54 protein-coding genes (1 of these 54 running past the window's edge) are annotated in these 55738 nt (G+C 61.1%); 30 read left to right on the top strand and 24 right to left on the bottom strand.

Translation table 11 applies throughout. The features are described 5' to 3' along the window. On the top strand, nt 1–286 hold the 3' end of the coding sequence (gene ubiX / locus POF45_RS12275; RefSeq protein ID WP_259496886.1) for a flavin prenyltransferase UbiX. The gene continues 347 nt to the left of window position 1, outside the view; 286 of the gene's 633 nt are visible here — the last part of the coding sequence; its start codon lies off the left edge, out of view; the stop codon is at nt 284–286. Beyond that, nucleotides 279–563, top strand: coding sequence for a YceK/YidQ family lipoprotein (locus tag POF45_RS12270; RefSeq protein ID WP_259496885.1), 285 nt, complete (start codon nt 279–281; stop codon nt 561–563). The genes ubiX and POF45_RS12270 overlap by 8 nt, the downstream gene beginning before the upstream one ends. Nucleotides 564–682: 119 nt before the next feature. Here POF45_RS12270 and POF45_RS12265 read toward each other — a convergent pair whose 3' ends face one another. From POF45_RS12265 to POF45_RS12255, 3 genes are all read right to left on the bottom strand, one after another. After that, a complete protein-coding gene (locus tag POF45_RS12265; RefSeq protein WP_259496884.1) occupies nt 683–1324 on the bottom strand; it encodes an oxidoreductase in 642 nt (213 codons plus the stop codon). Between the two features lie 27 nt (nt 1325–1351). Continuing rightward, nucleotides 1352–3070: a C13 family peptidase gene (locus POF45_RS12260; protein ID WP_259496883.1), complete on the bottom strand. Its 1719-nt coding sequence runs from the start codon at nt 3068–3070 to the stop codon at nt 1352–1354. A gap of 101 nt (nt 3071–3171) precedes the next feature. Beyond that, the gene (locus POF45_RS12255; RefSeq protein WP_259496882.1) at nt 3172–3627 is read right to left on the bottom strand and encodes a MaoC family dehydratase; all 456 of its coding nucleotides are present in this window, start codon (nt 3625–3627) and stop codon (nt 3172–3174) included. A gap of 197 nt (nt 3628–3824) precedes the next feature. Here POF45_RS12255 and POF45_RS12250 point away from each other — a divergent pair, with 197 nt between their 5' ends. From POF45_RS12250 to POF45_RS12235, 4 genes are all read left to right on the top strand, one after another. Beyond that, complete coding sequence (locus tag POF45_RS12250) at nt 3825–4187, top strand: CidA/LrgA family protein (RefSeq protein WP_282315758.1); 363 nt, start codon at nt 3825–3827, stop codon at nt 4185–4187. Next, nucleotides 4187–4903 carry an LrgB family protein gene (locus POF45_RS12245; protein ID WP_259496880.1) on the top strand — a complete coding sequence of 239 codons (717 nt, stop codon included), beginning with the start codon at nt 4187–4189 and terminating at the stop codon, nt 4901–4903. The genes POF45_RS12250 and POF45_RS12245 overlap by 1 nt, the downstream gene beginning before the upstream one ends. A gap of 10 nt (nt 4904–4913) precedes the next feature. Next, on the top strand, nt 4914–5504 hold the full coding sequence (locus POF45_RS12240; RefSeq protein ID WP_259496878.1) for an LON peptidase substrate-binding domain-containing protein: 591 nt from the start codon (nt 4914–4916) through the stop codon (nt 5502–5504). 125 nt (nt 5505–5629) lie between these two features. Next, the gene (locus tag POF45_RS12235) at nt 5630–5797 is read left to right on the top strand and encodes a hypothetical protein (RefSeq protein WP_259496876.1); all 168 of its coding nucleotides are present in this window, start codon (nt 5630–5632) and stop codon (nt 5795–5797) included. A gap of 78 nt (nt 5798–5875) precedes the next feature. Here the strand turns inward: POF45_RS12235 and POF45_RS12230 are convergent, their stop codons facing one another. Further along, the gene (locus tag POF45_RS12230) at nt 5876–7192 is read right to left on the bottom strand and encodes a bifunctional DedA family/phosphatase PAP2 family protein (protein ID WP_259496874.1); all 1317 of its coding nucleotides are present in this window, start codon (nt 7190–7192) and stop codon (nt 5876–5878) included. Between the two features lie 174 nt (nt 7193–7366). Then, nucleotides 7367–8065, bottom strand: a complete 699-nt coding sequence (locus POF45_RS12225) for a DNA-3-methyladenine glycosylase (RefSeq protein ID WP_259496873.1) — start codon at nt 8063–8065, stop codon at nt 7367–7369. Between the two features lie 189 nt (nt 8066–8254). On the opposite strand from POF45_RS12225, the gene POF45_RS12220 reads away from it, so the two are divergent. From POF45_RS12220 to POF45_RS12160, 13 genes are all read left to right on the top strand, one after another. Then, on the top strand, nt 8255–9526 hold the full coding sequence (locus POF45_RS12220; protein WP_259496871.1) for a glutamate-5-semialdehyde dehydrogenase: 1272 nt from the start codon (nt 8255–8257) through the stop codon (nt 9524–9526). Nucleotide 9527: 1 nt separating this feature from the next. Further along, nucleotides 9528–10217 carry a nicotinate-nucleotide adenylyltransferase gene (nadD, locus tag POF45_RS12215; protein WP_259496870.1) on the top strand — a complete coding sequence of 230 codons (690 nt, stop codon included), beginning with the start codon at nt 9528–9530 and terminating at the stop codon, nt 10215–10217. Nucleotides 10218–10291: 74 nt separating this feature from the next. Then, nucleotides 10292–10786: a ribosome silencing factor gene (rsfS, locus tag POF45_RS12210; protein ID WP_201191911.1), complete on the top strand. Its 495-nt coding sequence runs from the start codon at nt 10292–10294 to the stop codon at nt 10784–10786. 9 nt (nt 10787–10795) lie between these two features. Beyond that, entirely contained in the window at nt 10796–11263 is a 468-nt protein-coding gene (gene rlmH, locus POF45_RS12205) for a 23S rRNA (pseudouridine(1915)-N(3))-methyltransferase RlmH (RefSeq protein WP_007937439.1), read from the top strand. A gap of 10 nt (nt 11264–11273) precedes the next feature. Beyond that, complete coding sequence (gene mrdA / locus POF45_RS12200) at nt 11274–13169, top strand: penicillin-binding protein 2 (protein ID WP_259496869.1); 1896 nt, start codon at nt 11274–11276, stop codon at nt 13167–13169. Between the two features lie 31 nt (nt 13170–13200). Beyond that, entirely contained in the window at nt 13201–14304 is a 1104-nt protein-coding gene (gene rodA / locus POF45_RS12195) for a rod shape-determining protein RodA (RefSeq protein WP_259503281.1), read from the top strand. A gap of 17 nt (nt 14305–14321) precedes the next feature. Then, nucleotides 14322–15332 (top strand): lytic murein transglycosylase B, encoded by a 1011-nt coding sequence (mltB, locus tag POF45_RS12190; RefSeq protein WP_259496868.1) that lies wholly within the window; start codon nt 14322–14324, stop codon nt 15330–15332. Next, entirely contained in the window at nt 15332–16345 is a 1014-nt protein-coding gene (locus POF45_RS12185; protein ID WP_282315756.1) for a septal ring lytic transglycosylase RlpA family protein, read from the top strand. Before mltB ends, POF45_RS12185 begins: the two co-directional genes overlap by 1 nt. Nucleotides 16346–16526: 181 nt before the next feature. After that, on the top strand, nt 16527–17684 hold the full coding sequence (locus POF45_RS12180) for a D-alanyl-D-alanine carboxypeptidase family protein (RefSeq protein WP_259496866.1): 1158 nt from the start codon (nt 16527–16529) through the stop codon (nt 17682–17684). An 86-nt stretch (nt 17685–17770) separates the two neighbouring features. Continuing rightward, nucleotides 17771–18046, top strand: a complete 276-nt coding sequence (locus tag POF45_RS12175) for a DUF493 domain-containing protein (RefSeq protein ID WP_008152827.1) — start codon at nt 17771–17773, stop codon at nt 18044–18046. Next, nucleotides 18046–18693: a lipoyl(octanoyl) transferase LipB gene (gene lipB / locus POF45_RS12170; protein WP_259496863.1), complete on the top strand. Its 648-nt coding sequence runs from the start codon at nt 18046–18048 to the stop codon at nt 18691–18693. The genes POF45_RS12175 and lipB overlap by 1 nt, the downstream gene beginning before the upstream one ends. A 1-nt stretch (nt 18694) precedes the next feature. Next, the gene (lipA, locus tag POF45_RS12165; protein ID WP_007946663.1) at nt 18695–19717 is read left to right on the top strand and encodes a lipoyl synthase; all 1023 of its coding nucleotides are present in this window, start codon (nt 18695–18697) and stop codon (nt 19715–19717) included. Between the two features lie 163 nt (nt 19718–19880). After that, the gene (locus POF45_RS12160) at nt 19881–20831 is read left to right on the top strand and encodes a S66 peptidase family protein (RefSeq protein ID WP_282315755.1); all 951 of its coding nucleotides are present in this window, start codon (nt 19881–19883) and stop codon (nt 20829–20831) included. Nucleotides 20832–20930: 99 nt separating this feature from the next. On the opposite strand, the gene POF45_RS12155 is transcribed toward POF45_RS12160, so the two are convergent. The 5 genes from POF45_RS12155 to leuS form a co-directional block, all read right to left on the bottom strand. Further along, on the bottom strand, nt 20931–22253 hold the full coding sequence (locus POF45_RS12155) for a lytic murein transglycosylase (RefSeq protein ID WP_259496861.1): 1323 nt from the start codon (nt 22251–22253) through the stop codon (nt 20931–20933). Nucleotides 22254–22314: 61 nt separating this feature from the next. After that, nucleotides 22315–22479, bottom strand: coding sequence for an alternative ribosome rescue factor ArfA (gene arfA, locus POF45_RS12150; protein ID WP_259496860.1), 165 nt, complete (start codon nt 22477–22479; stop codon nt 22315–22317). A gap of 184 nt (nt 22480–22663) precedes the next feature. Beyond that, complete coding sequence (gene holA, locus POF45_RS12145; protein ID WP_259503280.1) at nt 22664–23701, bottom strand: DNA polymerase III subunit delta; 1038 nt, start codon at nt 23699–23701, stop codon at nt 22664–22666. Between the two features lie 39 nt (nt 23702–23740). Continuing rightward, complete coding sequence (locus POF45_RS12140) at nt 23741–24346, bottom strand: LPS-assembly lipoprotein LptE (protein ID WP_259496859.1); 606 nt, start codon at nt 24344–24346, stop codon at nt 23741–23743. A gap of 87 nt (nt 24347–24433) precedes the next feature. Then, complete coding sequence (leuS, locus tag POF45_RS12135) at nt 24434–27040, bottom strand: leucine--tRNA ligase (RefSeq protein WP_259496858.1); 2607 nt, start codon at nt 27038–27040, stop codon at nt 24434–24436. Between the two features lie 279 nt (nt 27041–27319). Between leuS and POF45_RS12130 the strand changes: the two genes are divergently transcribed. Beyond that, nucleotides 27320–27640 (top strand): hypothetical protein, encoded by a 321-nt coding sequence (locus POF45_RS12130; protein WP_259496857.1) that lies wholly within the window; start codon nt 27320–27322, stop codon nt 27638–27640. Nucleotides 27641–27743: 103 nt separating this feature from the next. Beyond that, nucleotides 27744–28508, top strand: coding sequence for a YdcF family protein (locus POF45_RS12125; protein ID WP_282315754.1), 765 nt, complete (start codon nt 27744–27746; stop codon nt 28506–28508). A 54-nt stretch (nt 28509–28562) separates the two neighbouring features. Here the strand turns inward: POF45_RS12125 and lnt are convergent, their stop codons facing one another. From lnt to miaB, 5 genes are all read right to left on the bottom strand, one after another. Beyond that, the gene (gene lnt / locus POF45_RS12120) at nt 28563–30086 is read right to left on the bottom strand and encodes an apolipoprotein N-acyltransferase (RefSeq protein WP_282315753.1); all 1524 of its coding nucleotides are present in this window, start codon (nt 30084–30086) and stop codon (nt 28563–28565) included. A gap of 8 nt (nt 30087–30094) precedes the next feature. Further along, complete coding sequence (locus POF45_RS12115; RefSeq protein WP_016773041.1) at nt 30095–30934, bottom strand: CorC family transporter; 840 nt, start codon at nt 30932–30934, stop codon at nt 30095–30097. A gap of 5 nt (nt 30935–30939) precedes the next feature. Continuing rightward, nucleotides 30940–31434 (bottom strand): rRNA maturation RNase YbeY, encoded by a 495-nt coding sequence (gene ybeY, locus POF45_RS12110; protein ID WP_259496854.1) that lies wholly within the window; start codon nt 31432–31434, stop codon nt 30940–30942. Continuing rightward, on the bottom strand, nt 31427–32431 hold the full coding sequence (locus tag POF45_RS12105; protein ID WP_259496852.1) for a PhoH family protein: 1005 nt from the start codon (nt 32429–32431) through the stop codon (nt 31427–31429). Before POF45_RS12105 ends, ybeY begins: the two co-directional genes overlap by 8 nt. A 232-nt stretch (nt 32432–32663) precedes the next feature. Continuing rightward, nucleotides 32664–33992: a tRNA (N6-isopentenyl adenosine(37)-C2)-methylthiotransferase MiaB gene (gene miaB / locus POF45_RS12100; protein WP_259496851.1), complete on the bottom strand. Its 1329-nt coding sequence runs from the start codon at nt 33990–33992 to the stop codon at nt 32664–32666. A gap of 135 nt (nt 33993–34127) precedes the next feature. On the opposite strand from miaB, the gene POF45_RS12095 reads away from it, so the two are divergent. Further along, a complete protein-coding gene (locus POF45_RS12095; protein WP_007894425.1) occupies nt 34128–34457 on the top strand; it encodes a DUF1820 family protein in 330 nt (109 codons plus the stop codon). Nucleotides 34458–34579: 122 nt separating this feature from the next. Here POF45_RS12095 and POF45_RS12090 read toward each other — a convergent pair whose 3' ends face one another. From POF45_RS12090 to POF45_RS12075, 4 genes are all read right to left on the bottom strand, one after another. After that, nucleotides 34580–35134 carry a tetratricopeptide repeat protein gene (locus POF45_RS12090; protein WP_259496850.1) on the bottom strand — a complete coding sequence of 185 codons (555 nt, stop codon included), beginning with the start codon at nt 35132–35134 and terminating at the stop codon, nt 34580–34582. A 225-nt stretch (nt 35135–35359) separates the two neighbouring features. Next, a complete protein-coding gene (gene hemL / locus POF45_RS12085; RefSeq protein ID WP_282315752.1) occupies nt 35360–36643 on the bottom strand; it encodes a glutamate-1-semialdehyde 2,1-aminomutase in 1284 nt (427 codons plus the stop codon). Between the two features lie 17 nt (nt 36644–36660). After that, nucleotides 36661–37284: a thiamine phosphate synthase gene (gene thiE / locus POF45_RS12080; RefSeq protein WP_259496845.1), complete on the bottom strand. Its 624-nt coding sequence runs from the start codon at nt 37282–37284 to the stop codon at nt 36661–36663. Between the two features lie 18 nt (nt 37285–37302). Then, nucleotides 37303–38100: a hydroxymethylpyrimidine/phosphomethylpyrimidine kinase gene (locus POF45_RS12075; protein WP_259496843.1), complete on the bottom strand. Its 798-nt coding sequence runs from the start codon at nt 38098–38100 to the stop codon at nt 37303–37305. A 336-nt stretch (nt 38101–38436) separates the two neighbouring features. On the opposite strand from POF45_RS12075, the gene POF45_RS12070 reads away from it, so the two are divergent. The 4 genes from POF45_RS12070 to POF45_RS12055 all read left to right on the top strand — a co-directional run bounded on the left by POF45_RS12070 (nt 38437) and on the right by POF45_RS12055 (nt 44926). After that, nucleotides 38437–40821 carry a hybrid sensor histidine kinase/response regulator gene (locus POF45_RS12070; protein WP_282315751.1) on the top strand — a complete coding sequence of 795 codons (2385 nt, stop codon included), beginning with the start codon at nt 38437–38439 and terminating at the stop codon, nt 40819–40821. A 73-nt stretch (nt 40822–40894) separates the two neighbouring features. Then, nucleotides 40895–42544, top strand: coding sequence for an acyl-CoA dehydrogenase family protein (locus POF45_RS12065; protein ID WP_282315749.1), 1650 nt, complete (start codon nt 40895–40897; stop codon nt 42542–42544). 174 nt (nt 42545–42718) lie between these two features. Then, nucleotides 42719–44218, top strand: coding sequence for an AMP nucleosidase (gene amn / locus POF45_RS12060; protein WP_259503279.1), 1500 nt, complete (start codon nt 42719–42721; stop codon nt 44216–44218). Between the two features lie 69 nt (nt 44219–44287). Beyond that, the gene (locus POF45_RS12055) at nt 44288–44926 is read left to right on the top strand and encodes a pseudouridine synthase (RefSeq protein WP_282315748.1); all 639 of its coding nucleotides are present in this window, start codon (nt 44288–44290) and stop codon (nt 44924–44926) included. On the opposite strand, the gene POF45_RS12050 is transcribed toward POF45_RS12055, so the two are convergent. Both POF45_RS12050 and POF45_RS12045 read right to left on the bottom strand, forming a co-directional pair. Beyond that, nucleotides 44921–45130 carry a DUF2788 domain-containing protein gene (locus POF45_RS12050; protein WP_259496837.1) on the bottom strand — a complete coding sequence of 70 codons (210 nt, stop codon included), beginning with the start codon at nt 45128–45130 and terminating at the stop codon, nt 44921–44923. The genes POF45_RS12055 and POF45_RS12050 overlap by 6 nt on opposite strands. A 140-nt stretch (nt 45131–45270) precedes the next feature. After that, the gene (locus POF45_RS12045) at nt 45271–45750 is read right to left on the bottom strand and encodes an Lrp/AsnC family transcriptional regulator (protein ID WP_007937367.1); all 480 of its coding nucleotides are present in this window, start codon (nt 45748–45750) and stop codon (nt 45271–45273) included. Nucleotides 45751–46166: 416 nt separating this feature from the next. Here POF45_RS12045 and POF45_RS12040 point away from each other — a divergent pair, with 416 nt between their 5' ends. After that, nucleotides 46167–47192: a DUF6515 family protein gene (locus POF45_RS12040; protein WP_282315745.1), complete on the top strand. Its 1026-nt coding sequence runs from the start codon at nt 46167–46169 to the stop codon at nt 47190–47192. Here the strand turns inward: POF45_RS12040 and POF45_RS12035 are convergent. Together POF45_RS12035 and POF45_RS12030 are read right to left on the bottom strand one after the other, a co-directional pair. Beyond that, nucleotides 47186–48082 (bottom strand): cation diffusion facilitator family transporter, encoded by an 897-nt coding sequence (locus tag POF45_RS12035; RefSeq protein ID WP_259496833.1) that lies wholly within the window; start codon nt 48080–48082, stop codon nt 47186–47188. The genes POF45_RS12040 and POF45_RS12035 overlap by 7 nt on opposite strands. Nucleotides 48083–48096: 14 nt before the next feature. After that, nucleotides 48097–48516: a polyribonucleotide nucleotidyltransferase gene (locus tag POF45_RS12030; RefSeq protein ID WP_259496832.1), complete on the bottom strand. Its 420-nt coding sequence runs from the start codon at nt 48514–48516 to the stop codon at nt 48097–48099. Between the two features lie 159 nt (nt 48517–48675). On the opposite strand from POF45_RS12030, the gene hrpB reads away from it, so the two are divergent. Further along, nucleotides 48676–51192 carry an ATP-dependent helicase HrpB gene (hrpB, locus tag POF45_RS12025; protein ID WP_259496831.1) on the top strand — a complete coding sequence of 839 codons (2517 nt, stop codon included), beginning with the start codon at nt 48676–48678 and terminating at the stop codon, nt 51190–51192. Nucleotides 51193–51325: 133 nt separating this feature from the next. On the opposite strand, the gene POF45_RS12020 is transcribed toward hrpB, so the two are convergent. Next, nucleotides 51326–52255: a LysR substrate-binding domain-containing protein gene (locus POF45_RS12020; protein WP_259496829.1), complete on the bottom strand. Its 930-nt coding sequence runs from the start codon at nt 52253–52255 to the stop codon at nt 51326–51328. 226 nt (nt 52256–52481) lie between these two features. Here POF45_RS12020 and POF45_RS12015 point away from each other — a divergent pair, with 226 nt between their 5' ends. Together POF45_RS12015 and POF45_RS12010 are read left to right on the top strand one after the other, a co-directional pair. Beyond that, a complete protein-coding gene (locus POF45_RS12015) occupies nt 52482–53972 on the top strand; it encodes an aldehyde dehydrogenase (protein WP_282315744.1) in 1491 nt (496 codons plus the stop codon). A gap of 34 nt (nt 53973–54006) precedes the next feature. Beyond that, on the top strand, nt 54007–55377 hold the full coding sequence (locus tag POF45_RS12010; protein ID WP_259496825.1) for an aspartate aminotransferase family protein: 1371 nt from the start codon (nt 54007–54009) through the stop codon (nt 55375–55377). Nucleotides 55378–55738: the final 361 nt, after the last annotated feature.

Raw genomic sequence — 55738 nt, 5'->3', positions numbered from 1 at the left:
CTGCAACAACCTGATCGAGCGGGCGGCCGATGTGACCTTGAAGGAGCGTCGGCAGTTGATCCTGGTGCCGCGTGAAGCGCCGTATTCGAGCATTCACTTGGAGCACATGCTCAAGCTGTCGAACATGGGCGTGACCATTTTGCCGGCCTCACCGGGTTTTTATCATCAGCCGCAAACCATCGATGATCTGATTGATTTTGTGGTGGCGCGGATTCTCAATCTGCTGAATATCCCTCAGGACATGCTGCCGCGTTGGGGCGAGCATCATTTGAGCAGCGATGAATAAGCTGTTGATGATCCTGCTGGCGCTGCAACTGGCCGGCTGCGCCACGGCACGCACGCTCGATGCCGCACAGCCGGGCGCGCCGGTCGTATATTCGGGGACGCGTCTGGATTTGTATGCGATGAACGGCGGCTGCTGCGCCAAGGATCGTTTCGGTGCCGAGGCACCGAGTTATCCGAATGTCGATCTGCCGGCGAGCGCGTTGCTCGACACGTTGCTGTTACCGTTGTCGGTGCTGACGGTGTTGGGGGTGGCGTTTCAGGCGACGGGTGGGTTGTAAGGCTCATGCGCTGTAGTGCTTGTGGCGAGCGAGCCTGCTCGCGCCGGGCCGCGTAGCGGCCCCTCCCGTGAGCGCTGCGCACTCAAACGGGAGCACGCTCCCTCGCCACAAGGGCCCGGTTATTTACCGAGCTTACGCAACTCGTCCGACTCAACCACCCGCACGCCATCCTGTTCTTCCAGCGCCAGGCGCCACATGGCGCGGGCCAGTTGGCATGCTTCGATGCCGCGATATTTGCCAGGGATCAACCGTGAAAGCGGCCCGGCCAGTTGTTCGGCCAGACGCGGTTCGACGCGATCACCCAGCAGCAGCGAAGGTCGGCAAATGGTCAGTTGCGGCCAGTCTTGCGCGCGCAGTGCCTGCTCCATTTCACCTTTGACCCGGTTGTAGAATACCGAGGACTTCGGATCGGCGCCCACCGCGCTGATCACGATCAAATGCCGTGCGCCCATTTCGCGGGCACGTTGGGCGAACGCCAGCACCATGTCCAGATCCACGGCGCGGAACGCTTGCTCGGAGCCGGCCTGTTTGATCGTGGTGCCCAGGCAGCAGTAGGCGATGTCGACGCGACCATTGAGTTGCGGCAAAAATACGGTCGGGTCGCCTACCGGATTTTCCAGATGCGGATGCTCGGCCAGTGGCCGGCGCGAGGGGGCCAGCACGCGGGTAATCGTGGGTTCGTTGAGCAGACGATCAAGCAGGTGTTCGCCAGTCAAACCAGTCGCGCCGGCGAGCAATACATGCTGAGGTGTCAGGTACATGGTGTTTCCCCCTTGTTACTATTCAGCTTAGTTGCCCTTGGCTTCCTTGCTTGTAATAGAGACACTTTGTAGTGCCTTTCGTGCCTGCTGTTTGCGTAACAATTGCCAGTGGGCGATCACCGCCTTGGGTGCCCAGATCTGAGGTTCCGAGGCTTCGAAGTTGTCCGCCAGCTCGCGCTCGGCGACGGTGGCCTTGGCCAGCTTGAAAGCTTGCTCCAGATCGTCGGTCTGATTCAGTGCCTGGGCGAACAGGGCGTCGCCGAAGTAGGTGAAGTTGGCCTCCTCCGAACAGCCGAAAGACACCCTGTCTTCTCGCGAAGCAGTCATGATCAGCGTGTGCTCGTCTTTGAGCGCGGGAATGAAGCCGCCGGAATAACAGGCGGAAATCACCACGATCTTGTCGCGATTTTTCAGCGGCGCAAGGACGGCGGCCAGTTCGTCGGCCGGCAGGTCGGCCAGTTCCATGCGAGGCTGGTCGAGGACCAGTTCGTGCTCGCTGGTGCCGTGGCTGGTCAGGTAAATGAACACCAGGTCTTCCGGGCCGCTACGCGCGGCGAGAGTCTGCACGGCGCGGCGCAGGTTTTCCCGGGTGGCCATTGGCCGGTCCATCAGGTGTTCGCGGTGGTTGACCAGGCGGATCTGGCCGTAGGCGCCGAAGCGGGTCGAGAGCATGTTGGCGACGTAGTCTGATTCGCGCAGGAACACGCTCTGTTTGCCATCGCCGCCGACGGTCAAGGTGTACAACTCCACCGCTGGCGTCGAGGCGGGGACGGCGGCCAGCGCTTCGTCGAGTAGACGGCCCTGGGCCAGCAGGCCGAGTTCGAGGGAGTCCGGCAGCAACCTGCCATCGGCATCGCGAACGCGCTGGCCATTGATCCAGGTGCCACTGAGCACCGTGCCATCCGTCAGCACCAGCGTGCCACGGCCCTGATAACTGTCGCTGTCGAACTCGCCCATGTAGAAACTGCCGTCGGCCAGGTTCAGGCGACCCGGTCCGGTGAAGCGCCAGTCGCTGAATTCGCCGATGTAGTGGCTGCCGTCGGTGCCGATCAGTTCGCCCTTGCCATTGAGCACGCCATCCTTGAACTGGCCGATCCACACATCGCCATCGGCGTTTTCGTAGCGGCCCTTGCCGTTGAGCTGGTTATCCTTGAAACCGCCGACGTAGATGTCGCCGTCGGCGCTGTTGAAGGTGCCATTGCCCTCCAGTTGACCATCGACGAAATGCCCGCTGAACTGATTGCCGCTGGCATCGCCGCGTGCGCCTTCGCCGTTGGGCTTGCCGTGGGCGAACTGGCCTTGATAGGAACTGCCGTCCTCGAGTTCGAGACGACCGAGCCCTGAATACTGATCGGCCTTGAACTCACCGCGGTAAGTCATGCCGTTTTCTTTGAGGGTGCCTTCGCCATCGCGCCGACCGGCCTTGAAGCCGCCGGTGTAGCTGCTGCCGTTGGTGGTCAGCGTGCCCTGGCCGTTGAACAGCCCTTGCTGGAACTGCCCGCGATAGACCTCGCCGTTGCTGCCGTGCCATTCCCCCTGGCCGTGCCACTGGCCCTTGTCGAACTGCCCGGCATACCAGCTGCCATTCGGGTAGTCGATGCGGCCCTGGCCTTGCAGCAAGCCGTTGACCAGATCGCCACGGTAACGCCCGCCGTCCGGCAGCCGGGCGTCGGGGGGCAGCAGCGATTCGCCATCGCCGCAAGCGGTAAGCAACAGGGTCAAAGCGAGGGGTGCAAGTGAGCGCATAGCGGGATCCGGGCAATTAGGCGAAGGAGTATGCCGCAGCTATGCGTCGTATATATAGAGAAGGGTGCGAAACAGCGTGAGCTGCTTCGCATCCGCACGCCTCAGACGAAGCAGAGGGACAGGGGTTCGGCGATGTATGCCGGTTTGTCCGAGCCTTCTATCTCCAGCGTCGCGGTGACTTTGAGCAGCCATTGGCCGGGTTTTTTCTCGCTGACGTCGTTCATCTCGACCTTGAGACGAACCCTTGAATCAACTTTGACTGGCTGGATGAAACGCACACTGTCGAGGCCGTAATTGACCGCCATCTTCAGCCCTTCGGGAAGAATCAGAATGTCCTCCATCAGTTTGGGGATCAGCGACAGCGATAAAAAACCGTGGGCGATGGTGCCGCCAAAGGGTGTTTTCGCCGCTTTGACCGGGTCGACGTGGATGAACTGATAATCGCCTGTGGCCTCGGCGAAGAGGTTGATGCGCTCTTGATCGATGGTGAGCCATTCGGAACGTCCGAGTTCCTTGCCGACATAATCTTTGAGCTCTGCTACGGGAACATAGGGCATTGAGACTCTCCTTGGTTTCATCGGTTTTATAGTTTTTCGCGTGGGGGGATTTGACCTCCCGGATAACCACTTTAGATCATCATGGAGATTTGCTCCGGTCAACTGACCATGCTTTTGGCGAATGCCGGCTCATGGCGTCGGCGTGCTTATAATGCCCGGCCGCTTTTTGGCGGGCAGCGTATTACGGAGGATGAGCGATGTTGTTACGTGGCCTGACCTGGCTGGTGCTGTTCCAATTGCTGGGCACAGCCATCAACCACTTGTTGTTGCCAGTGCTGCCGGGGCCGATTATCGGCCTGCTGCTGTTGCTGGTGTACCTGATCATTCGCGGTGAGGTCGGCGAACCACTGAGCCTGGCCGCCGGCAGCCTGCTGCGCTATCTGCCGTTGCTGCTGGTGCCGCCGGCGGTGGGCGTGATGGTGTATGCCAAGGATATCGCCGCGGATTTCTGGGCCATCGCCGGCGCGCTGGTGTTATCGCTGGTGTTGTCCATGGCCTTCGCCGGGGTGCTGATGCAGCGCCTGGTCAAGCGCCACGCGAACCGGTCGGAGAAGTTCTGATGCTCTTTGACTGGCAGGGCGCCTGGGCGTCGGTGATTCACCATCCGTTGTTCGGCATCGGCATTACTCTGGGCGCTTATCAATTAGTGCTCGCCGCGTTTGAGAAAACCCGGTGGATCTTTCTGCAACCGGTGCTGGTCTCCATGTTGTTGGTCATCGGCGTGCTGGTTGGCTGCAGCCTGACCTACGCCGAGTACCGCAAAAGTACGGAGATCCTCAGCATCCTGCTGGGACCGGCCACGGTTGCACTGGCGGTGCCGCTGTACCTTAACCTGCGGCGGATCCGGCAGTTGTTCTGGCCGATTTTTACTACGCTGGTGATAGGCGGCGTGGTCGCCACCGGCATGGGCGTGCTGCTCGGCTGGTGGTTCGGTGCCGAGCACATGATTCTGATGACCATGGCACCCAAATCGGTGACATCGCCGATTGCCATGTTGGTGGCCGAGCAGATCGGTGGCGTGGCCGCATTGGCGGCGGTGTTCGTGTTGATTACCGGGGTGATTGGCGCGATCTTCGGCCCGAGCCTGTTGACCCGGCTCGGCGTCCACAGCCCCGAGGCGCGTGGCATGGCGCTGGGCATGACCGCCCACGCTGTCGGCACGTCGGTGGCTTTGCAGGAAAGTGAAGAGTGCGGCGCCTTCGCGGCGCTGGCGATGAGTCTGATGGGCGTGGCCACGGCAGTGTTCCTGCCGCTGGCGGTGTCGATGGTGGTGTAAGGAAATGTCTATGAGCTTGCCGCTTTTTCCGTTGAACACGGTGCTGTTTCCCGGCTGCATCCTTGACTTGCAGATCTTCGAGGCGCGCTACCTGGACATGATCGGCCGCTGCATGAAGCAGGGCGGCGGCTTTGGCGTGGTCTGCCTTCTGGATGGCGAAGAAGTCGGCATCGCCCCTGCGGGCTATGCGCTGGTGGGTTGCGAGGCGTTGATCACTGACTTCAAGCAGCAGGAAAACGGTCTGCTGGGGATTCGGGTGCAGGGTGGTCGGCGTTTCCATGTGTTGCGCACCGAAGTGCAACGGGATCAGTTGACCGTCGCCGATGTCGAGTGGCTGCAAGACGAGCCCGAGCAACCGCTGCAGGATGAAGACGCCGATCTGGTCGCGTTGCTCAAGGCCCTGGCCGAGCATCCGATGGTCGAGGCGTTGAACATGGGCACCGAAGCCAGCGGCCAGCAATCCCTGGCCAATCAGCTGGCGTATCTGCTGCCGTTTGCCGAAGTGGACAAGATCGACCTGCTGCAACTCGATGATCCGCAGCAGCGACTGGATGCGATTCAGGCGCTGCTGGATGAGTTGCAGGGGGAGCTGTTTGCCTGAAGAGCGTGGCAGTCCGCAAGGGTTTGGTTACAGTTGGGGCGCCGAGCCAGCATTGTAGGTAAAAAAGATCTTGGCTAGTTTGGATTGCCCGCAGGACGCGGGTCTCAAGCTAAAGGAAAAACGAAATGGAAATCGTCGCTAGCCACAATCAAACTCTCTGGGATGAGTGCGCTGTCAAAGTTATTGTTGAAGTGCTGAAAACCCAGCCACGTTACAACTATGAAGTGGCTGCCGATGCTGCCGCCAAAGCGGCTGACGCATTGGTTGCACAGCGTCAGGTTCGTCTGCCGTAACGGATTGTATCGAATGGGTGACTGACTCTTTCGTTAAACCCCGGGCCTGGAGCCCGGGGTTTTGTCATTCAGGGCGGGTCAGTACGCATACCGCAACATCGCCGTCGGCAAATGCCGCAAGGCAAAGAACCCGAACAGCAACAGCAGCGACGGCAGCACCAGCCACCAGACTTTAGGCGGCATCGGGTTGAGCGGCGTACGGCGCTGACTCAACCACAGGCTTGCTGCACAAACGCACGCCGCCAGCATGGCGCCGGCCAGTACGTCGGTCGGCCAGTGGGCTCCCAGATAAACCCGTGACATGGCAATGGACAGCGCCGGCAGGCAGCCCAGCAGCAGCCAGGTCAGGCGCATTCTTGGAGGCTGTCCGCGACCGGCCAGCACCGCCAGACACAGAAACAGCGCAAACGACCCAGAGGCATGGCCGCTCGGCATGCTGTAGCTGGTCAACGGATCTGTCAGCACTTCCGGGCGCAGGCGGGCAAAAAAGTGTTTGGTCAGCGTATTGCCCAGCGCCGTGCAGAGCAGGGCGCCGCCAACGAAAATCATCTGACGCCATTGCCGTGTGAGCAGTAGTAGTCCGGTCAACAGGGCGCTGAATACCAGCATGTTGCGGAATTCGCCGATCAGCGTAAAGGTGACGGCGATTTCATCAAGCATTGGACTGCGGTGTTCCTGCACCAGGGTCATCAAGCCCTGATCCAGCGCAGTCAGATGTGGATAGCCGATAAACAGGCCCAGCAGAATCAACAGGCCCAGGCCGGCGATATAGGCGGTGGCATGGCGATGGCGGCGCAGGCTGCTGTTCACGCTCAAGCCGATCATCACCGCGATGCTGCCGGCGACAATCCCGGCTTCAGGCCAGAAGCCCTCCGGCAAGGGCAGGCGAATCGCCGCCCCGGTGGCCCAGCCAGGTAGCAGGTAAGCGATGCTCCAGCCAGCGGCGGCCAGCAGGCTGACGGCCAAGAAGCGCAGGAACGGCATGTCGAACATCCCGGCGACCATCGGCAGCATCGGACGCAGCGGGCCGATAAAGCGACCGACCAGCAAACTGGCAATGCCATAGCGCTGGAAATAAGTCTCGGCCCCGGCAATCCACTGCGGGTGATGCCGCAGGCCCGGCAAGCGCCGGATGTTCTGATGGAAATGCCGACCCAGGAAGTATGACACCACGTCGCCCAGGAGGCCGCCCAGGAAACCCAGCAATAGCGTTTCCCCCAACGACAGCGCGCCGCTACCGGCCAGCACGGCCACGGCAAACAGCAGCACCGTGCCCGGTACGATCAACCCGGCAATCGCCAGGCATTCCACGCAGGCCACTATGAAAACCGCCGCGGCCAGCCACTGCGGATTCACCGCCAGCCAACCGGTCACGCTATCGAGCCATGGGCCCATACAGACAACTCCATCAAATCTTCAATTGGCCCCAAGGGACGTACGTACTTTACGCAACGACACCAAACCCTGTGGAAGCGAGCCTGCTCGCGAAGGCGGACTGGCATCCGGCATTGCTGTCGACTGACACTCTGCTTTCGCGAGCAGGCTCGCTTCCACAAGGGTTCTCAGTGTTCAGGGCAGCAAAAAATAATCGCGACCTTCGACCTGTCCCCGCCGCAACGGGTTCCGCGTGCAGTACGGCGCGTAGGCCGCATCGACGAAGCGGTACATCAGGTGTTCGTCACGCCCGTGCGGGATGCCCAGGCGCGTGGTCTGGATAATGTGGCCAGGCGCCGGGCCGGTGTCTTCCACCAGCAACACCTCGTGATCGAAGCGCTTGGCGTCCCACACCGGCACCTTCAGGCCCAGTGCTTTGCACAGCAACGTCTGCCCGGCGCAGAGCTTTTGCGAGGCTCGCGGGCGGCCTTGCGCGTCGGGGTTGTTCAACAGCATCTGCGCCAGGCTCGCCGGTCCGCTCAATTCATCGATCCAGGGGTAGGCGGACTTGATCAGCACAGCGTTGCCCGGACCCTGCGCGCTGAAGTTCAGCGAATCGCCGCCTCGGGCGTAATACATATAGATGTGGCCGCCATCCAGAAACAAAGCCTTACGCTTTTCCGTGTAGCCGAGGGACGCATGGCTGCCTTTTTCTTCGCAGTAATAGGCTTCGGTTTCGATGATCCGGGCGCTGAGCCACAAATCACCGACCCGGTGACGGATGACTTTGCCGAGTAAATCCCGGGCCAGCAATTGGGCGTCACGGTCGAAAAAGGCGTCCGGCAGCGCCTGTGGCAGGCTGGAGGCGAGGGCGCGAACGGTCAGATTAGTCATGATGAACGACGTTTATCAGGGCTGATTGAGCGGTGATGATAACAATTTGCAGCTTAATCTCTGCTGAACGTCGGTAAATTGCCCTCCATTTCGACCATCCGCCCGTCACCGCTGTTAGTCGGCGGACGCGACAGCTATAATCTGCCGCTTTACTCTTTACCACGACCTTAGCAAAGACCACTCCAGACCATGACCGAGTCCATTGTTGACTACATGACCCGCCTGGGTCGCGCTGCCCGCGAGGCGTCGCGCATCATCGGCCGTGCCAGCACCGCGCAGAAGAACCGCGCCCTGCAGGCTGCCGCCAATGCGCTGGACGCTGCACGCGGCGAGCTGACGGCGGCCAATGAGCTGGATCTGGCCGCAGGTCGCGCCAATGGTCTTGATGCAGCGCTGCTGGAACGACTGGCCCTGACCCCGGCGCGCATCGACGGCATGATCGTCGGCTTGCGTCAGGTGGCCGCCCTGCCGGACCCGGTCGGTGCGATCCGCGACATGAGCTTTCGTCCTTCCGGCATTCAGGTCGGCAAGATGCGCGTGCCGCTGGGCGTGATCGGGATCATCTACGAGTCCCGGCCGAACGTGACCATCGATGCCGCCAGCCTGTGCCTGAAGTCCGGCAACGCGACCATCCTGCGTGGCGGTTCCGAGGCGATCAATTCCAACCGTGCCATCGCCGCCTGCATCCAGCGCGGCCTGGCCGAGGCCGAACTGCCGGCTGCCGTGGTTCAGGTGGTGGAAACCACCGACCGTGCCGCCGTCGGCGCGCTGATCACCATGCCTGAGTACGTTGATGTCATCGTGCCTCGCGGTGGTCGTGGCCTGATCGAGCGGGTCAGCCGCGATGCCCGTGTACCGGTGATCAAGCACCTGGACGGCATCTGTCATGTGTATGTCGGCGCCCATGCCGATCTGGCGAAGGCCCAGCGCATTGCCTTCAACGCCAAGACCTATCGCTACGGTATCTGTGGTGCGATGGAAACGCTGCTGGTTGATCAAGCTGTTGCCAGGGATTTCCTGCCATCAATGGCTGCACAGTTCCGCGAAAAAGGCGTCGAGCTGCGCGGTTGCGAGCGTACCCGGGCAATCATCGAAGCCAGTGCGGCCACCGAAGAGGACTGGAGTACCGAGTACCTGGCGCCAATTCTGTCGATCCGCGTGGTCGATGGGCTGGACCAGGCCATTGAGCACATCAATCGTTACGGTTCCCATCACACCGATTCGATCGTCAGCGAAAACCTCGCTGACACCCGGCGTTTCGTGGCCGAAGTCGACTCCTCGTCGGTGATGATCAACACCCCGACCTGCTTCGCCGATGGCTTTGAATACGGATTGGGTGCCGAGATTGGCATTTCTACTGATAAGCTGCACGCCCGCGGCCCGGTGGGCCTCGAAGGTCTGACCTGCGAGAAGTACATCGTGGTCGGTGATGGACAGTTGCGCGGGCAGGAGTCGGTCTGACTTGGGCGACCTCGACCCGTCAGCGCCGGTAGCCGCCAGCCAGCCCCGACCGCGACGCATTGGTGTGCTGGGCGGGACGTTCGACCCGGTGCACATCGGTCATTTGCGCGGTGGGCTGGAAGTCGCCGAATCCCTGGGACTCGACGAGTTGCGCCTGACCCCCAGTGCCAGGCCGCCTCATCGGGAGACACCGCAGGTGTCGGCCCACGACCGCCTGGCGATGGTCGAGTGCGCGGTGGCCGGTGTGGCGCCGTTGGTGGTGGACGCCCGCGAATTGCAGCGGGACAAACCGTCCTACACTATCGATACCCTGGAGCTGATGCGTGCCGAACTGGCTGCGCAAGACCAGGTTTTTCTACTTTTGGGCTGGGACGCATTTTGCGGCCTGCCCACTTGGCACCGCTGGGAAGAGTTGCTCCAGCATTGCCACATCCTGGTGCTGCAACGCCCGGATGCCGACAGCGAACCGCCGGATGCCTTGCGCAATCTGTTGGCGGCGCGCTCGGTGAGCGACCCGCTGGCCCTCAAAGGGCCGAGCGGACAGATTGCATTCGTCTGGCAGACGCCGCTCGCGGTATCCGCCACCCAGATCCGTCAACTGCTGGCCAGCGGTAAGTCGGTACGTTTCCTGGTGCCCGACGCGGTCCTGGCCTACATCGATGCGCACGGTCTCTACCGTGCGTCGAACTGAAAAAAAGGGCACGCTTCACGGCACGTGATCACGTGTAACGAAGCGCCCGAACATACGAGCAAAACGAGTTTTATATGACGAACAAAGACGTAACTAAAGTAAAGCGCAAAGGCACGTTCAAGAGCGCCCCACTGCCAGTTGAGGTCCCAACCGGACCGGAACTGCGTGGTGAAGAGCTGGTCAAGGTTGCCGTTGCAGCCCTGGAAGACGTGAAGGGCCAGGACATCCAGGTCATCGACGTTCGTGAAAAGCAGAGCATCACTGACTTCATGATCATCGCCACCGGTACTTCGAACCGTCAGATCGGCGCGATGCTGGACAAGGTCCGCGAAGCGGTCAAAGCCCTGGGCGTCAAGCCACTGGGTGAAGAAGGCAAAGGCGACAGCGACTGGGTGTTGCTGGATATGGATGACGTCATCGTGCACATGATGACTGCCTCGGCTCGTCAGTTTTACGACCTGGAGCGTCTGTGGTCCGGCGCCGAACAGAGCCGTGCTCTGAACGCGGCTCACCACAGCCCGGAAAACACCCACGAGCATTTCATCAAGCTCAACAAAGACCAGCAGTAAGGGACCGCTGTGCGACTGCGACTGATCGCCGTCGGTTCACGCATGCCCAAGTGGGTGGAAGAAGGCTGGCATGAATATGCCAAGCGTCTTCCGTCCGAGCTGGCGCTGGAACTGGTGGAAATTCCGCTCAATACCCGTGGCAAGAACGCCGACGTGGCACGTTTCATCCGCCAGGAAGGCGAAGCCATGCTGGCCAAGGTCGGGCCGAACGAGCGGGTTGTCACCCTCGAAGTCCACGGCAAGCCCTGGAGTACCGAGCAACTGGCGGTCGAACTCGATCGCTGGCGCCTGGACTCGCGCACGGTCAATTTCATGGTCGGCGGCCCCGAGGGGTTGGCGCCGGAAGTCTGTGCCCGTGCCGATCAACGCTGGTCGTTGTCGCCGTTGACGTTGCCGCACCCGCTGGTGCGGATCCTGATTGGCGAACAGTTGTATCGTGCCTGGACAGTGCTGTCCGGTCACCCTTACCACAAGTAGCTCTGCCCCCATGTCCCAGCCGATCCGCATCAAGGACCACGAAAAAGACGCCCGTCTGGTGCGTGGCCGCGTCGTGTTCGGGGCTATTGCGGTGGTGCTGCTGATCGGTGTGCTGATCGCACGGCTGTATTTCCTCCAGGTGATCCAGTACGAGTATCACTCGACCCTGTCGGAAAACAACCGTGTGCATGTGCAGCCGATTCCACCGACGCGCGGCTTGATCTTCGACCGCAACGGCGTGGTGGTGGCTGACAACCGGCCCAGCTTCAGTCTGAGCATGACCCGCGAGCGCTCCGGCGACTGGCAGCAAGTGCTCGACGTGATTGTCCAGGTGCTGGAACTGACCCCCGAAGACCGGGTGATTTTCGAGAAGCGCATGAAGCAGGGGCGCCGGCCATTCGAGCCAGTACCGATCCTGTTCGAGCTGACCGAAGAGCAGATCGCCCGGATCGCGGTGAATCAGTTCCGTTTGCCGGGTGTCGAGGTGGTTGCTCAATTGGTTCGCCACTATCCACAAGGCGCGCACTTTGCGCACTCGGTGGGTTACATGGGGCGGATCAATGAGAAAGAACTCAAGTCCCTCGACCCGGTGAACTACAGCGGTACGCACCACATCGGCAAGACCGGTATCGAGCGCTTCTACGAGCCCGAGCTGCACGGTCAGGTGGGGTACGAGGAAGTCGAAACCAATGCCCGGGGCCGCGTATTGCGCGTGCTCAAGCGTACCGATCCGATTCCCGGCAAGGACATCGTCCTGAGCCTGGACATCAAATTGCAGGAAGCCGCCGAAGCCGCACTCGGCGGTCGCCGTGGTGCGGTGGTGGCGCTGGATCCGGGGACCGGTGAAGTGCTGGCGATGGTCAGTCAGCCAAGCTTCGACCCGAACCTCTTCGTCACCGGCATCAGCTTCAAGGCCTACGCCGAGCTGCGCGATTCCATTGACCGGCCGCTGTTCAACCGCGTGCTGCGTGGTCTGTATCCGCCAGGCTCGACCATCAAGCCGGCCGTGGCGATTGCCGGGCTGGACAGTGGCGTGGTCACCGCATCGACCCGGGTCTTCGACCCCGGTTATTACATGCTGCCCAATTACGATCACAAATACCGCAACTGGAACCGCACCGGCGACGGCTATGTGGATCTGGACACGGCGATCATGCGTTCCAACGACACCTATTTCTATGACTTGGCCCACAAGCTGGGAATTGACCGCTTGTCGGCCTACCTGGGCAAGTTCGGCATCGGTCAGAAGGTCTCGCTGGACATGTTCGAAGAATCGCCGGGACTGATGCCGTCCCGCGAGTGGAAGCGCGCGACCCGCCGTCAGGCCTGGTTCCCCGGCGAAACGCTGATTCTGGGGATCGGCCAGGGCTACATGCAGTCCACGCCGCTGCAATTGGCGCAAGCCACGGCGCTGGTGGCCAACAAGGGCGTCTGGAATCGTCCGCACCTGGCCAAGACCGTCGAAGGCGAGCGGCCCAAGGATGAAAACCCGATGCCGGACATCGTCCTGCGGGACCCGTCCGACTGGACCAAGGTCAACCACGGCATGCAGCAAGTGATGCACGGCGCTCGTGGTACCGCGCGCAAAGCCGCCGTTGGTTCGCAATACCGGATTGCCGGCAAAAGCGGTACGGCCCAGGTGGTCGCGATCAAGCAGGGCGAGAAGTACGACCGCTCCAAGGTTCAGGAGCGCCATCGTGACCACGCCCTGTTCGTCGGCTTCGCGCCGGCTGACAACCCGAAAATCGTGGTGGCGGTGATGGTCGAGAACGGCGAGTCCGGTTCCGGCGTCGCCGCGCCGGTGGTTCGTCAAGTGATGGACGCCTGGCTTCTGGACCCCGATGGCCGCCTCAAACCGGAATACGCCGGCCCTATCAGTGCGGAGGCTACGGCCCGTGAAGAGTAATTTCGATCGCATCCTCTCCAGTGAGGACGTGATGCGCCGTCGTGCGACGCTGCTGCAACGCATGCACATCGACGGCCCTTTGCTGATCCTGCTGCTGACCCTGGCCGCCGGCAGCCTGTTTGTACTGTATTCGGCCAGCGGCAAGAGCTGGGACCTGCTGGCCAAACAAGCCACCTCGTTCGGCATCGGCCTGGTGTCGATGATCGTCATCGCCCAGTTCGAGCCACGCTTCATGGCACGCTGGGTGCCGCTGGGCTATGTGCTCGGCGTCACCTTGCTGGTGGTCGTGGATGTCATGGGCCACAACGCCATGGGGGCCACGCGCTGGATCAACATCCCCGGCGTGATCCGCTTCCAGCCGTCGGAATTCATGAAGATCCTGATGCCGGCGACCATCGCCTGGTACTTGTCCAAACGCACCTTGCCGCCGCAGCTCAAGCATGTGGGCGTCAGCCTGTTCCTGATCGGGCTGCCGTTCATCCTCATCGTGCGCCAGCCGGACCTGGGCACTTCGTTGCTGATCCTGGCGGGTGGCGCGTTCGTGCTGTTCATGGGTGGCCTGCGCTGGCGCTGGATTCTCAGCGTGCTGGTCGCGGTCATCCCGGTGGCCGTGGCGATGTGGTTTTTCATCATGCACGACTACCAGAAGCAGCGAATCCTGACCTTCCTCGACCCGGAAAGTGATCCGCTGGGCACTGGCTGGAACATCATCCAGTCCAAGGCGGCCATCGGTTCCGGCGGCGTGTTTGGCAAGGGCTGGCTGTTGGGTACTCAGTCGCATCTGGACTTCCTGCCGGAAAGCCACACCGACTTCATCATTGCGGTATTGGGCGAGGAATTCGGCCTGGTGGGCATTTGCGCACTGCTTTTGATTTACCTGTTGTTGATCGGTCGTGGGCTGGTGATTACCGCCCAGGCCCAGACATTGTTCGGTAAATTGCTCGCGGGCAGCCTGACCATGACGTTTTTTGTTTACGTTTTCGTCAACATCGGTATGGTCAGTGGCCTGTTGCCGGTTGTAGGGGTGCCGTTGCCGTTCATTAGCTACGGAGGAACTTCGCTGGTGACGTTGCTGTCAGCGTTTGGGGTTTTGATGTCGATCCATACCCATCGTAAGTGGATCGCACAGGTTTGAATAAGGTGAAGATTTCAATGCAAGCAATGCGTAACTGGGCGACTCGATACGTGCCGTGGGTCGGCCTGGTGGGCATCCTTGGTACCGCGGAACACGCGCGGGCCGGCGATTACGAAGGCTCACCGCAAGTGGCCGAATTCGTCGGTGAAATGACCCGCGACTACGGTTTCGCCGGCGAACAACTGATGGCGGTGTTCCGCGAGGCCGAGCGCAAGCAGGCGATCCTCGACGCGATTTCCAAGCCCGCCGAACGGGTCAAGCAATGGAAAGAATATCGTCCGATGTTCCTGACCGATGCGCGTATCGCCCGCGGCGTGGACTTCTGGCGTCAGCATGAGGCGGTACTGGCCCGCGCCGAGCAGGAATACGGTGTGCCGGCTCAGGTGATTGTCTCGATCATTGGCGTTGAAACCTTTTTTGGCCGTAATACCGGCAATTATCGGGTGATCGATGCCTTGTCGACGCTCGGTTTCGACTATCCTCCCCGTGCCGAATTCTTCCGCAAGGAGTTGCGCGAGTTTCTGCTGCTGGCGCGTGAGGAGCAGGTCGATCCGTTGACCCTCAAGGGCTCCTACGCCGGGGCCATGGGCCTGCCGCAGTTCATGCCGAGCAGTTTTCGCGCCTATGCGGTGGATTTCGACGGTGACGGCCACATCAACATCTGGACCAATCCGGACGATGCCATTGGCAGCGTCGCCAGTTATTTCAAGCGCCACGGCTGGGTCGCGGGCGAGCCTGTGGTCAGCCGCGCGGATGTTCGCGGCGATCAGGTGGACGACGGTTTGACCACCGGCATCGAGCCGACGAAAACCGTCGGGGAGTTGCGGGCCCTGGGCTGGTCGAGTCATGATGCGCTGCGCGATGATATGCCGGTCACCGCTTTCCGCCTGGAAGGTGACAATGGCCCCGAATACTGGATGGGCCTGAAGAATTTTTACGCGATTACGCGTTATAACCGCAGCGTGATGTACGCCATGGCCGTATATCAACTGTCTGAACAGCTGGTCCAAGCACGGGGCGTCAAGTAATGCGGGCATTGCCTATGAGTAAACCCCTGAAGCTGATGGCATTCGCCGCGTTGGCGGTGCTGGTCGCCAGTTGCTCGACCAGTCGTGCACCGACCCAGAAGACCTCTGGAACTGCCGTGCGCGCCATGCCAGGCCTGGACGTCAACCGCGCCCACAAAGACGGCGCGCCGTGGTGGGATGTCGATGTTTCGCGCATTCCGGACGCCACGCCGACCCTGCACACTGGCGCTTACAAGGCCAACCCGTACACGGTGCTGGGCAAGACCTACTTCCCGTTGAGCGACTCCAAGCGCTACGTCGCCTCCGGAACCGCCTCCTGGTACGGCACCAAGTTTCACGGGCAGAACACCGCCAACGGCGAGGTGTATGACCTGTATGGCATGAGTGCCGCCCACAAGACCTTACCGCTGCCAAGTTACGTTCGGGTGACCAACCTGGACAACAACAAGAGCGTGATACTGCGGGTCAACGACCGTGGGCCGTTCTACTCGGACCGCATCATCGACCTGTCCTACGCCGCCGCCAAAAAGCTCGGTTATGCCGAAATCGGCACGGCACGCGTCAAGGTTGAAGGCATCGATCCGCAAGAGTGGTGGGCGGCCAAGGGCCGTCCGGCGCCTTTGATGCTCAATGAGCCTCAAGTAGCGCAAAATGCCGCGCCGACGATTACGGCTTCTGCGGGGACTGTCGAGCAGTGGACGCCACCGCCGCAGCAACACGCGACGGACACTGTGCCAGTGCAGATCAGTGCAAAAAAAAACGCTTCTGTACCAGCCTCTGGCCAGTATCTGCAGGTGGGCGCGTTCGCCAACCCGGACGCTGCAGAACTCCTGAGATCGAAGCTCAGCGGGATGGTGAGCGCTCCGGTGTTCATCAGCTCGATCGTGCGCAACCAGCAGACACTGCATCGGGTGCGCCTGGGGCCGATCGGTTCTCAGGGTGAAATACAGCAAGTGCAGAACAGCGTGCGGATGGCCAATCTCGGTTCGCCGAGCCTGGTCACCGCCGAGTAACACGCAATACCTGATTGATGGTTCACTTGCGGTTTGGGGGGTGGACCAGGTTGTTGGCTCGTCAATAACAAAAGCCCGGCAAGGGTTATAGAGTGAGCAGCTGAATACGCGATGGCCCGATAGAAGGTCATCTGATTAGTTTTGCCTTCGGGCAGTTTCCATTAGCGATTTCGAGAGACGGATGAACATCACCACCTTTGCCAAACGCCTGTTCCTGCTAGTCCCGCTGCTCCTCTCGCCGGCTGCTTTCGCGGTCGAGATGATGCCGTCGCCGCCACAACTGGCCGCCAAAGCCTATGTGCTGATGGATGCCAGCAGCGGTAACGTGCTCGTCGAGAACAACGGTGACCAGCGTCTGCCGCCAGCCAGCCTGACCAAGCTGATGACCGCGTACATCGCGACCCTGGAAATCCGTCGTGGCCAGATCGGTGAAAACGATCCGGTCACCGTCAGCGAAAACGCCTGGCGTACCGGCGGTTCCCGGATGTTCATCAAGGTCGGCTCGCAAGTCACTGTCAGCGACCTGCTGCACGGCATCATCATTCAGTCGGGTAACGACGCCAGTGTTGCGCTCTCCGAGCACATCGCCGGCAGCGAAGACGCCTTCGCCGACCTGATGAACAAAACCGTCGCTGACCTGGGCATGGCCAACACCCACTTCATGAACCCGACCGGTCTGCCAAACCCTGAGCATTACTCGACGGCTCATGACATGGCGATCCTGGCGCGTGCGATCATCCACGAAGACCCGGCTCACTACGCGATCTACTCGCAGAAAGAGTTCTTCTGGAACGGCATCAAGCAGCCTAACCGCAACCTGCTGCTGTGGCGCGACAAGACCGTTGACGGTCTGAAAACCGGCCACACCGAGGAAGCCGGCTACTGCATGGTGTCTTCGGCTGTACGTGATGGCATGCGCCTGATTGCCGTGGTGTTCGGCACCAACAGCGAAGTGGCTCGCGCCTCCGAAACCCAGAAGCTGCTGACTTACGGTTTCCGTTTCTTCGAAACCCAGACCTTCTATCAGAAAGGCGCCGAGCTGGCTCAGGCCCCTGTCTGGAAAGGCACCACCAATCAAGTCAAGGCCGGCCTGGCTGAAGACCTGACCATGACCCTGCCAAAAGGCCAGCTGAAAAAGCTCGCTGCAAGCATGACCATGAACCCGCAACTGGTTGCGCCGATCGCCAAGGGCGACGTAATCGGTAAAGTCGAAGTGAAACTGGACGACAAGGTGGTGCACAGCGCCGACCTTATCGCTCTGGACGCGGTCGAGGAGGGTGGTATCTTCCGTCGCATGTGGGATAGCATCCGTCTATTCTTCTACGGCTTGTTCAACTGATTTAGTGTGGACCTGCATGGCCCCGTTCCCATCCGGAGCGGGGCCATGTTCGTTGCCACGGCTTACGCTTACGAGGCCGTTACGCCATGACCGATACCGAAGTAAAGGCGCCAAAGATCGAATTCCCCTGCGCGGATTACCCTATCAAGGTGATCGGCGATACCGGTGTGGGCTTCAAGGACAAGATCATCGCGATCCTTGAGAAACACGCCACCGTTGACCACAAGACCCTGGCCGAGCGCCAGAGTACCAACGGCAAATACACGACCATCCAGCTGCACATTATCGCCACCGGCCAGGAACAGCTGTACGACATCAACAGCGAGTTGCGGGCTACCGGTTTCGTGCACATGGTGTTGTGATGTCTGGCACGCTGGGCTTTCGCGAGCTCGGCCAGATGGCTTACGAGCCGGTCTGGCATGCCATGCAGCGCTTTACCAACGAACGCGGCACAGCCGCCGCGGACGAGATCTGGCTGGTGGAACACCCGCCGGTGTTCACCCAGGGGCAGGCCGGCAAGGCCGAGCATCTGTTGTTGCCCGGCGATATTGCGGTGGTCCAGGTAGATCGCGGCGGCCAGGTGACCTACCACGGTCCAGGCCAGTTGGTGGCCTACCTGTTGCTGGATGTGCGCAAGCTGGGTTTCGGCGTGCGTGACCTGGTCACCCGCATGGAACATTGCCTGATCGAGTTGCTGGCCAGCTATGGCGTCACTGCCACGGCCAAGCCGGACGCGCCGGGTGTCTACGTCGACGGGGCGAAAATCGCCTCGCTGGGTCTGCGGATCCGCCACGGTTGCTCCTTTCATGGACTGGCCTTGAACGTGGACATGGACTTGGAACCGTTTCGACGGATTAATCCCTGCGGCTACGCCGGGCTGGCGATGACCCAGCTGAGCGACCACGCAGGATCGATTGAATTTGCCGAGGTAAGTGCCCGGCTGCGCGCGCAGCTCGTCAAACACCTCGACTATGCTGAGCAGACGACCCTGACGGGCGGAATCGACTGATATGACTACTGATGCAGTGCAAACCATGATCCCGACGCTGGATGTTACCGAGCGCCCGGCCCCGCGTGCCAAGGTTGAAGCCGGCGTCAAGCTGCGCGGCGCCGAGAAGGTTGCACGCATCCCGGTAAAGATCATTCCGACCACCGAATTGCCGAAGAAACCAGACTGGATCCGCGTGCGCATCCCGGTTTCCCCGGAAGTCGACCGCATCAAGGCCCTGCTGCGCAAACACAAGCTGCACAGCGTGTGCGAAGAAGCGTCCTGCCCGAACCTGGGCGAATGCTTCTCCGGCGGCACCGCGACCTTCATGATCATGGGCGACATCTGCACCCGTCGCTGCCCGTTCTGCGACGTGGGCCACGGTCGTCCGAAACCACTGGACGTCAATGAGCCAGAAAGCCTGGCCATCGCCATCGCCGATCTGAAACTCAAGTACGTGGTAATCACTTCGGTTGACCGCGATGACCTGCGCGACGGCGGTGCCCAGCACTTTGCCGACTGCATCCGCGAAATCCGCAAACTGTCGCCGAACGTGCAGCTTGAAACCCTGGTGCCGGACTACCGTGGCCGTATGGATGTCGCGCTGGAAATCACCGCTGCCGAGCCACCGGATGTGTTCAACCACAACCTGGAAACCGTACCGCGCCTGTACAAAGCTGCGCGTCCGGGTTCGGATTACCAGTGGTCGCTGACCCTGCTGCAACGCTTCAAGCAGATGATGCCGCACATCCCGACCAAATCCGGTCTGATGCTGGGTCTGGGCGAGACCGACGAAGAAGTCATCGAAGTCATGAAGCGCATGCGCGAACACGACATCGACATGCTGACCCTGGGCCAGTACCTGCAACCGTCCCGCAGCCACTTGCCGGTGCAGCGTTTCGTGCACCCGGACACCTTCGCCTGGTTCGCCGAAGAAGGCTACAAGATGGGCTTCAAGAACGTCGCGTCCGGGCCGCTGGTACGCTCCTCGTACCACGCCGACGAGCAGGCGAAGCTGGTCAAGGCCGAGCTGATGTCGTCCTGATGCAATAACGCCCGCAAGGCTTCATGGCCTTGTGGGCGTTTTTTTGTCGTGCCTACGACAACTGCCGCCCTTTCCTGCAACCTGCGGGGCGACAGACCCTCTTCTGTTTGTTCCCGTTCCTGACTACTGTGTGCTGAAGTTTTTCACACAGGGAGAATCATGGATGACTGTTCGACCCACCCATATCCTTTGCCCACATGCCCCCGTCCCGGCCCTGCCGCTGGAAGGGATAATCGGCGTGATTGCGCCTGCCGGGCCCGCTGCACTGGACACCGATAAAGCCATGGCCTGGATGCGCGCTCGCGGTTATTCGCTGCGAGTGTTTCCCGGCGTATATGAAAAAGACGGCTATCTGGCCGGCAGCGATGATGTGCGGCTCAATGACCTGCATGCAGCCTTCGCCGACAGTGCAGTGGATGCCATTATTTGCCTGCGCGGCGGTTACGGTACGCCGCGTCTGCTTGATCGCATCGACTTTGACCTGCTGCGCCGCAACGCCAAGCCCTTCATTGGCTACAGCGACATCACGGCGTTGCACCTGGCAATCAGCCGTCATGCGGGTTTCGTGACGTTTCATGGGCCTTTGCTTAACGCCGACCTGCTGGGCGACAAGCAACAACCTACCGAGTCTTCGTTCTTCAACATGCTGCGCGGGCAGATGAAGGCCGGCAGCGTGATTGCGCACCCGGTGGCCTATCCGTTGACCACGATCGAGCCTGGTATTGCCCACGGGCGCTTGCTGGGGGGCAATCTGTCGATGATTGCGGCGACCATGGGCACGCCGTACGAAATCGAGGCTGATGGCGTCATCCTGCTGATTGAGGACGTCAATGAGCCGCTGTACCGGATTGACCGATTGCTGACCCAACTGCGCCTGGCCGGCACGCTGCACAAGTTGCGCGGAGTTCTGGTGGGGGATGTGGCGGGAGTGGATGGCGCTGCGCTGGAACAATTGCTCAAGCAGACCTTTGAGCCGTTGCGCATACCGGTACTGGCCGGTTGGCGTAGCGGGCACTGTGATCCGAACCTGACGCTGCCAATGGGGGCGCTGGTGAGACTGGATGCGGGGGAGAAGGTGTTGGTGCTGGAGCAGGACGTGGTGGTCAGGGCTTAGATATTCAGCGTCTGATAGTCAGTCTTCGTCGGAACGCCGTCCGGAGCGGGCTTGCTCCGGGCGGCGTTCCGACGAAGGCGGTAGCAGCCATACAGCTGACTATCGGCTACGCAGCCCTTCGAGCAACTTGTGCGTCGGATACCCATCTGCCGGCCAGCCGAACGACTGCTGGGCACTGCGAATCGCCTTGCGGGTATTGGCGCCAATGATTCCGTCGGCATTGCCGGCTTCGTAGTTCTGCGCACTCAGCAGGTTCTGCAGTTCGATCCGTTCGCTACGACTCAACGGCAAGTCATCCTTTGGCCAGGCGCCACTGACCAGGCCACCGCCATTGAAGCGCTCCGACAACAGGCTCACCGCCAGCGCGTAGGACGAGGAGTTGTTGTACTTGAGAATCGCCCGGAAATTATCGAGGATCAGGAACGCCGGGCCACGATAACCCGCAGGCAGCAACAACGCGGCGGACAACTGTTCAGAACCGCTTGGCACCTGCGCGCCGTCGGGCAGGGTGACGCCCATTTGCAGCCATTCGGCGACGCTCTTGCGAATTGCGCCATCGGCCAGGGCGTAGTTGAAGCCACTGGCCAGCTGCACTTCAAAGCCCCACGGCTGGCCTCTCTGCCAGCCGGAGCTTTGCAGATAATGCGCGGTCGAGGCCAGGGCATCAGTCGGGCTGCCCCAGATGTCGCGACGACCTGTGCCATCGAAATCCACGGCATGGGTGTTGTAGGTGGTCGGGATAAACTGGGTCTGGCCCATGGCGCCAGCCCAGGAGCCGAGCATTTTTTCGGGTTCGATATCGCCGTGTTGCAGGATCTGCAGGGCGGCGATCAGTTGTGCACGGGCAAATCCGGGACGCCGGCCTTCATAGGCCAGGGTGGCCAGGGAGTTGATCACCGACTTGGTGCCCTGGAACTGCCCGAAGTTACTTTCCATTCCCCATACGGCGACCAGTGCCTGACGGTCGACGCCATAGTGTTGCTCAATGCTTTGCAGCGTGTCGGCGTACTGGTTGATCAGCGCCTGGCCTTTGCGCACTCGCAAGGGCGACAGCGCGCCATCGAGGTACTCCCAAACCGGGCGGGAAAACTCTGGCTGGCTGCGGTCGGCGCGGATTACGCTTTCGTCGAAGCTGACATTGGCGAACGCTCGGTCAAACACGTCTGGGCGGATGCCGGCAGCCAGCGCCTCTTTGCGGAAATCGGCTTCCCATTCGGCGAAGGTCTGGGTCGGCTGAATGTCGAGATTGTCGCCACTGGGCACCACTGGCGGAATGATCGCAGGGGCTGGCACAACAGGAACGGTCTGAAGAGGCTGGGCGTCGGCGGCAGTCGGTTTTTCCGCGCAGGCGACAAGCAGTATGAGGCTGGAGGCAGCGATCAGTTGGCGAAGGTGCCAACGACGGGAAAGGCAAAGGGGCATGCACAGGTCCAGGGAATACGAATCAGATGCAGACCTTAACATGTAGAAGGGGTGGTGCGCTTCAAGCGGCCAGAAAGTAAGAAGCCTCCCAGCTATTAGACTGGAAGGCTTCGCGGCGGTAGCTGCCTTTGCCCTTGCCGGCGCGTTCCTGACGGCTGCGGAACAGTGGCTGGGCGATGACGGATTTGGCCTTGTTGGGGCCATGCTTGGATGGCTTTTTGCTCATGATCGGATCTCTTGGACAGGTGGGTTTTGCGGGGGAAATAATCTGCTGAAGTTGAAGGTCTGTCTAGAGGTGAAATGGAGGAGAGTTTTGTAGGAAGCAAGATCAAGAGATCGCAGCCTTCTGCAGCTCCTACATGGGGTTACGTTCACCTGTAGGAGCTGCCGAAGCCTGCGATCTTTTGATTTTATTCAGCCGGCAGCGACAATCGTTGCCCAGCCATCAACAACGCCAGCCGACTCAGGCTCATCCATGGTGAACCGGCAGCCTGGCCCTTGATCTGCGCGTCGATGCGTTGCGCTTCGAGCAACAGCTGCGCCCAGCGTTGCGCCGAGTAGCGTTGCAGGGCTTTGCTCATCAGCGGTTTACGCTTGTCCCAGACCGGTGGCCGGGCAGAACTGAAGGCCTTGTCCAGGGGCACGCCCTGGCTGTATTGCAGCGACAGGCTCGCCAGCAACCGCAGCTCCCGGGCCAGAGCCCAGAGAATCACCGGTGGCTCGACGCCTTCGCCCCGCAGTCCTTCGAGCATGCGCAAGGCGTGGGCGGCTTCGCCATTGAGGATCGCATCGGTCAGGCCGAAAACATCGAACCGCGCACTGTCGGCCACCGCAGCCTGCACGGTTTCGACGGTGATCTGGCCACCTTCGGCCATCAGCTTGAGCTTTTCGATCTCCTGTGCGGCTGCCAGCAGGTTGCCTTCAACCCGTGCCGCGATCAGTTCGACGGCGTCCTGGCTGGCCGACAAACCCGCTTGAGACAGACGCTGGCGAATCCAGCTTGGCAGCTGGTTGGCGTCCACCGGCCAGATTTGCACGAACTGGGTTTGCGGGCCTTCGACCAGCGCCTTGCCCCATTTGGTCTTCTGCGCACTGCCATCAAGCTTGGGCAGGCTGATCAGCAGAATCGTGTCTTCGGCCGGGCGCGAGCAGTACTCGATAAGCGCAGCAGCGCCTTTGTCACCGGGCTTGCCGGAGGGCAGGCGCAGTTCCAGAAGACGCCGTTCGGCGAACAGCGACATGCTGGCACCGGCTTGCAGCAGCGTGCCCCAGTCGAAACTGGCGTCGGCGGCGAACACCTGGCGTTCGTCGAAACCTTGCTGGCGCGCAGTGGCACGGATGGCGTCGGCGGCTTCCTGACACAACAGCGGGTCATCGCCACTGATGATGTAGACCGGCGCGAGAGTGCCTTGCAGGTGTTTAGCGAGTTGGGCGGGGGCGAGCTTCATAAGAAGGGGCAAACGGGGCGCCTGAGCGCCCCGTAAGTCTTATTGCTGCGGGATTTCGACTGGCGACTGACGCGGAGTTTCCGCCTCAGCCTTCTTCGCCGCTTCCAGAGCGTCGGCATCAGCCTTGGCCCGGTTGTTCGCCATTTCCTGCATCGCTTCCAGCTGGGCCGGGGTAATTTGTTGCAGGCGCAGGATCATGCGCTGAATCAGCTCGCGACGGGTTTCTGCGCGGGCAGTATTGGCTTCCTGATCAGAACCCACGAGGTTGCTGGCGTCGTGGATAAAGACTTTCTCCACTTCGATCTTGTCGCTTTTGAGCTGCAGATCGTGATCACCACGGATCTCGTAGTTCAGTACGGTGGTCACCTGATACTCACCCGAGCTGCCAGTACCGGCGTAGCTGAGGATGCGCTGTTTTTCCTGTTCATCGGTCAGTACCAGCTTGTACGGCGCGCCGGTATAGACCTTGACGCCGCTGCCTTGCAGGACCTGACGCAATTGCGTCACGGTTTCGCCGTAGGCGTTGCGTGCGCTTACGTCGAGTTCCTTGATTGTCAGCTCGGTGGTGCCAGTGCCCCGCAACTGGAAACCGCAGGCGCTCAACAGGACGGCGAGGCCCATCACCAGCAGATTGCGTTTGATCATCTTGTTGCTCCCCTTGAAACCATGTGGGCCGATCGTGCGGCCCGAAAGGTTTTACTCGGCGCCAGTATTATCTGGCGCCTGATCCAATTAGCTGGCGACGATATTGACCAGTTTCCCGGGCACTACGATCACTTTACGAATAGTCAGGCCATCGACGAAGCGCAGCACGTTCTCGTTGGCGCGTGCGGCGGCTTCGACTTCTTCGCGGCTGGCGCTGGCCGGCATTTCGATGTGCCCGCGCAGCTTGCCGTTTACTTGAATGACCAGTTGCAGGCTGTCCTGCACCAGTGCGCTTTCGTCCAGCGCCGGCCAGCCTGCGTCGATCACCGGTTCAACGTGACCCAGTTGATTCCACAGCTCGTGGCTGATATGCGGCGTGATCGGAGCCAGCAGCAGGGTGACGGTTTCCAGCCCTTCGTGAATCAGTGCGCGATCCTGTTCGGTGCCTTGTGGGGCTTTTTCCAGCACATTCATCAGCGTCATCACCTGGGCGATGGCGGTGTTGAATTTGTGATTCTGGCCGACGTCGTGGCTGGCCTGCTTGATGGCCTGGTGAATCGAACGGCGAATGGTTTTCTGCTCGTCGTTCAGGCTCGCGATGTCCAGTTTGCCCGACAGGCCCTGAGTCACGTGTGCTTGAGCCAGACGCCAGACGCGCTTGAGGAAGCGGTGCGAACCTTCTACTCCGGAGTCGGACCATTCCGCGCTCATGTCAGGTGGCGAAGCGAACATCATGAACAGGCGGCAGGTGTCTGCGCCGAACTGGTCAATCATCGACTGTGGGTCGACGCCATTGTTCTTGGACTTGGCCATCTTCTCGGTGCCGCCGATTTCCACCGGCAAGCCGTCGGAAATCAGTTTGGCGCTAATGACCTTGGCCTTGCTGTCGCGTTCGAGTTCCACGTCCGCCGGGTTGAACCAGGTGTAGGCACCATTGGCTTCGCGACGATAATAAGTCTCGGCGATCACCATGCCTTGGGTCAGCAGGTTCTTGAACGGTTCGTTGGAGCTCACCAGGCCTTCATCGCGCATCAGCTTGTGGAAGAAGCGCGCGTAAAGCAGGTGAAGAATGGCGTGTTCGATACCGCCAATGTACTGATCCACTGGCAGCCAGTGGTCGGCTGCGGCTTTTTCTACCAGGCCGCCTTCATAGTGCGGCGAGGCGTAGCGGGCGTAGTACCAGGAGGACTCGACGAAGGTGTCCATGGTGTCGGTTTCACGCTTGGCAGGCTGGCCGCATTTCGGGCAGGCGCATTCGTAGAACTCGGGCATGCGCGCCAGGGGCGAACCGGCGCCGTCCGGCACCACGTCTTCCGGCAATACGACCGGCAGTTGATCTTCCGGCACCGGCACGTCACCGCAGGTATCGCAGTGGATGATCGGGATCGGGCAGCCCCAGTAGCGCTGGCGGCTGATGCCCCAGTCGCGCAGGCGGAACTGGGTGCGCGAGGCACCGAGGTTCTTCTTGATCAGCGCCACTTCCATGGCGTCGAAAGCGCCAGCGAAGTCCAGGCCGTCGAATTCACCGGAGTTGATCAGCGTACCGTGTTCGCCGTAAGCGTCTTGCCATGGCGACGGGTTGGTGTCGCCAGCACTGGTGCGCACTACCGATTTGATTGGCAGGTTGTACTTGGTGGCGAACTCGAAATCACGTTCGTCGTGCGCCGGTACAGCCATGACTGCGCCGTCGCCGTAGTGCATCAGCACGTAGTTGGCGACCCACACCGGCAGTTTTTCGCCGGTCAGCGGGTGTTCCACGAACAGCGAAGTCGGCAGGCCTTTTTTCTCTTGAGTGGCGACGTCGGCTTCGGCGACGCTGCCGCCCTTGCATTCGGCGATGAACGCTTGCAGCTCAGGGTTGTTCTGCGCGGCCAGCGTGGCCAGCGGGTGTTCGGCGGCCACGGCAACGTAGGTCGCGCCCATCAGGGTGTCCGGACGGGTGGTGAAGACTTTCAGAGCGCCCGCTTCGCCGATGGAGGCGACGTCGTACGGGAACTGCACTTCCATGCCGCGGGACTTGCCGATCCAGTTGCGCTGCATGGTCTTGACCTGTTCAGGCCAGCCAGTCAGTTCGTCCAGGCTTTCAAGCAGCTCATCCGCGTAGGCGGTGATCTTGAAGTAGTACATCGGGATTTCGCGCTTTTCGATCAGCGCGCCGGAACGCCAGCCACGGCCGTCGATTACCTGTTCGTTGGCCAGAACGGTCTGGTCGACCGGGTCCCAGTTCACGGTGCCGTTCTTACGGTAGATCACGCCTTTTTCGAACAGGCGAGTGAACAGCCATTGTTCCCAGCGGTAGTAGTCAGGCTTGCAGGTGGTCACTTCGCGGGACCAGTCCACCGCCAGGCCCAGGCTGCGCAGCTGGGTTTTCATGTAGGCGATGTTTTCGTAGGTCCACTTGGCGGGCGCCACGTTGTTCTTCATCGCGGCGTTTTCCGCCGGCATGCCGAAGGCGTCCCAACCCATGGGTTGCAGGACGTTCTTGCCTTGCATGCGCTGGTAGCGGGAGATCACGTCGCCGATGGTGTAGTTGCGCACGTGCCCCATGTGTAGCTTGCCGCTGGGGTAAGGGAACATCGACAGGCAGTAGAAAGTCTCCTTGCCTGGCTGTTCACTGACTTCAAAGGACTTTTGCTCGTCCCAGAACGACTGGGCGGCGGCTTCGATTTCACGGGGCTGATATTGTTCGTGCATGGCTACTTTTGAACTGAATAGGGGTGGCCTAATCCTCTTCAATGCAAGGCTGGACGGTGATCGCGCCAAATTGGCGTTTCGCTGTCCAGACGAGCTGGAAGTGGAGTTACAGGAAGCGCCGTAGCATACATGACCGCGCTCTACCGAGGGAAACCCTGATTACATGCCAGGGCGCGCCGGTCAGTGCTGCGAGGGCCGTTGGTCGCGGCGTTCAGCCGGTTTGTCGATGGAAGCTAAGCTCTAGATGGGGACTGAGTCTTATCTTCAATGAGGTGAGGGATGGTTGAGTCACAGAGAAAAGTTACAAAACCGGAGCTGTACGAAAGGCTGATCGATCGTCTGGGCATGGCACTGGATGCCGCAAAAGCTGCTGGCCGGCTTCGTGATGAGCGGCCGGTGGAGCTGGAACTGCGTGGCTTGAGCCCCGCAGAGTTTGCACTGGTCAAAGCGTACCTGGACCGCAGTGAGCGCGAGACGCACGGATGCCTGTCGGATGCAGTCAGGCAACTCGATGCGCCCCGTTCGGCCAAGATCATCTGGCTCAAGGACAAGGCACCCGGCAGAGACGCGGTAAAGGTCCGGTCTTTGCAGTTCAAGTAGTCATGAAAGCCCTGCCCCATGGCTTTTTGCAGCATCCTTCTCGTGTAGCTGTTGTCGCATTGCATCAACCCACATAGGCTTCGGGCATCTTTGGAGATGCTCGATGCCTTTTCGTTATTTCGTGAAACAACTTCTGTTGCCGCCCGGCATTCTCTTGCTGTTGTTGGCGCTTGCCTGGTGGTTGCGCCGTTCCAGGCCGCGCCTTGCCGGTCTGTGTTTCGCCCTCGGCCTGGGTGGTTTCTGGCTGATGAGCCTGCCGGTGGTGGTGCAATGGGGTGCGAAAGTGCTGGAGCGTGAACCGCCGCTGGCCCGGGAGGAGTGGGCGACGTTGAGCCAGCGCGCGGACGCGATTGTGGTGCTGGGGTCGGGGCGTGAACGCGGTGATCTTGCCTGGGGGGTTGACCAGCCGACCGGCGTGGGCCTGGAGCGCGAACGTTATGCCGCCCGGCTGGCAAAGGCGTCGGGTTTGCCGGTGCTGACCAGTGGCGGCCTGCATTACGGCACGCCGCCCTCGGAAGCAAAGCTGATGGCGGACTCGATGCTCGACGATTTTGGCGTGACCGTGCGTTGGCAGGAAGGCCGCAGCCGTACCACTTGGGAAAATGCGCAGATGAGCGCCGAGGTGTTGTTGCCGCAAGGGGTCAAGCGCGTGGTTGTGGTGACACAGGCCTGGCATATGCCACGAGCGGTCTGGAGTTTCCGGCAGGCGGGATTTGAGGTAGTGCCGGCGCCGGTGGGTTTTCTCGGCGTGGACAATGCTCGGCCACTGGGTGGCTGGATGCCGGAGTTCAAATCGATCTGGCAGAGCGGGCAGTTGTGGAATGAGGCGGTGGGGCAGATCGGGTATTTGCTGTTTTATCGACAGTAGAGTCGTCCATGGCTTTGTGGCGAACGAGCAAGCTCCTTCGCCACGAAAGCTGGTTTAGACGGTTTTGGCTATACGACTGGCCAGCAAGGCCCAGCCAAACAACAGCACACACAAAATGATCAGCGGCCAGGAACGCCATTCAAGATAAGGCGTGAGATTGTGCATCGGCACCACTTCGCCATAAAGAATGCCCCGTTCGAACTGCGGAATCTGGGCCGTGATCTGGCCGTACGGGTTGATCAAGCCGGTCACGCCATTGTTGGTCGCCCGAATCATCCACCGGCCAGCTTCCAGCGCGCGCATCTGCGCCATCTGCAAGTGTTGCAACGGGCCAATGGAGGTGCCGAACCAGGTGTCGTTGCTGATGGTCAGCAGCAGATCGCTGCGGGCGGCGAGGCCTGCGGCAAACTCCGGGTAGACCACTTCGTAGCAGATGAACGGTGCAATCTGATAACCCTTGGCCTGCAGCAGCGGCTGATCGGCAGGGCCGCGGGCAAAGTCCGACATCGGCAGGTCAAAGAACGCGATCAATCCGCGCAGCAGGTCCTGCAGTGGCACGTACTCGCCGAACGGCACCAGTTTTTGTTTCAGGTAAGTACCGTCGCCTTCGCCCACCACCGTGATGCCGTTGAAGAAGCGCTTCTCATGATGGACTTCCTGACGAATCGGCACCCCGGTAATCAGCGCCGTCTTACGTTCGGCCGCGAAATTCCCCATCATGGTCAGGTAGCCCTCGGCGGACTCCTTCAGCACAGGGACAGCGGTTTCCGGCCAGATCAGCAGATCGACGCGCTTGGAGCTCAAGCTCATGTCGCGGTACAGCGCGAGCTGGGCGTTGAGCTGCGCCGGGTCCCACTTCATGCTTTGTTCGACGTTGCCCTGAATGGCCGCGACGCTCAAGGCAGGCCCCGCCGGACTGGTCCAGGCGTGCTCTTTCAGCGCAATACCGGCCGCCCATGGGCCTGCCAGCAGCACCACGCCCGCGGCGATGAAGCCCTTACGGCCCGAGCGAATCAGGTTCGGGGCGTTGTAGATCAGTGCGGCGCTGAGGGCCAGCACGAACGACACCAGCCACATCCCGCCCAGCGGTGCGAGCCCGGCCAGCGGACCATTGAGCTGGCTGTAGCCGGAATAGAGCCACGGAAAACCGGTGAGGAACCAGCCGCGAAACGCTTCCTGACCCACCCACAGCGCGGCAAACGCCAGTGCGTCGGCCAGCGGCGCTTCGTTGCGGCGCAACCAGCGCGCCCAGAGCCACGCCGGCAGGGCAAAGAACCAGGCAATCGCGGCGGTAAACGCCAGCATCAGCATCCCGGCCAGCAGCACCGAAGCGCCACCAAAGTGGTGAATGCTGTAGTAGATCCAGCTGGTGCCGGCACCAAACAGACCAAAACCGAAACACCAGCCACGGCCCAAGGCCTGACGGGGACTCAGTTCGCGCAAACCGGCATAGAAGAAGCCGACCGCCAGCAACGCCAACGGCCAGATATCGTACGGCGCCAGCGCCAGGGTGGTGATTGCACCGGCCACCACAGCCAGCAGGTTACCGGGCCAGCCGGGGCGGGTCAGACGATGCATTTCAATCCTTAGCGGGCAATTGGAGTCAAGCGCAGCAAGTGAATCCGACGGCTGTCGGCGTTCAGGATGCGGAAGCGATAAGCGCCGATTTCAGTGATTTCGTTGCGTTTTGGCAAGTGCCCGAACGCGCTCATCACCAGGCCGCCGACCGTGTCGAACTCGTCGTCGGAGAATTCGCTGTCGAAAAACTCGTTGAAGTTCTCGATCGGCGTCAGGGCCTTGATCAGGAAATCACCGCTGGGCAGCGGCTTGATGTAGCTGTCTTCTTCGACGTCGTGTTCGTCTTCAATGTCGCCGACGATCTGTTCCAGCACGTCTTCGATGGTCACCAGACCGGCCACGCCGCCGTATTCGTCGATGACGATGGCCATGTGGTTGTGGTTGGCGCGGAATTCACGCAGCAGCACATTCAGGCGCTTGGACTCCGGCACGAAAGTGGCCGGGCGCAGCAGGTCCTTGATGTTGAAGCTGTCGCCGTTCTCCTTGAGGATCAACGGCAGCAAGTCCTTGGCCAGCAGCACGCCCATCACGTCATCGTGGCTTTCGCCGATGACCGGGTAGCGGGAGTGGGCCGAGTCGACCACGGCGGGCAGGAACTCGCGAGGGGTCTGGGTCGCCTTGATGCTGACCATTTGCGAGCGCGGGACCATGATGTCCCGTACTTGCAGGTCGGCAACCTGGATGGCGCCTTCGACGATGGCCAGCGCTTCGCTGTCCAGCAACTTGTTTTGGTGCGCGTCGCGCAGCAGCTCCAGCAGCTCCTGGCGGTTTTTCGGCTCGTGGGCAAAAGCCTGGGTGAGCTTACCCAGCCATGACTTCTGCCCGTTGCTCGATCGATCTTCGCTCATAGCGATTACTCTGAATCCTTTGTTGTAACGATGGGGGATGTTTCGGTTTCGTCGTCCGCATACGGGTCGGGAAAGCCCAACTCTGCAAGCAACGTTCGTTCCAGTGCTTCCATTTCCTCGGCTTCCTCATCCTCTATATGGTCGTAACCAAGCAGATGCAAGCAGCCGTGAATGACCAGATGTGCCCAGTGGGCCTTTAGTTCCTTGCCTTGTTCGGCGGCTTCGCGTTCGACCACGGCCACGCAGATCACCAGATCGCCCAGCAGTGGAATGTCGAGAAACTCGTCGGGTACATCGGCAGGGAACGACAAGACGTTGGTCGCGTAATCCTTTTGCCGCCAAGTGAAGTTCAGCTCCCGGGCTTCCTCTTCGTCGACCAGTCGAATGGTCATCTCCGAGTCGGCAGTGCGCTGGCGCAGGGCCAGCTCGCACCATTGACGGAAGTCGGCTTCGCTCGGGGCAGGCGCTTCGGTAGCGAGTTGCAGATCAAGCTCAAGCATCGCGGCGACTGTCCTTTGGCGCTTCATCGGCTACGCGGTTCTCGAAGCGCTCATAGGCTTCGACGATGCGCTGCACCAGAGGATGGCGCACGACGTCTTTTGGCTTGAAATGGGTGAAGCTGATGCCCGGTACGTCCTTGAGGACTTCGATCACATGGTGCAGCCCGGACTTGGTGCCTTTTGGCAGGTCGACCTGGGTGATGTCACCGGTGATGACGGCGGTGGAGCCAAAGCCGATCCGGGTCAGGAACATCTTCATTTGCTCGACCGTGGTGTTCTGGCTTTCGTCGAGGATGATGAAGCTGTTGTTCAGCGTGCGCCCGCGCATGTAAGCCAGCGGGGCAACTTCGATCACCTGGCGCTCGATCAGCTTGGCCACGTATTCGAAGCCGAGCATTTCGTAGAGCGCGTCGTACAGCGGGCGCAAGTAAGGGTCGATCTTCTGGGACAGGTCGCCGGGCAGGAAACCGAGCTTTTCGCCCGCTTCAACCGCCGGGCGTACCAGCAGGATGCGGCGAATCTGCTCGCGTTCCAGTGCGTCTACCGCGCAGGCAACGGCCAGATAAGTCTTGCCGGTCCCGGCCGGGCCGATGCCGAAGTTGATGTCGTTGCCGAGGATTTCCTTCACGTAGCGCAGTTGATTCAAGCCACGCGGGCGAATCATGCCTTTTTTGGTGCGCAACGCCACGGACGGTTCGGCGGGGGAATGGTTGTCCATTTCCTCGACGGCCGATTCCTGGAGGAACAGGTGCACCATGTCTGGCGACAGCTCCGAACCCTTGGTTTCCCGGTACAGGCGGCGCAGCAGGTTTTCCGCGGAGGAGGTGTGCTTGGGTTCGCCGATCAGTTCGAACTGGTTTCCGCGGTTGCGGATCTCGATGGTCAGGCGCTGTTCGATCAAGCGCAGATGCTCGTCGAATTGCCCGCACAGATTGGCGAAGCGGCGAGCCTCAAAGGGCTCGAGGATGAAACGATGTGGTTCGATAGGTGCGTTCAAGGTCGTATTTAGCCGCCCTGGGGCAATTAAGATGAAATCAAGGATAACGCCAGTGGGCTGGGTGCGAAAGCTCTTAAATGGATGAGTGCGCTCTCAATAAAAAAGCAAGTCCATTGTGGGAGCTGGCTTGCCTGCGATGAGGGCCTCACATCCAAAAGAGAGGCTGGCTGTGACACCGCTATCGCAGGCAAGCCAGCTCCCACATTTGATCCCCTTGATTCGTGGATAAGTGTTATTGGATCAGCGACCCGCGCAACGAATGCGGCTGCGCAGCATCAATGTGCACGTCGGCAAACTGGCCGATCAGGGTAGGAGTGTCGCAGCGGAAGTTGACGATTCGATTATTCTCGGTCCGGCCTTGCAGCTCGCCGGGGTCTTTTTTCGAATAATCGGTGACCAGAATCCGCTGAATCGAACCGACCATTTGTCGGCTGATTTCGAAACCCTGCTGGTTCAAGCGATGTTGCAGGGCGTTCAGGCGTTCTTTTTTCAGCGCTTCCGGGGTGTCGTCGGCCAGGTCAGCAGCGGGTGTGCCCGGGCGCTGGCTATAGACGAACGAGTAGGAGAAGTCGAAACCGACGTCTTCGATGAGCTTCATGGTCTGCTCGAAGTCTTTTTCCGTCTCGCCGGGGAAGCCGACGATGAAGTCCGAGCTGATGCAGATGCCCGGCACGGCGGCGCGAAGTTTGCGCAGTTTGGATTTGTATTCCAGCGCGGTGTGGTTGCGCTTCATCGCCGAGAGAATCCGGTCCGAGCCCGATTGCACCGGCAAGTGCAGGTGCTTCACCAGCTCCGGCACATCAGCGTGGGCCTGGATCAGGCTGTCGGAGAACTCCAGCGGGTGCGAAGTGGTGTAGCGAATCCGGTCAATGCCCTCGACGGCGGCGACCACGCGGATCAGTTCGGCCAGGTCCGCCACACGCCCGTCGTGGGTGGTGCCGCGATAGCCGTTGACGTTCTGCCCCAGTAGCGTGACTTCACGCACGCCGTTTTCGGCCAGATGGATGATCTCGGCGATGACGTCGTCGAATGGCCGGCTGACTTCTTCGCCGCGTGTATAGGGCACGACGCAGAACGTGCAGTACTTGCTGCAGCCTTCCATCACCGACACATAGGCACTCGGACCGTCGATGCGTGGCTCGGGCAAATGGTCGAATTTTTCGATTTCCGGGAACGAGACGTCCACTTGCGGCAACTTGGTGGCGCGGGCGGCGTCGATCATTTCCGGCAGGCGGTGCAGGGTTTGCGGGCCGAACACCACGTCCACGTACGGGGCGCGATCACGGATGGCGGCGCCTTCCTGGCTGGCCACGCAACCGCCGACGGCGATCACCATGTCCGGGTTGGCCAGTTTCAGTTCGCGCCAGCGACCCAGCTGGGAATACACCCGGTCCTGGGCGCGTTCGCGAATGGAGCAGGTGTTGAGCAGGATCACGTCGGCATCTTCAGCGCGAGCGGTGACTTCCAGGGCCTGATGTTCGCCCAGCAGATCGACCATGCGCGAGCTGTCGTACTCGTTCATCTGGCAACCGTGGGTTTCGATGTAAAGCTTCTTGGCCATGGAATAGAGTCATCACGTGATTCAAAGAACCGCGCATTATAGGGAACATGTCCCAAGGTTCCTACCGCTGTGCGTCCAGTGGCTATGCTATAGTTCGCGCCCTCATTTTTATCCCCTATGTGTTGCCCGCCCACCATGACCAAACGTGAAGCCCCAATCTACAAGGTGATTTTCCTCAACCAGGGCCAGGTGTACGAAATGTATGCCAAGCAGATCTATCAAAGTGATCTGTGGGGCTTCCTGGAAGTGGAAGAGTTCGTCTTTGGCGAGCGCACGCAAGTGGTCGTCGACCCGAGCGAAGAGAAGCTCAAGGCGCAGTTCGAAGGCGTGGTGCGCAGTTTTGTGCCGATGCATTCGATTGTGCGCATCGACGAGGTCGAGCGCCTGGGCACGCCGAAAATCAGCGAAGCCCGTGGCGCGGTCGGCAATGTGATGCCGTTTCCGATGCCGATGCCTGAGAAGTAAGTTTCAAGGCCGAGTTGTCCCTATCGCGAGCAAGCTCGCTCCCACATTGGATTTGTGTATGAAGCAGATCAAGTGTGGGAGCGAGCTTGCTCGCGATGGGGCCAGTCAAGGCAATACAGGACTCAGGGCAGCGGCGAGAACGGCGTACGCCCATCCGCGCTTTGCAGTTCCATCAGGTATTTACGGAAGATTTGCCCCAGCACCTGGGTCGCGGTCTCAAGGTCTTCGCGAGGCATCTTCTCGGCGACTTCGTCAGCCGTGTCCAGCGCATCTTCAGCGCCATTGACCGCCGCCATTTTCAGCACGATATACGCCTGAACGTTATTGGCCGGTACGCCTTCGCCGTGAAAGAACATGGTGCCGAGTTTGAATTGCGCCTGGGCGTGGCCTTGCAGCGAGGCCTTTTCGAAATAGGCCAGGGCCTGATTGAGGTCGCGGGGCGCATTTTTGCCGTCGTAGTAGAACTCGCCCAACTCGTATTGCGCTTGAGCATCCCCTTCATCCGACGCTTTCTGACACGCAGCGAGAGCCTGCGTGACGTCTTGCGGCTGAGTATTGAGGGTGCAGCGACCCATCGCCGGGATCAACAACGAGTTGCCACCTGCTTGTGCGTGCGCGAGCAGGGGCTGAAGGAGCAACAGGCAGCCCAATGCAAGGGTGCGGCCGGTGCGGTTCATGGGAATCGACTTACCTCTGAAGGGCGCGCGGACCCATCGAGGGATCCAATAAGCGCGCATTATGAAATAAGCGGGGCCATCCTTACAAAGTCTTTACTCGTTTTTCTGCTGCTTGGGGGATATATCGTCCACTTTGCGAGGGATTACCCGCGCAAGTGTAGGAATAAGGTGGTGGTGTGTAGGTGAATGCTGACGCTGGCAATCGCCAACGTCAGCGGTGCGGCGTTATTTCAGTGCGGCGAAGGCGCGCTCGGCAGCGTCCAGCGTCAGTTTCAATTCGGTCTCGCCGTGGGCGATCGACGTGAAACCGGCTTCAAAGGCACTTGGCGCCAGATACACGCCACCTTCGAGCATCAGGTGGAAGAAACGCTTGAACAGGTTGGCGTCGCTGGACATCACGTCATCGAAGGTCACGATGTCGTCGGCACCGCTGAAGTACAGGCCGAACATGCCGCCCGCCTGGGTGGTTACGAATGGAATGCCGGCAGCATCGGCACGTTGTTGCAGGCCATCGAGCAGGCGGCTGGTGTAGTCGGTCAGCTCGGCGTGGAAGCCCGGGCGGCTGATCAGGCGCAAGGTGGTCAGGCCGGCAGCCATGGCCAGCGGGTTGCCCGACAGGGTGCCTGCCTGATAGACCGGGCCCAGCGGCGCGATGTGCGACATTATTTCGCGTTTGCCGCCGAAGCAGCCCACCGGCATACCGCCACCGATGATCTTGCCGAACGTGCTCAGGTCCGGGGTTACGCCGTAATGTGCCTGGGCACCACCGAGGGCGACGCGGAAACCGGTCATCACTTCGTCGAAAATCAGCACCACGCCATGCTTGTCGCAAAGAGTGCGCAGGCCTTCGAGGAAACCTGGTGCTGGCGGCACGCAGTTCATGTTGCCAGCCACCGGCTCGACGATGATGCACGCCACGGTCTGGCCGACTTCGGCGAGCATGGAGTCGACGGCATCGATGTCGTTGAATGGCAGGGTCAGGGTGTGTTTGGCAAAGTCTGCCGGTACGCCCGCCGAACTCGGTACGCCCTGGGTCAGCAGACCGGAGCCGGCTTTGACCAGCAGGCTGTCGGAGTGACCGTGGTAGCAGCCTTCAAACTTGATGATGTTGTCGCGACCGGTGAAACCACGGGCCAGGCGGATCGCGCTCATGGTGGCTTCGGTGCCGGAGCTGACCATACGCACCATTTCCATCGACGGCACGATCGAGCAGACCAGATCGGCCATCTCGGTTTCCATCGCGGTCGGGGCGCCGTAGGACAGGCCGTGTTCCAGCTGCTTGCGCACCGCGTCCAGCACGTCCGGGTGGCTGTGGCCGAGGATCATCGGGCCCCAGGAACCGACGTAATCCACATAACGCTTGTCGTCTTCGTCGGTGACGTAGGCGCCTTCAGCGTGTTTGAAGAACAACGGCGTGCCACCAACGCTTTTGAATGCGCGTACTGGCGAGTTCACGCCACCGGGAATGTGTTTCTGGGCATTGGCGAACAGCGTTTCGGAACGAGACATGATCGGGCTCTCAAAAATCAGGATTTGAATAATTGGTTAAAGGCGCGGGCACGGCGTGTCACTTCAGCCGTACTCTCGGCGCCAAACAGACCATGCACCACCGCCAGCAGATCTACCCCATGAGCCACCAGCGGGGCGGCATTCTCCAGGGTGATGCCGCCGATGGCGCAGATCGGCAGGTGCAGGGCGCTGCGGGCCTGATCCAGCAGTTCGAGACTGCAAGTTGGTGCGCCGGGTTTGGTATTGGAATTGAAGAAGCGGCCGAAGGCGACGTAGCTGGCGCCTTCTTTGGCGGCTTGCCGGGCGAGTTCGAGTTGCGCGTGGCAGGTCGAACCAATGATCGCCGAACGACCGAGCAACGCGCGAGCGGGCGTCAGCGGGCCGTCAGTCTGGCCCAGGTGCACGCCGACGTTCAGGCGTGCGGCCAGTTCGGCGTCATCATTGATGATCAGTTGGGTCTTGTAGCGATCACACAAGTCGCGCAGGGCCTCGGCCTCGCGCAGGCGGCGGGCCTCGTCGCTGCTTTTGTCGCGGTATTGCAGCAAGGTCACGCCGCCTTCCAGCGCCGCCTCGACGTACGACAGAAATTTACCGGCCAGTAGCTGGCTGTCGGTAATGGCATACAGGCCACGCAGTTTCATCGGACAGGCCTCTTGGCGTTATGAACAGAAATCCAGCGGCAGACGGCGCGGCACGAACTGGCCTTTGCCCAGTTGCTCGGCATCACGCAGGGTACGCCATGTGTAGTCAAGCGCAGTCTTCACGGCGCTGGCGAGGTTTTCACCCTGTGCCAGACGACCGGCCAAGGCACTGGCCAGGGTGCAACCCGAACCGTGATAGCTGCCGGGCAAACGCTGGCAGGTAAAGGTTTCACGGCGACCGTCGCGGCTGTACAGGCGATTGTGTATCTCGTGCTCGTCGCCATGTCCGCCAGTGATCAGCAAGTGTTTGACGAACGGCAGCAGTTTTTCAGCGCACTCGTCGGCGGTGCCGTCGGGCAGCTCAGCGAGGATGCGGGCTTCGGGGAGGTTGGGCGTGGCGATGATCGACAGGGGCAGCAGGCGTTCGCGCATGGCGTAGCCGACCTCGTCCTTGCCCAGGCGTCCGCCGCCACCGGCGCGCAGTACCGGGTCGCAGACCACCGGCAGATGCGGATGCGCCGACAACAGTTCGACCACGGTGTCGACCATTTCCAGCGAACCGAGCATGCCCAGCTTGACGGCCGCGACTTCGGAATCGTTGAGCACGGCGTTGGCCTGGGCCAACACCCACTCACGGTCGAGGACGCGGAAGTCAGTGACGTTGACGGTGTCTTGCACAGTCAGGGCAGTGACGGTCGGGGCCGCATGACAACCCTGAGCGAGCAGGGCTTCTATATCTGCCTGCAAGCCGGCGCCACCACTTGGGTCGTGGCCGGAGAGACAGAGGACAACGGGGCGAGAGCTGTAGATATTCATGGTGCGCGAGCTTACCACCAAACATGTTTTTTCGGGTGCAGTGACATCCGGATTGGCCGATACATTGTGGCGAGGGAGCAGGCTCTCTCGCCACCGTTATCCATTGAAGCCGCTTGTCTTGTCACACGCTGACCATTCAAACAGCTCTAGCTCAATCGATAGCGCTGAAAAGCCCGTTCTAGAGCCTTTACTGTAAATATTTCAATGGTGTTCAATGGCCATCAACCGCTATGCTAGAGTGGATCCAAACCAATAACAGGTAATACCGGTTTTACGTCTACTCAAAAGGAATGGGGGGCTTCCTGACATAACCGGACAGGCCACGCTGGGGCTTAAATGCGCTATTTGCTGATGTTGCTGCTGTGCTTGCCCCTCCTGGCGAGCGCCGTCGAATTCGACGAGACCACCCAGAGCCTTCCCCTGGGTAGAGCGATGCAGGTTTACGAAGACGCCGATGGTCAGGCGACGATTGCCGACGTGCTGGCGCAAGCCGCTGCCGGAAACTTCAAGGCCCACGATAAAGCCACCCTCAACGCCGGTTACTCACGTTCGGCGTTCTGGCTGAAAATCGACTTGCATTACCACCCCGGCAATCCGATCGCACAGCGCACCTGGCTGCTGGAACTGGCCTATCCGCCGCTTGATCACCTCGATTTGTACCTGGCCGATGCCAGCGGCAACTATCAGTTGATCCGCCGCACCGGCGATGCCCTGCCGTTCGCCAGTCGCGAGATCAGCCAGAACAACTATCTGTTCAACCTGACGTTCAAGCCGGACCAAGCGCGGACCGTTTACTTGCGCCTGCAAAGCGAAGGCTCGATCCAGGCGCCGATCACCTTGTGGTCGAGTACCGCCTACCTGGAAGACCAACCCTTGCGCCTGTATGTGCTGGGCCTGATCTATGGCGTGCTGTTGGGGATGCTGGTCTACAACCTGTTCATCTTCCTCAGCGTGCGCGACACCAGCTACCTTTATTACATCTTCTATATAGCGTCGTTCGGTCTGTATCAGCTGTCGGTGAACGGCGCGGCGGCGCAGTACTTCTGGCCGAATAACCCGTGGTGGACCAACGCCTCGACGCCGTTTTTCATCGGCTGTGCCGGGCTGTTCGGCAGCCAGTTCGCCCGCAGCTTTCTGCAAACTGCCCGCCACAGTCGCTGGCTCGATCGCCTGCTGATCGGCTTGATCGCGTTTGGCGCGGTGGTGGTCGGCCTGTCGCTGATGACCAGCTACGCCCTGGCCCTGCGGCTGGCGACAGCCTTGGCGTTGCTCTTTACCGTGGTGATTTTTGCCGCCGGCATCTTTGCCTGGGCTCGCGGGCTGCGGGTGGCGCGCTATTTCATCATTGCCTGGTCGGCATTCCTGCTCGGCGGCGTCGTCAACACACTGATGGTGCTGGGTTATCTGCCAAACGTGTTCCTGACCATGTACGCCAGCCAGATCGGCTCGGCCATCGAAGTGGCGTTGCTGTCACTGGCCCTGGCCGACCGCATCAATGCCATGCGCGAACAGCAGGCGCAGATCCTGTTCGACGCCGGACAAAAACTCGAAGTACTCAACCAGCAACTGGCCCACAGCAACAAGCTCAAGGACGAATTCCTCGCCACCCTGACCCACGAACTGCGCACACCGATGAATGGGGTGATCGGCTCGCTGGAGCTGATGCAGACCGTGGAGATGAACCCGGAGCTGGAGCAGTACCAACAAACCGCATCCGGTTCGGCGCGGGACATGATGCGCATGGTCAACGGCATCCTGACCCTGACCGAATTGCAGGCGGGCAAACTCAAGGCCTACCCGGCAACGTTCAGCCTGCGTGGTGTGGTCGACGCTTTGCGGCTGCAGTTCGACGCTAATGCGGCAAGCAAATCCCTGGACCTGAAAGTCGACGTCACGCCGGGCCTGCCGGACCGCCTGTCCGGCGACAGCGCCAAACTGGCGCAATGCCTGGAGTGCCTGCTGGACAACGCCATCAAGTTCACCCGGGTGGGCGGGGTCGCGCTACGGGTCACGGGCAAGTCACTGGACGATGGGCGGCACGCACTGTCTTTTGCGGTAATCGACACCGGTATCGGTTTCACCGACCTGGACGAGGCGACCCTGTACCAGCGTTTTTTCCAGCTCGACGGCTCGATGACCCGCGAATACGGTGGCCTCGGCGTCGGCCTGGCAATCTGCCGGCAACTGGTCGAATTGCTCGGCGGACAGCTGACACACCGTTCCGAACCCGGTCGCGGCAGTCGTTTTCAGCTGGATGTCGAGTTTGACTTGTCGGTGACGGAGCCGCTGTCCATTGCCTCGGTTCATGGCGAAACGTATTTCCAGCGATTGCCCCAGGACTGCACGGTGCTGCTGGTGGATGACAACAGCATCAACCAGTTGGTCATGCGCGGCATGCTGCTCAAGCTCGGTTTTCGGGTGCGCACCGCCGACAGTGGCGCGGCGGCGCTCGACCTCCTGCAGCGTGAGGCCGTGGATGCGGTGCTGCTCGATTGTCAGTTGCCGTCCATGGACGGGGCATCGGTCTGTTGTCAGATCCGTGCCTTGCCGGGGTGCGCCGAGTTGCCAGTGTTCATGGTGGCGCAACATGTTGATCGTGAACAGTGCCCGACGGGCGGTTTGATCGACTACCTGAGCAAACCGGTGAAATTCGAGGAATTGCAGACGGCGCTCACGCGTCGAATATTGCGTTACAAACACGGCAAAAGCGCCGGTAATTAGGCGGATATGCCACTTTGTTCTGCCTGGGGGCGGTGCTTAACTGAATCCCTTGGTTGTTCAAAGGAGGCCCGTCATGAACCTGCACCAGTTCGCCGAAACCCACGAAGTCACCAACCAGCCGCCGTCGCTGGACGGCACCAACCTCTATCGCATAGACCTTCCCTTGCAGGAGTGGTCGCGGCGGTTTGGTGCCGGCTGGGCCGAGTCGCGGATCGATGCCTACGGTGCGCTGGCCGGGGGGCCGCTGATGGCGGCGGGGTTTCTGGCCAATGAGAACAAACCAGTATTTTCCAGTCATGACCGCTACGGTCACCGCATTGACCTGGTGGAATTTCACCCCGCGTATCACGAGCTGATGCGCACGGCGATCGAGCATGGGCTTACCTCGTTGCCTTGGGCGCATCCGCAACCGGGTGCGCATGTCGCCCGCGCTTCCATGTCCTATCTGCACAGCCAGGCCGAGGCGGGTAGCGGTTGCCCGCTGACCATGACCTTCGCCAGCGTCCCGGCCATGCGCCTGCAACCGGACCTGGCCGAGCAATGGCTGCCGAAAATCCTCGCCACCGAATACGACCCGCGCAACGTCGGCATGGCCCACAAGGCCGGGGTCACCATCGGCATGGCGATGACCGAGAAACAGGGCGGTACCGACGTGCGGGCCAACACCACCAAGGCGTATCCGGTGGGGGCCAGCGGGCCGGGCCAGGCGTATGAACTGGTGGGCCACAAGTGGTTCTGCTCGGCACCGATGTGCGATGCGTTCCTCACCCTGGCGCAGACCGACAAAGGCCTGACCTGTTTTCTGCTGCCACGCCATCGCCCGGATGACACGCGCAATCAGTTCTACATCCAGCGCCTGAAGAACAAGCTCGGCAACTGCTCGAATGCGTCCAGCGAAGTCGAGTTCCGTGGTGCGTTGGCGTGGATGGTCGGCGAGGAGGGCCGGGGTGTACCGACCATCATCGAGATGGTCGCCATGACCCGCTTCGATTGCATGGTTGGCTCCAGTTCGTTGATGCGCCAGGCCCTGACTCAGGCCAGCCATCACTGTGCCCACCGGATGGTCGGCGGCAAATTGCTCAGTGAGCAGCCTTTGATGCAGAACGTGCTGGCCGATCTTGCGCTGGAAAGCGAAGCCGCGCTGGCCTTGAGCCTGCGCATGGGCCGGGCGCTGGATCATCTGGACGATAGCCATGAAGCAAAATTCGCCCGGCTGGTGACAGCGGTGGGCAAGTACTGGATCTGCAAACGGGCCCCGGCCATGATCAACGAAGCCGCCGAATGCATGGGTGGCGCGGGTTATGTCGAGGACAGCATCCTGCCGCGCCTGTACCGCGAGGCGCCGGTCAACTCGACGTGGGAAGGCTCGGGCAACGTGCAGTGCCTGGACGTGCTGCGAGCGTTGTCGAAAGAGCCGGGGGTGCTGGATGTGCTGTTCAGTGAGCTGGGTGATGGACATGGCGACAAACGCCTGGCTGCGCATATTGCTCAATTGCAGAGGGCGTTCAAAGATACCAGCGACATCCAGTATCGCGCCCGACAACTGACTGAAGACATTGCATTGGGGTTGCAGGCGAAGCTGTTGCTGGAGGCGGGCAATTCGGCGGTCAGTGATGCGTTTATCGCCAGTCGTCTGGGATCGGCGGGGCGGGTGTACGGGGCGTTGCCTCGGGGGCTGGAGGTTGAGGCGATCGTTGCCCGGTCAACCCCGCAAGGCTTCTGAACACCCCAATCCCCCTGTGGGAGCGAGCCTGCTCGCGAAAGCGATGTGTCTGCAACATTGATATCGACTGACACGCCGCCTTCGCGAGCAGGCTCGCTCACGCAGTGGATCTTCATGAACACAACATTGTGTATCACCACGCCACTGTTCCCGTCAGCCAGCGATACAGGCAAGATGAAGGTCTGCAAGTCAGAACACAGGAAGCTGATCGTGACCGAAGCGTTTATTGTCGTTCAAACCGCCGAACAAGCCGTAGACCGGCTCGCTGCTCTGCACGAGCGTGCCACTTCTGCATTGAGCCAGGCGCTCAAGCGTTACCTCAAGGATCGTGTGGAGCCGGACGCCGAACAGCGTGCGATGTTTCGTTATCCCGAATTGCGCCTGACCTACCTCTGCCAGGGCGAAGTCCCGCAAACCACCCGTGCCTACGCCAAGGTGCAGTTGCCGGGCACCTACAGTGTCACCGTCACCCACCCGGCGGCGTTCCGTAAATACTTGCTGGAACAACTGGTGCCGCTGATGCACGACTTCACCGTGACGGTGGAAGTGGGCGTCAGCCAGCAAAACATTCCGTATCCGTATGTGGTTGAGCAGGGCGATGAACTCGCCGGTTCCGGCGTGACCGCTGCCACACTGGCGCGGGTGTTCCCGAGTACCGACCTGTCCGCCGCCACCGATGGCATTGCCGATGGCCTGTACGATTGGGAAAACACCGATCCGCTGCCACTGGCGCTGTTCGACGCGGCGCGGGTGGACTTCTCCCTGCGCCGGCTGGTGCATTACACCGGCAGCGACTGGCGTCATGTGCAGCCGTGGATTCTGCTGACCAACTACCACCGCTATGTGGACCAGTTCATCGTCCATGGCCTGGAGCAATTGCGCAGCGACCCGCGTTTCGTGCGCATGGTGCTACCGGGCAACGTGATCATCGAAAAGAGCATGGATCACGGTGAAGCCTCGGCGATTGCCGCTGGCGTGGTCTGGCATCGCTACCAGATGCCGGCCTATCACCTGATCGCCAACGATGGTCACGGCGTGACACTGGTGAACATCGGTGTCGGCCCGTCCAACGCCAAGAACATCACCGACCACTTGGCGGTATTGCGTCCGCATTGCTGGTTGATGATCGGTCACTGCGGCGGCCTGCGTCAGTCCCAGACCATTGGCGACTACGTGCTGGCGCACGCCTACATGCGTCGCGACGGGATTCTCGACCGGGTCGTACCGCCGAACATCCCGATCCCGGCCCTGGCTGAAGTGCAAATGGCGCTGCAGCAAGCAGCGGCCAATGTCACCGGCGAGAAGGGCGACGAGCTGAAAAAACGCCTGCGCACCGGCACCGTGCTGACTTACGACGACCGTAACTGGGAACTGCGCTGGGCTCAGGAACGTCCACTGATCAACCTGTCTCGCGCCGTCGCGGTGGACATGGAAAGCGGCACGATTGCCGCCCAGGGTTATCGCCTGCGGGTGCCGTATGGCACGTTGCTGTGTGTCTCGGACAAGCCGCTGCACAGCGAAATCAAGCTGCCGGGTTCGGCCAACGCCTTCTATGAGCGCGCGGTCAGCCAGCATTTGAAGATCGGTATCGAGGCGGTGGACCTGTTGCGCACCGAACTCAACTCGCTGCACTCGCGCAAACTGCGCAGCTTCGACGAGCCGCCGTTTCGCTGATTCGCGATGGTCATTTGACGGTCAGGGCACTAGCATTGTCAGCCCTGACCGTTAGATGTTCCTTTCGCCATGTCCTCTCGTCCGCCACGTCCCGTTTCCCGCCGCCCTGGCGCGAACAACCCGTCATCTGCCCCGCGCCGTGTCGCCAAAGCGCCACCGGCCGAGCCGAAACTGATCCTGTTCAACAAACCCTTCGATGTGCTGACGCAATTCAGCGACGGTGAGGGGCGGGCGACGCTCAAGGACTTTATCGAGATTGCGGGGATTTACCCCGCCGGACGCCTGGACCGTGACAGCGAAGGCTTGCTGTTGCTGACCAACGACGGGCAGTTGCAGGCGCGCATTGCCGACCCGAAACACAAGCTGGCCAAGACGTATTGGGTGCAAGTGGAAGGTGAGCCGAGTGCCGAACAGTTGCAGCGTTTGCGTGACGGCGTCGAGCTGAACGACGGCATGACCTTGCCCGCCGAAGCGCGGCAGCTGGAAGAACCGCAGCTGTGGCCACGCACCCCGCCAGTGCGGTTTCGCAAAAGCGTGCCGACCAGTTGGCTGGAGTTGGTGATTCGCGAAGGGCGCAACCGTCAGGTGCGGCGCATGACGGCGGCAGTGGGTTTGCCGACGTTGCGTCTGGTGCGGGTCAGAATTGGCGACTGGACAATCGAAGGGCTCGATCAGGGCCAGTGGAAGGAAGTGCCCGCACGTTTATGACGAGCTGTTTTCGATGTAGGCAATGACGACGCTTTTGATGATGAACGCGAGAATCCCCAGGCCCAGCACGAAGAACAGAATGAAGGTGCCGAACTTGCCAGCCTTGGACTTCTTCGCCAGATCCCAGACGATGAAACCCATGAAAATGATCAGGATGCTGACCAGGCCGGTCATCATCCACTCTTCGAATACGGCAGGATCCATCGTACTTCTCCAGCGCGGGCAAGGCTAAAAGGGCCGGGCGAGTATACGCCATGGGGGATTGGCCAGGCATTGACCTGCGTCGGTGTGTCACAGAGTGTTTATGCATACCTGTGGTGAGGGGATAAATCCCCTCACCACAATCAGCTGCGAAGATGAGTCAACGGCAGTTCGGTGCTGTTGAGCACCTGATTCAACACAAAACTCGAGCGCACACTCGTCACGCCTTCAATCCGGGTCAGATGCCCCAGCAGCAGTTTCTGATAGTGGTCCATGTCCGGCACCACCACTTTTAGCTGATAGTCGGCGTCCATCCCGGTGACCAGGCTGCACTCCAGCACCTGGGGCAGGGTGCGGATGGCCGCTTCGAAGTTTTCGAAACGCTCGGGCGTGTGGCGATCCATACCGATCAGCACATACGCGGTCAGGCTCAAACCGAGCATCTTGCGATCCAGCAACGCCACCTGACGGGAAATGTAGCCGTCGTCTTCCAGCTGCTTGACCCGCCGCGAGCACGGCGAAGGCGACAGGCCGATGCGTTCGGCCAGTTCCTGGTTGGAGATGCGCGCATCGCGCTGCAATTCAGCCAGAATGCTCAGGTCGTATCGGTCGAGTTTGCTCATCAATCAGGCCTTTGTCATAACTATTGCGGCAGATTATCTATCCAGGGTTAAAAATTGCGCAAGTGGTGTTTCTTTACGCAATCTTCGCAATCCGCTGCCGGCACCTCAAGCCTATGATTAACACCAGAATCACTGCTCGGACAAACAGTCCAGTGCGGCTCGCCCAATCAGGCCAGCTGCGGTCGCCACCCCCCACAGGGGCTGAGCCGGCCCCCGAGCTACACACTGTCCACAAGACGGCGTGAGGTGAGCCGACGTCAAAAGCGTCGAGCACGGACGAAGTTCTCAAGGGGAGGCCGACGGGTCTCCCCTTTTTATTGCCTGCGAAATAAGTTGCGCGACTGATAACCTGTGGCAGAACCGGCCTGTGCTTTTTCAGTCTTACGTATAGGCCCTAATCCGCAGTGAGGAAAAGCATGAAGTCGCGCATCTGGCGTTTGGCCGGTGTTGGTTTGCTGTGTGTAAGTGTCAGTGCGCAAGCGCTCGCCGATGAGCCGCAGAACCGTGGGCCCGAAGGTGGGCAGCGCGGTGAGGAACACCGTGGTAACAATGAGGGGCATGGCGGCAATAACCAGGCGCATCCGCAGAATGCGCCGCAACCGAACAATCAGCCGCGTCCGCAGAATAACGAGATCATTCGCGGGGAGAACAGCCGCCAGTTCGAGCACAACGGCCAGAACCGTCCGGCTCAACAGCCCAATGTTCCAAGTCGTCCGGCTCAACCGGCTGCCAATCTGCCGATCCAGGGTCGTCCCGACACGGTGCAACAGACCCAGGAGCCCCGGCGTGGTTATTACAAGGACGAGCCGCAGCGCAACAATTACAACCAGCACTGGCAGGCGGGTGGTCCGGGCTCACATCCCGATGATCGTCGCTGGCCGGGTCGCCCGGACGGACACGGCAATGGCTGGGGAGCAGGTCCGCAGTACCGTCCCGGTCAGGTGATCGATCGCTTCCCGGATCGCAACTTCCGCGTGCCTTATCGTGGCCAGGATTACTTCTTCTCCGGCGGCTACTGGTATCGCCCGCAAGGCCCGCGTTATGTGGTGGTCGCGCCGCCGCGCGGCATTCGTGTGCACTACATGCCTGACTACGCTCGCGAAGTGTGGGTCGGGGGGGCACTGTTGTTCCTCGCAGCGGGCTCGTATTACGCCTACGAAGAAAGCACCCAGGACTACGTAGTCGTAGAGCCACCCGTGGGCGCTCCGGAGCCGCAACCCCAGCCAGCCAGCAATGGTTATGACGTCGTGGCCTATCCGGCCAATGGTCAGTCGCCGCAACAGGTTGCGCAAGACGGTGCAGATTGCTCGCGCTGGGCTACGCAGCAAACCGGCTTCGATCCACGAGCCGTCACCTATCAGCCGGACCCGTCGGTGGTGCAATCGTACCGCCAGGCCGAGGGCAACTGCCTGGCCAGTCGCGGTTATCAGGTGACTTACTGAGCCCTGGCGCTTAACACCGCTTCCTGCGGGTCGGCGTGCACCAGCACTTCGGCTCGCGGGTAGGCGGCGTGAATGGCGTCAGCGACCTGATCGCTGATGCCATGCGCCACTGACAGCGTCAGTTCCCCTGGCAACTCCAGGTGCAATTGCACGAACCAGTGACTGCCGGAAATCCGCGTGCGCAGGTCGTGAGCCCCGAGCACGCCCGGTACGCCACAGGCCAGTTCCATCATGCGCTCGCTGACATCCGTCGGCAGTTCCTCGTCCATCAGCACCGCAAAACTTTCCCGGGCGATCTGCACCGCGCTCCAGAGAATGTAAGCGGCAATCCCCAGGCCGAACCACGCATCCAGCTGATGCCAGCCGAACCCGGCCAGCACCAGCGCCACCAGAATGCTGCCGTTGAGCATCATGTCCGAGCGGTAGTGCAGGGAATCGGCACGCACCGCGTTGGAGCCGGTTTCGCGAATCACCCGATGTTGCAGTATCAACAGCGCCAGCGTCAGGCCCAGGGAAAAGATGATCACCCCGATGCTGATCCACGGTGCGCCGACCGGTTCCGGGTGTTTGAGCCGTTCAATCGCCTGCAACGCGATCAACACCGCACTGCCACCAATGAACAAGGCCTGAGCCATGCCCGACAGCGATTCGGCCTTGCCGTGGCCGTAACGGTGATCGTCGTCGGCCGGGCGCAGGGCGTAATGCACCGCCAGCAGATTGAGCAGCGAGGTGATGCCGTCGAGCGCCGAGTCGGTCAGGCCGGCGAGCATGCTCACCGAACCGCTCAGCCACCAGGCGATGGCCTTGGCGACGATCAGCGTACACGCCACGGCCACAGAGGCACGGGTCGCCAACCGCAGCAGGCGGGCGTGTTCGGGGCTGGTGGTCATAACAGAGCGTTCCTTTAAACGGCAGGTTTGAGGCCGAACATGGCCAGTTGCTGGGTGCTGCCTTTGTACTGGATCAGACGTGGGTCATCGAGCGGGAGATTGCGGCCCAGTTCGCTTTGGAGAATAGCCTGCAACTTGTGGTTATCGACCTTGCCATCGGCGCCGATCGCTTCCTTGAGTTTCTCTGGTGCTACCTGCGCGGTGTGGCCCGGCTCGAAATAAATCGCCCCGGTGGCGAAGTCCACGGCAAAGGCGACCAGACCGGGGATGATGTAGAACAGCAGGCCGACGGCATCGAGCACCGCGATGGCCGGGTCAACCTTGCCGTCAATCTGGCCACGGCGATCCGGGTAGAAAATCGAACCGCACGCGGTGATCTGGGTCAGCAGGGTGGCGACCAAAACACCGCCAATCAGGCGAAAGGGAACACGCATGGGGAAATCTCCTGAGTCATCTCGAAAACGATGGGCGTTGAATAATCTTTATCGGTCAAATGCAATCCCCCTGTGGGAGCGGGCTTGTGCCTAACAGTAGGACCGTGACAAACACCAAGCAGTTCGCCGTTATACTCGCCGCTCTGTTTTGGAGCCAGCATGATTTCTTTGCCGATTGATGAAGTTTTACCCGCCCTGCGTGAAGCCCTCGCGACACGTCACGAAGCCGTGCTCGAAGCACCGCCCGGCGCCGGTAAAACCACCCGCGTGCCCCTGGCTTTGCTCAATGAGGCGTGGCTGGCCGGGCAGACCATTCTGATGCTCGAACCGCGCCGGCTGGCAGCGCGGGCGGCAGCGGAGCGGTTGGCCAGCGAGCTGGGTGAGAAAGTCGGCGAGACGGTTGGCTATCGCATCCGACTGGACAGCAAAGTCGGGCCGAACACCCGCATCGAAGTGGTCACCGAAGGCATCCTCACCCGGCGCTTGCAGGATGATCCGGCGCTCGAAGGCGTCGGCTTGCTGATCTTCGACGAATTCCATGAACGCAGCCTCGACGCCGATCTGGCACTGGCCCTGAGCCTCAACGGGCGCGAGCTGTTCCGTGACGACCAACCGCTGAAAATCCTGCTGATGTCGGCCACACTGGAAGGCGAACGCCTGGCCAGTCTGCTCGATGACGCGCCGATCCTGCGCAGCGAAGGCCGCATGTACCCGGTGGCCATGCGTTGGGGGCGGCCGTTTCAGCCCGGTGAATTCATCGAGCCCCGGCTGGTGCAGACTATCCTCGAAGCCCTTAACGATGAAACCGGCAGCCTTCTGGTGTTCCTGCCGGGGCAGGCGGAAATCCGGCGGGTGCATCAACAACTGGCCGATGCGCTGGGTGACAGCAGCAATGTGTTGCTTTGCCCGTTGCACGGCGAACTCGATCTGGCCGCCCAGCGCGCCGCGATTGATCCGGCCCCGGCGGGCAAGCGCAAAGTGGTGCTGGCCACCAACATTGCCGAGACCAGCCTGACCATCAATGGCGTGCGCGTGGTGATCGACGCCGGGCTGGCGCGGGTGCCGCGTTTCGACCCCGGCAGTGGCATGGCTCGCCTCGACACGCAGCGGATCTCCAAGGCCAGCGCCACTCAGCGCGCCGGCCGGGCCGGGCGACTGGAGCCCGGTGTGTGTTATCGCCTGTGGTCGCAGGATCAGCACGAGCAACTGGCGGCCTATGCGAGCGCAGAAATTCTGTCGGCGGATCTGGCCGGGCTGGCCTTGCAGCTCGGTCGCTGGGGCGTGACACCGGGGCAACTGGTGTGGCTGGATATTCCGCCGGCTGCTGCTTATGCACAGGCCCAGGACTTGCTCGAACGACTCGGCGCGCTCGACGGCGAAACCCTGACCCGACACGGCCAGGCCATGGCCGAACTGCCGGCCCACCCGCGCATTGGTCATTTGCTGCTGCGCGGTCAGGCGCTGGGCTTGGCGGACATGGCGTGCAATGTCGCGGCGCTGCTCGGCGAGCGCGATATCTTGCGCGGCGCTGGCGCCGATCTGCACAGCCGACTGGTGTTGTTGTCCGGTGAAGAAAGAGCGGCTCGCGGGGCTCAGGGCAGTGTGCAACGGGCCCGGCAACTGGCGCGGCAGTATCGCGGTTACCTGCGCGGTCAAGCATCGGAGCCGGTCGGCGATCCCGATCACCCGCGCTGGCTCGGTGCGTTGTTGGCGCTGGCCTACCCGGATCGCGTTGCTCAACAGCGTCGAGCCGGTGGTGCCGAGTATCGCCTGGCCAACGGTCGCGCAGCCTTGTTCGCAGAAGCCGACAGTCTGATGAAACAGCCGTGGCTGGTAATCGCCGATCTGGGCAGTCGCCAGGGCCAGCGCGAGGAACGGATTTACCTGGCGGCGGATTTCGATCCGGCGCTGTTCGATTCGGTGCTGGCCGAGCAGGTACGTTGTGTCGATCAACTGGACTGGGACGAACGTGAGGGCGTGTTGCGTGCCGAACGTCAGCGCAAGGTGGGTGAACTGATCCTCAGCCGCGAACCGCTGACCGGCCTCGACGAAACCGCGCGCAGCCAGGCGTTGGTGAATCTGGTACGGCGCAAGGGCCTGGAGCTGTTGCCATGGACCCCGGAACTGCGCCAGTGGCAGGCACGGGTGGCGTTGTTGCGGCAACTGGACCTTGCTGGCAAGGGTGAGAGTGAATGGCCGGATGTCAGCGATGCGGCGTTATTGAAAAGCCTCGAACACTGGTTGATGCCCTATCTGGGCAAAGTTTCGCGGCTCAGTCATTTTGCCCATCTGGATCTGTCGAGCATTGTGCATAACCTGTTGCCGTGGCCGCTGCCGCAACGCCTGGATGAACTGGCGCCGCATCATTTGAGCGTGCCGTCGGGTTCCTCGATTCGTCTGGACTACAGCGAGCAACCACCGATTCTGGCGGTGCGCCTGCAAGAGCTGTTCGGCCTGGCCGAAACCCCGCGCATTGCCGGTGGCCGGCAAGTGGTCAAGTTGCACCTGCTGTCCCCGGCGCGGCGACCAGTGCAGGTGACCCAGGACCTGGCGAACTTCTGGCGCAGCACCTATGCCGAGGTGAAGAAGGACCTCAAGGGCCGCTATCCCAAGCATTACTGGCCGGATGATCCGCTGGTCGCCGAAGCCACTGCACGGATCAAACCCCGCAAATAAGCCGTGAACACAAAATCTGTGGGAGCGGGCTTGCTCGCGAAAAAGATGTGTCAGACGACATCAACGGCGACTGATACGCCCTCTTCGCGAGCAAGCCCGCTCTCACAGGTTCTGTGTATAAGCTGAAAAATTGTTATGTGGCCTGGTTGGATCGCTCGGCCCTGGCCGTCAACTGCTCCCGACAATAATCGGCAAACAACTGCGCCGGTTTGGTCAGTTGCCCGCGCTTGAGCCACGCCGCCACCAGCCCTGATCCGGTAACGTCCTCGACAATGTCCACGCACACTACTTTCTTGCCGTCATAGGTGCACTCCGAGTGCGGGCGGGTGACCAGGATCGAGAAGCCGAAGCCTTGCCCGACCATGCCCCGTACCATCTCGATCGACGGCGAGCTGAAGGCAATGTGCGGGGTCAGGCCCAGCTCTTCAAACAGGCTGACGAAGTAAGTCCGGCTCGGTTGCACGTCCAGCAGAATCATTGGCTCCAGGCACAGATCACGCAGCGACACCTGTTTGAGCTGGGCAAAGCGGTGATCCGCCGGCAGCAACGCGTACGGCTGTTGCGCCGGCATCAACGGTTCGGTCTGGATGGTGGCGTCGAGGTCGTGTTCATACAGGATCGCCAGGTCGAAGGTGCCCGCGGTCAGGCCTTGCACCAATTCCTGCTGTTCGCCGTCGCGAATGCGGATGCCCACCCCCGGATACAGCGCCGAGAACCCGGCGATCAACTGTGGCAAGTACAGCGGTGCGACGGTTTCGAAGCAGCCGATATCAATCTGCCCGGCCACGATGTCGTTGTCAGCCAGGGCGTTCTGTTCGAACTCCTTGGCCATGCGCAGCAGTTCCTGGGCCTTGCGGTAGAAGCGCGCACCACTGGGGGTCAGGGAAACGCCCTGGGCGTGATGGCGAATCAGCAGTTGCACACCGAAGCTGTCTTCCAGTCCCTTGATTGCCGTGGAGATGGCCGGCTGGGCGATGTACAGCTTGCGCGAGGCCTCGGCGACGCTGCCGCATTCGACGGTGGTGATGAAGTACTTCAATTGACGCAAGTTGTAAGCGGCCACGACAAACCTCAGGGTTGGATGGAATGAACATCCAGGCAATTTGCGCGCCGCCCGCATCCGTTCTGACGACGGTGTTGTTGTGCCTGAACAATAACCACATGCGCCTCGACTGGGGAACCTGGCTGCCCAGTTTTTTCATGGTCTGCGAAGACATTTTTACTATTTTTCCCGTACGCGGGCCTGGGCCACCATCGATTGCACAACAAAGCCAAAGGAGTGCCGGAACGTGTTCGAGCTTGCATATTGGCAGCGCCAGGCCGCTGCGTTGAAGTTTCCCGATCAGGCGCTGATTGACGGCAAACCCTGTGCGGCGCAGTCGGGGCAGACGTTTGCCGCGATCAACCCCGCTACCGGCCAGCGCTTGGCCAACGTGGCAGCGTGTGGCGAGGCGGACGTGGACGCGGCGGTGCGCAACGCGCGGCAGGTGTTCGAGGCCGGCAGCTGGTCTGCGCGTTCGCCAACAGAGCGCAAGCAGGTGCTGCTGCGCCTGGCGGACCTGCTGATGGCCCATCGCGAAGAGCTGGCGCTGCTCGACTCGCTGAACATGGGCAAACCGGTGATGGACGCCTACAACATCGACGTGCCGGGCGCCACCGGGGTGTTTCGCTGGTACGCCGAGAGCCTCGACAAGCGCTACGACCAGATCGCCCCCAGTGCCGCGAACGTGCTGGCCACCATCACCCGCGAAGCTCTGGGGGTGGTTGCCGCCGTGGTTCCATGGAATTTCCCGCTGGACATGGCCGCCTGGAAGCTCGCGCCGGCCCTCGCGGCCGGTAATTCGGTGATTCTCAAACCTGCCGAGCAGTCACCGTTTTCTGCCTTGCGCCTGGCCGAGCTGGCGCTGGAAGCCGGCCTGCCACCGGGTGTGCTGAATGTGCTGCCGGGATTGGGCGAGCAGACGGGCAAGGCGCTCGGTTTGCACCCGGACGTCGATTGCCTGGTGTTCACCGGCTCCACCGAAGTCGGCAAGTATTTCATGCAGTACTCGGCGCAATCGAACCTCAAGCAGGTGTGGCTGGAGTGCGGCGGCAAGAGCGCGAATCTGGTGTTCGCCGATTGCGAGGATCTGGATCTGGCCGCCGAAAAAGCCGCCTTCGGGATTTTCTTCAATCAGGGCGAAGTCTGTTCGGCCAACTCGCGATTGCTGGTTGAACGTTCGATTCATGACGCGTTTGTCGAGCGCCTCAAGGTGCAGGCCGAGCGCTGGCAGCCGGGCGATCCGCTGGACCCGTCGAGCCGCGCCGGGGCCATTGTCGACAGCCGCCAGACGGCCCGCATCCTGCAATTCATCCGCAGCGCCGAATCTTTGGGCGCGACGCGGATTTGCGGCGGTGGGCAGTCGATCTTCAACGGCAGCGACAACTTTATCCAGCCAACGATTTTTACTGGCGTGCGCCCGGACATGCCGCTGTTTCGCGACGAAGTGTTCGGCCCGGTGCTTGCGGTCACGGCGTTCGATGACGAAGCCCACGCCTTGCGACTGGCCAACGACAGCGTCTATGGCCTGGCGGCGTCGCTGTGGACCGAGGACTTCAATCGCGCCCACCGCGTGGCGCGGCAATTGCGAGCGGGCACGGTGTCGGTCAACAGCGTCGATGCGCTGGACGTGACCGTGCCGTTCGGTGGCAGCAAGCAGTCCGGTTTTGGTCGCGATCTGTCGCTGCACTCGTTCGATAAATACACTCAGCTGAAAACCACCTGGTTCCAATTGCGCTGATAACAGGCGCTCACAACAACAAGGAGAACTGGCGATGACCACCCCCCGTGAAACCCGCGATTATCAGGCCGCCGATGCTGCACACCACATCCATGCGTTCGTCGATCAAAAGGCCCTCAACGACGAAGGGCCCCGGGTGATGGTCCGTGGCGAACGCCTGCACCTGTGGGACAACGACGGCCGGCGTTATCTGGATGGCATGTCCGGCTTGTGGTGCACCAACCTGGGCTACGGTCGCCAGGACCTGGCGGCGGCAGCGACCCGCCAGCTTGAGCAGTTGCCGTACTACAACATGTTTTTCCACACCACTCACCCGCAGGTGATCGAGCTGTCGGAGCTGCTGTTCAGCCTGTTGCCGGGGCACTACAGCCATGCGATCTACACCAACTCCGGCTCCGAAGCCAACGAAGTGCTGATCCGCACCGTGCGCCGTTACTGGCAGGTGCTCGGCAAGCCCGAGAAGAAAATCATGATCGGGCGCTGGAACGGCTATCACGGCTCGACCCTGGCGGCGACGGCGCTCGGCGGCATGAAATTCATGCACGAGATGGGCGGCATGATCCCCGACATCGAGCACATCGATGAGCCATATTTCTTCGCCCACGAAGGCAATCTGACGCCCGCCGAATTTGGCCTGCGGGCAGCGCAGCAACTGGAAACGAAAATTCTGGAACTGGGCGCCGACAAGGTCGCAGGCTTTATCGCCGAACCGTTCCAGGGCGCTGGCGGGATGATTTTCCCGCCAGACAGCTACTGGCCGGAAATCCAGCGTATCTGCCGCCAATACGACGTACTGCTGTGTGCCGACGAAGTGATCGGCGGTTTCGGGCGTACCGGCGAATGGTTTGCCCACGAGCACTTCGGTTTCGAGCCGGACACCTTGTCCATCGCCAAGGGCCTGACCTCCGGGTACATCCCCATGGGCGGGCTGATCCTGTCGAAGAAAATGGCTCAGGTGCTGGTGGAGCAGGGCGGGGTGTTCGCCCACGGCCTGACCTATTCCGGGCACCCGGTGGCGGCGGCGGTGGCGATTGCCAACCTCAAGGCGTTGCGCGACGAGGGCGTGGTGACACGGGTCAAGGACGACATCGGCCCGTACCTGCAACAGTGCTTGCGCGAAGTGTTCGGCAACCATCCGCTGGTGGGCGATATTCAGGGCGTGGGCATGGTTGCGGCGCTGCAACTGGCCGAGGACAAGGCCAGCCGCAAGCGCTTTGCCAATGAAAATGACATCGCCTGGCGCTGCCGAACGATTGGCTTCGAAGAGGGAGTGATTGTGCGTTCGACGCTGGGGCGGATGATCATGGCGCCGGCGTTGATTGCCAGCCGGGAGGAGATTGACGAACTGGTGGGCAAGACCCTGAAGGCACTGGATCGTACGGCCAGGGAATACGGCCGGCTCTGAGATAGCCGGAAGGTCCTTCGGACCTTATCGCGGGCAAGCCCGCTCCCACAGGGATCTGCGTCAGCCACATGATTTGTGCCCGACACTGCCCCCCCTGTGGGAGCGGGCTTGCCCGCGATAGCTATCGAACAGTCCCCCATTTCTCAAGCCTTGCACACCCACATTGGGCTCTATGTCGGCCACAGACTTTGTGCCCGACACCGCCCCCCTGTGGGAGCGGGCAAGCCCGCGATAGCTATCGAACAGCCACCCATTTCTCAAGCCTTGCACACCCAAATTGGTTTCTATGTCGACCGCATAATTCGTGCCCGACACCACCCCCCCTGTGGGAGCGGGCTTGCCCGCGATGGCTATCGAACAG

The organism is Pseudomonas fungipugnans (assembly GCF_029955235.1).
Classification (GTDB): Bacteria; Pseudomonadota; Gammaproteobacteria; order Pseudomonadales; family Pseudomonadaceae; genus Aquipseudomonas; species Aquipseudomonas fungipugnans.
Note: the sequence above shows the minus strand (reverse complement) of the source record. Positions and strands in the feature narration are given on the sequence as shown.

Excerpts from the sequence above, each read along its gene's own strand:
- POF45_RS12270 (WP_259496885.1), top strand. The coding sequence starts at position 279 with ATGAATAAGCTGTTGATGATCCTGCTGGCGCTGCAACTGGCCGGCTGC.
- POF45_RS12265 (WP_259496884.1), bottom strand. The coding sequence starts at position 1,324 with ATGTACCTGACACCTCAGCATGTATTGCTCGCCGGCGCGACTGGTTTG.
- POF45_RS12260 (WP_259496883.1), bottom strand. The coding sequence starts at position 3,070 with ATGCGCTCACTTGCACCCCTCGCTTTGACCCTGTTGCTTACCGCTTGC.
- POF45_RS12255 (WP_259496882.1), bottom strand. The coding sequence starts at position 3,627 with ATGCCCTATGTTCCCGTAGCAGAGCTCAAAGATTATGTCGGCAAGGAA.
- POF45_RS12250 (WP_282315758.1), top strand. The coding sequence starts at position 3,825 with ATGTTGTTACGTGGCCTGACCTGGCTGGTGCTGTTCCAATTGCTGGGC.
- POF45_RS12245 (WP_259496880.1), top strand. The coding sequence starts at position 4,187 with ATGCTCTTTGACTGGCAGGGCGCCTGGGCGTCGGTGATTCACCATCCG.
- POF45_RS12240 (WP_259496878.1), top strand. The coding sequence starts at position 4,914 with ATGAGCTTGCCGCTTTTTCCGTTGAACACGGTGCTGTTTCCCGGCTGC.
- POF45_RS12235 (WP_259496876.1), top strand. The coding sequence starts at position 5,630 with ATGGAAATCGTCGCTAGCCACAATCAAACTCTCTGGGATGAGTGCGCT.
- POF45_RS12230 (WP_259496874.1), bottom strand. The coding sequence starts at position 7,192 with ATGGGCCCATGGCTCGATAGCGTGACCGGTTGGCTGGCGGTGAATCCG.
- POF45_RS12225 (WP_259496873.1), bottom strand. The coding sequence starts at position 8,065 with ATGACTAATCTGACCGTTCGCGCCCTCGCCTCCAGCCTGCCACAGGCG.
- POF45_RS12220 (WP_259496871.1), top strand. The coding sequence starts at position 8,255 with ATGACCGAGTCCATTGTTGACTACATGACCCGCCTGGGTCGCGCTGCC.
- rsfS (WP_201191911.1), top strand. The coding sequence starts at position 10,292 with ATGACGAACAAAGACGTAACTAAAGTAAAGCGCAAAGGCACGTTCAAG.
- mrdA (WP_259496869.1), top strand. The coding sequence starts at position 11,274 with ATGTCCCAGCCGATCCGCATCAAGGACCACGAAAAAGACGCCCGTCTG.
- rodA (WP_259503281.1), top strand. The coding sequence starts at position 13,201 with ATGCGCCGTCGTGCGACGCTGCTGCAACGCATGCACATCGACGGCCCT.
- mltB (WP_259496868.1), top strand. The coding sequence starts at position 14,322 with ATGCAAGCAATGCGTAACTGGGCGACTCGATACGTGCCGTGGGTCGGC.
- POF45_RS12185 (WP_282315756.1), top strand. The coding sequence starts at position 15,332 with ATGCGGGCATTGCCTATGAGTAAACCCCTGAAGCTGATGGCATTCGCC.
- POF45_RS12180 (WP_259496866.1), top strand. The coding sequence starts at position 16,527 with ATGAACATCACCACCTTTGCCAAACGCCTGTTCCTGCTAGTCCCGCTG.
- POF45_RS12175 (WP_008152827.1), top strand. The coding sequence starts at position 17,771 with ATGACCGATACCGAAGTAAAGGCGCCAAAGATCGAATTCCCCTGCGCG.
- lipB (WP_259496863.1), top strand. The coding sequence starts at position 18,046 with ATGTCTGGCACGCTGGGCTTTCGCGAGCTCGGCCAGATGGCTTACGAG.
- lipA (WP_007946663.1), top strand. The coding sequence starts at position 18,695 with ATGACTACTGATGCAGTGCAAACCATGATCCCGACGCTGGATGTTACC.
- POF45_RS12160 (WP_282315755.1), top strand. The coding sequence starts at position 19,881 with ATGACTGTTCGACCCACCCATATCCTTTGCCCACATGCCCCCGTCCCG.
- POF45_RS12155 (WP_259496861.1), bottom strand. The coding sequence starts at position 22,253 with ATGCCCCTTTGCCTTTCCCGTCGTTGGCACCTTCGCCAACTGATCGCT.
- arfA (WP_259496860.1), bottom strand. The coding sequence starts at position 22,479 with ATGAGCAAAAAGCCATCCAAGCATGGCCCCAACAAGGCCAAATCCGTC.
- holA (WP_259503280.1), bottom strand. The coding sequence starts at position 23,701 with ATGAAGCTCGCCCCCGCCCAACTCGCTAAACACCTGCAAGGCACTCTC.
- POF45_RS12140 (WP_259496859.1), bottom strand. The coding sequence starts at position 24,346 with ATGATCAAACGCAATCTGCTGGTGATGGGCCTCGCCGTCCTGTTGAGC.
- leuS (WP_259496858.1), bottom strand. The coding sequence starts at position 27,040 with ATGCACGAACAATATCAGCCCCGTGAAATCGAAGCCGCCGCCCAGTCG.
- POF45_RS12130 (WP_259496857.1), top strand. The coding sequence starts at position 27,320 with ATGGTTGAGTCACAGAGAAAAGTTACAAAACCGGAGCTGTACGAAAGG.
- POF45_RS12125 (WP_282315754.1), top strand. The coding sequence starts at position 27,744 with ATGCCTTTTCGTTATTTCGTGAAACAACTTCTGTTGCCGCCCGGCATT.
- lnt (WP_282315753.1), bottom strand. The coding sequence starts at position 30,086 with ATGCATCGTCTGACCCGCCCCGGCTGGCCCGGTAACCTGCTGGCTGTG.
- POF45_RS12115 (WP_016773041.1), bottom strand. The coding sequence starts at position 30,934 with ATGAGCGAAGATCGATCGAGCAACGGGCAGAAGTCATGGCTGGGTAAG.
- ybeY (WP_259496854.1), bottom strand. The coding sequence starts at position 31,434 with ATGCTTGAGCTTGATCTGCAACTCGCTACCGAAGCGCCTGCCCCGAGC.
- miaB (WP_259496851.1), bottom strand. The coding sequence starts at position 33,992 with ATGGCCAAGAAGCTTTACATCGAAACCCACGGTTGCCAGATGAACGAG.
- POF45_RS12095 (WP_007894425.1), top strand. The coding sequence starts at position 34,128 with ATGACCAAACGTGAAGCCCCAATCTACAAGGTGATTTTCCTCAACCAG.
- POF45_RS12090 (WP_259496850.1), bottom strand. The coding sequence starts at position 35,134 with ATGAACCGCACCGGCCGCACCCTTGCATTGGGCTGCCTGTTGCTCCTT.
- hemL (WP_282315752.1), bottom strand. The coding sequence starts at position 36,643 with ATGTCTCGTTCCGAAACGCTGTTCGCCAATGCCCAGAAACACATTCCC.
- thiE (WP_259496845.1), bottom strand. The coding sequence starts at position 37,284 with ATGAAACTGCGTGGCCTGTATGCCATTACCGACAGCCAGCTACTGGCC.
- POF45_RS12075 (WP_259496843.1), bottom strand. The coding sequence starts at position 38,100 with ATGAATATCTACAGCTCTCGCCCCGTTGTCCTCTGTCTCTCCGGCCAC.
- POF45_RS12070 (WP_282315751.1), top strand. The coding sequence starts at position 38,437 with ATGCGCTATTTGCTGATGTTGCTGCTGTGCTTGCCCCTCCTGGCGAGC.
- POF45_RS12065 (WP_282315749.1), top strand. The coding sequence starts at position 40,895 with ATGAACCTGCACCAGTTCGCCGAAACCCACGAAGTCACCAACCAGCCG.
- amn (WP_259503279.1), top strand. The coding sequence starts at position 42,719 with ATGAAGGTCTGCAAGTCAGAACACAGGAAGCTGATCGTGACCGAAGCG.
- POF45_RS12055 (WP_282315748.1), top strand. The coding sequence starts at position 44,288 with ATGTCCTCTCGTCCGCCACGTCCCGTTTCCCGCCGCCCTGGCGCGAAC.
- POF45_RS12050 (WP_259496837.1), bottom strand. The coding sequence starts at position 45,130 with ATGGATCCTGCCGTATTCGAAGAGTGGATGATGACCGGCCTGGTCAGC.
- POF45_RS12045 (WP_007937367.1), bottom strand. The coding sequence starts at position 45,750 with ATGAGCAAACTCGACCGATACGACCTGAGCATTCTGGCTGAATTGCAG.
- POF45_RS12040 (WP_282315745.1), top strand. The coding sequence starts at position 46,167 with ATGAAGTCGCGCATCTGGCGTTTGGCCGGTGTTGGTTTGCTGTGTGTA.
- POF45_RS12035 (WP_259496833.1), bottom strand. The coding sequence starts at position 48,082 with ATGACCACCAGCCCCGAACACGCCCGCCTGCTGCGGTTGGCGACCCGT.
- POF45_RS12030 (WP_259496832.1), bottom strand. The coding sequence starts at position 48,516 with ATGCGTGTTCCCTTTCGCCTGATTGGCGGTGTTTTGGTCGCCACCCTG.
- hrpB (WP_259496831.1), top strand. The coding sequence starts at position 48,676 with ATGATTTCTTTGCCGATTGATGAAGTTTTACCCGCCCTGCGTGAAGCC.
- POF45_RS12010 (WP_259496825.1), top strand. The coding sequence starts at position 54,007 with ATGACCACCCCCCGTGAAACCCGCGATTATCAGGCCGCCGATGCTGCA.